The organism is Chryseosolibacter histidinae (genome assembly GCF_018598225.1).
GTDB lineage: Bacteria > Bacteroidota > Bacteroidia > Cytophagales > Cyclobacteriaceae > Chryseosolibacter > Chryseosolibacter histidini.
The window spans coordinates 403,701-461,371 of record NZ_JAHESF010000001.1; the positions used below are offsets into that span (position 1 = coordinate 403,701).

A 57,671-nucleotide genomic window follows, 5' to 3' on the forward strand; every position below is an offset into this window, starting at 1 on the left:
AACCGAAGTGTGTATCAATAACGTTACATCTCAAAATCCATAAGTGCTTCGATTTTAAGCTATATTGCTGATTGTCAGTATAATGTACAAAATGGTACAACGTTTGAATGATGCCGGGCTATGATTCGCAATTATCTTCTCCTTGCTTTCCGCAATTTTGCCCGGAACAAGAATTATACACTGCTCAACATCTTGGGCCTGTCAGTAGGGATCACATCGTGTATCATCCTCTTTTTACTGATCCTGCACGAATCGAGCTTCGATAAATTCCATCACCAGTATGACAGGATCTATCGTGTGGTTCGCGAAGACAAGAGCGCCTCGGGCATTGTGCACGAAGCAGTGACGCCGTATCCGTTTGGTGCTGCGTTCCGCCAGGACTTCACGGATATTCCGCTGGCCACTCAATTTCATTACCAGGACGAAGGTTATATCGCCATTCGCGACGAGAAGCACCGGGTAGAAGAAACCCTCTTCGCCGACTCACTCTTTTTCGACGTTTTTGATTTCGAGGTTCTATCCGGAAATCCCAGGAAAGATCTCGCAGAACCCAACAAGGCTTTTCTCACAACATCGCTGGCTACAAAATTGAACATTGGCGTCGGTGACAAATTCAAGCTCAACAACAAGATCGACCTGGAAGTAGTAGGTCTGCTGCAAGATCCGCCACCCAATTCACACATCCATTTCACCATGATGGTGTCGCTGCCATCGTTCACGAAAGAATTCTTCGGCTGGCCCGTTGACAGGTGGGGGCTTAACTCTGCCGGATTCAGCTACATTGTGTTGCCTGAAAAAATATCCGTCGACCAGGTAAATTCCCGCTTTAAGGATTTTGTAAAGAAGTACTACGACCCGGAGGAAGCGGAACGTAATACCTATCTTCTTCAACCACTTTCTGAGACACACTTCGATACGCGCTACAGGGTAACCCCGGGATCAGCGGCGAATGTAGAGATCACCGACCTTATCGTATTGGGTGTGCTGGCTTCGTTCATTCTGATCATTGCGTGCATCAACTTTATCAACCTGGCTACCGCCCTCGCGGTAAAAAAATCAAAGGAGATCGGGATCAGAAAAACGTTGGGCGCCAAACGCGGTCAGCTCACCATGTATTTTCTGAGCGAGACATTTTTGCTCATCATCGCTACGGTGATCATTTCCCTTTGTCTCGTGGAGTGGATCCTTCCGTGGCTGCGTGGATTCCTGGAGAAGGACATTCAGTTCAACCTTTTTTCGAACCCGTCGCTATTGCTGTTCCTGGTTGCGCTGATTATCGTTGCCACGCTTCTGTCAGGCTTCTATCCCGCGGTAATTTTGTCGGGTTTTGACCCGGTAGCCGTGTTGAAGAACAAGATCACCGTGAAGGGAAGCTCCGGGGCGTTTGTAAGACGAATGCTGGTGATCTTTCAGTTTGTCATTGCCCAAATGATGATCGTTGGAATGCTCATCGTAACGGATCAAATGAATTTTTTCCATTCGGCGCCGCTCGGATTCGCTACGGAAGCCATCGTCAACGTTCCACTGCCCGACAACGACCCGGAGTTACTCAACAATTTCCGCACACGGCTTGAATCGAACCCGGCGATCAAGCATGTTTCCTTTGCCGTGGGAGCACCAACTTCCGACGCCAACATCGGTACAGGATTCTTCCTGATGGAGAAAGGACCAGACGAGAACTATGGCGTATCTGTCAAGACCGTCGATGTTCATTACAAAGATACTTATGGGATCAAGCTACTCGCGGGCCGGTGGTTCAACGAAAGTGAAGAAAAAGCGGCGATGGACACAACTTTAAAAAATGATGTTCGCTACTCCGTTGTCATTAATGAAGCAGCAGCGAAAACGCTTGGTTTCTTTTCGGCAGAAGAAGCCCTTGATAAACGCGTTCATATTGGACTGAATGATATTGCAGCACCGATCGTTGGCGTTGCTGAAGATTTTCACATCACTTCTCTCCGCAGCAAGATCGACCCGGTTGTCATGATCATATATCCCGGATTGTACTACGACGCTGGTATCGCTATCGAGTCCACAAAGATGCCTGAGACCATCGACCACATTAAGAAGACATGGACAGAGCTCTTTCCGGGAGACTATTTTGACTATGAGTTCCTGGATAAGCACCTGGAGAATCTCTATCGGGCAGAAAAACGGCAGCTGATATTGTTCAGGGTTTTCTCCGGCATCTCCATCTTCATCGGATGCCTCGGGTTGCTCGGCCTGGTTTCATTTATGGCGAATCAAAAGCTCAAAGAGATCGGCGTGCGAAAAGTTTTTGGCGCATCCGTGCCCAGCATCCTGATGATCTTTTCTGTGGAGTTTGTGCGCCTGGTGTTCATTGCATTCGCGATCGCTGCGCCTTTATCTTATTTTCTGATGGATAAATGGCTGCAGAATTTTGAATACCACATCGCCATCCACTGGAGTGTCTTTCTCGCCGGCCTGATCGTTACCACCTTGATTGCACTAATAACGGTGGGATATCGCTCCATCAGGGCGGGCATGGCGAACCCGATAGAATCCCTGAGAGCGGAGTAGTTGTAGGAAAGCACTATTTCATTGATTTAATATCGTTAGCCACCATGGTAAGATCGTTATTGAATTGATGTCCGCCAACCGCCATGTCGCGGAACGATGCCCAGGGAAGGTGCTGCTGATAGATGCTGAAGTGTGAGAACGGTACTTCCTGGTCATCACGACAGTGATACAGGTACAACGGTATTTTCTGGTCGAGATGTTTTGCAAAGCCGGGCTGCAATTTGAAGGGCTCAACCCAGTCTTCATTTTTATTCCAGAACGGTGTGCCTAAAAGAAAAATGCCGGCAATCTTCCTTTTGATCTTCATTTCTGTGAGGCACACCAGCAACATGGAAGCTCCCAGCGAATGGCCTACTAAAATCACATTGTCTTCGGTCGCGGAAATTTCGTGGCTGATCTGTTTGCGTCTCCCCATGTCAGGTGTTCCATCGTTGGGCAGCAACGGGTAGTGAATGGAATACCCCGTGCCCAATTTTAGTTTAAGCGAGGCTACAAGTTTTGCGTCTGCATCATAGTCCTCTTCAGATCCGCCGCCGTGAAAGAATATCAAATGTTTTGTCATAACGTTGTGATTACGATTTTAAAATTAGTTTCCTGGTAAGTAGTGACTCATCCCATCTTTTTGACCGGTGTAATTTGCCTGGGATGCTTCAGCCTGTAGATACTCACGGCATGAATGACTACGGCAACAAAGCTTCCGGTTATAATGGGAGGGGAGCTGATCAGAAAACCATATACGATGTAAATGGAATTTGCCACCAGCGATAAGCTTCTCAGGGTGAGAAGATCTTTCATGGCCATGGAGGTCAGGTTCAGGGTAAGCGCTAAAAAACCTAAGGCATTTGTCATTGGATAATATTTAAGGGTTCATCAATTTCATTAACTGATCTTGTTGTTGCTGGCATAGGCTAACAACATGATATAGCAGGGGCTGAGATGCGTTTCGGTAAGCTGAAAGTCATCTTTGGCAACAATGCGAAAACCGAATTTTTCGTAGAAGGCAATTGCTGTTGTATTCCCGACCCACACCACCAGCCACATTCCGTTTTGCCCGTTGGCTTTCGAGTAGTCGATATTATGACTTAAGAGCTCGGCGCCGAGCTTAAGCCCGTGAAAAGAATCCAGTAAATAGATCTGATCCATTTTTGAGATACGATCAGGTTCAATGGCTGGATGTTTTATGGTAAGCTCCATTTTGGAAAACCCGGCAACCGTATCGTTATGCATGATGATGTGGTAGATGTTCACAGGATCCGCCAGTTCCTTTTCAATCGCCTCCAAACTATAAACTTTCTTCATGTAGGCAGCCAGCTGATTTGCCGGCGCGCTATGCTGGTGCGATGCATAAAAAGTTTCAGCACCCAGTTCGCTGAGCACGCTTGCATGTTGTATTGACGCTTTGATAATCATTTGCCGCCGGTATTATTTTAATTTTTCAACCGTTGTCTTTCGATACCTAAATCACGCTAAATTGTACGATAACAAAAAATACTTAATTTGCATTGATCAATAACAAAAACGCATCGATGGATGAGCACGGATCAGTTAAAGAATTTCCTTGCCGTAGCTGAAGTATTGAATTTTCATAAGGCAAGTGAGAGCATGTACATAGCACAGCCAGCTTTGAGCCGCCAGATAAAGAACCTGGAGGATGAAGTAGGCGCTGAGTTGTTCGACCGAACCAAAAAACAGATCAGGCTTACCGCCGCGGGTGTGTTCTTTAAAAATGAGGTCGCTCGGATTCTGAAGAATCTGGATCAGGCCCGGAAAAAGGCCGGCCAGATACACCGGGGGGAAGCGGGAGAGATCATGATCGGCCACGTGAGCTCGGCGATGTACTCCGTATTGCCTTATTTTTTAAAGACGATCAAAACATCGTACCCTCATCTGAAGATCGGACTTTTAGAGAACTCGTGCCACCTGACATTTACCAGGATCCTGGATGGCGAGCTTCACTTTGGAATTTTGCCAAATGAAGTCGGGCCCGATGGCATTGGGTCTGCAATGTTGTATAAAGAAAATTTTGTAGTTGTAATGCCCAGGAGCTTGAAAGTAAACCTGAAAAAGAATACCGACCTGAAGCTGCTGGCCAATGCGGATTGGATCTTGCCAGCCCGCGAAGATGGCCCGCAGTACAATGATCTGTTGAATGGACTTTTTCAAAAAAGTGGATTTACACCCAGGGTGGTTTTTGAATCGCCCAATGCATCTACAAACCTGAGAATGGTGAGCGAAGGCCTTGGCGTCACCATCATTGCAAAGTCAGCGGTGAAAGGTGTGAACCTGAACATAAAATATTTCGAGCTTATTGATAGCCCTGCAAAAGTTGAGATGCGATTTATCTGGTCGAAAGAGCGGGAAGAAGAATTGAAAGAATACATCGAGCTTTTTCTAAAGATCTTTAGAGAAACAAGAGCTACTTAAGTTGGAGAAGTTTAGAAATGCATTTCCCGCAGATTGCGCAGATGATCGCAGATTCATTCAAAATTTTCTGCGTAAATCCGCGAGATCTGCGGGACACAAGGGAACCCAACCACAGAGTAAATCTACCGGTTACCGGAACACGAATCGCTAAGCAAACTCATTATCAGATAATTACAACCAGACGGGCAACTGCCTGATTGACTGCAATAGATCAGCGCTGTTACTTTGTGGTATCGTCCCGAATATTTGTTCTGGCTCAAAACAAAATTACTATGAACATTCTATTCCTCGAGGCCACGCAAGACACGCCCAAGATCATGCTGAATAAGCGCGACGGAATTTTCGAGCTCGCCGGCCGGTCAATACTGGAAGATGCCAGCTCGTTTTACGATGATGTGGTGGAGTGGCTCAACAACTATGCCCAACAACCCAACCCATCTACGGTCTTCACCTTCAAGCTCAGCTACTTCAACTCGTCTTCCTCCAAGGTGATCTACAACATGCTGAATGTATTGAAAGATATCAAAGGCGCGCAGGTAGAGTGGTGCTATCACAGAGATGATCACGACATTCTCGAAGCAGGGCAGGAGTTTGAGGAAGAGCTCGAGATGGCCTTCAATTACAAGCAGCTCTAAAACACCACGCTGATTGTCCCAGATTTTGAAATGTACTAATCTGCGTTCATCTGCGGAAGAGCTTTACCGCGAAATTAAATTAGTGTTATTTTTTTGCCCCTGGATCAGTAAGGGGGAGACGGAAGATCTTTCAGAGGAACAGGTAGCAGCAGATGACCACTGAGATGATATAATCTTTCAAATGAAGCTTCAGCTCCTTTGTTGATTTGGTCAGGTGATATTGGATCGCTTTTTCCGAAAGGTTCAGGATGTTGGCGATCTCCTGAACAGAACGCCCTTCTATACGATTTAACATGAACACGGTCTTCGATTTTTCAGGAAGCAGCTCCAGCTTTTCCTCGATGGCCACCACCAGCTCATTGAATGAAACATCCTGCTCGGTGGTGCATGCCTGTTGGGGAATAAAGTTCTTATAATAGTCCCAATGCTTTTTCCGCACAAGCTGCGATTCGATCACGTCCAGCGCTCTGTTCCTTGCGGCCATGGTCAGATAAGAGAGCAGGTTGTTAACGGTAAGGGCCGCCCGCTTGTCCCACAGCGCAATAAATAAGCCCTGCACGATCTCCTGCGTTACTTCCCTGGACCGCACCAGTGAATAGGCCGTTCCATACACTTTCGACCAGTAGCGATTGAAAATTTCTTCAAAAGCCTTTTCGTTGTCGTTACGAATGGCTTCCAATAATTCCTGCTCACTATAAGAGACGTACTGTGACAATTGGGCTTGATTGCGTGGTAACTGTACTCTATTGGGTTCTTAATACAAGTTTAGGAGAAAGTGTTTAAAAAACAATAACGTTTGCGAGATCCGTAGAATAAAGTTCTTTTTGGTTTAGGCAAAGATCCCTGGCGCCCGTCTTACACTATATATGGAGCAAAAAGATTTTCTCGTTATTTTAAAAAAATACCGAAACGGCACCGCCACGCCTGATGAAAAAAAACTGGTTGATGAATGGTGCATGGCCATGGAAGCGGCCAACCCAGTTCATATTCCGGAGGATAGTGAATTGAAGCAAGAGGACTGGTCGAACGTAGCGCAGCACATTCGGAATACAAACAGGTTAAAAAAGAGTGGCCGGACCAGGCTTCTTTGGTATTCAACAGGAATCGCCGCCTCTTTGCTGATAGGCTGTGCCGCCTACTTTCTTGTTGTTGATCGTCAGCAGACTGAGATCATCGCATCCGCAGATGTTGAAAGCAGCGTACCATCCGATCTGAAACGGGTGGTGAACACGCAGAATACCGCGCACGTCGCAGTTCTGCCCGATGGCAGTGAAGTAACCCTTGCGCCGGCGAGTGAGCTGAGATTTTCAAAGTCTTTCGACGGATCACAGAGAGAAGTTTATCTTGAAGGTGAAGCGTTCTTTAAAGTGTCACACGATGCAACGCGTCCCTTCCTCGTCTACGCCAGCCAGGTAGTGACTAAAGTTCTGGGCACAAGTTTCACTGTAAAAGCTTTTAAGGAAGAAAAGAACATCACCGTTGCCGTGCGAACAGGCAAAGTGTCGGTTTATACGCATCGTGATCGCGAGGTAAAAAATGCCGACGGGCCAGCGGGAATTATATTAACACCCAATCAGCAGGTTGTATACAATAAAAAAGAGAATACGATCGCGCGTATGATCGTCGACTCTCCCCAGCGGATCATACCTGACGAAGAAGTTAAGCGGATGCGTCTCGAGGAGGCAACGGTCAGTGAAATACTGGCGGCGATCGAAAAGGTGTATGGAGTCGATATTGTGTATGACGATCAGGTATTTGCGTCATGCATTTTAACAACCTCCATTTATGATGGAGACTTATACAACAGGCTGGAGGCTATTTGTGGCGCTATTGATGCAACCTTCCAGGTGGAGGAGGATAGGATCGTGGTCACTGGCCCTGGGTGTAAAAATTGATGGCGGCTTTGTTTCACCAAACTAATGTGCCTATGATAAATTCTACATAACCACTTCAACAAAGAAGCCGATGATGGATCAGATCACCGGCCCTTTAATCTGCTGCCCCGACAGGTCGGGGCGACAAAATTTGTTCTTGCTTTCACACAAAAACATTATCAAAAATATGGATAAAGTACAATTTATTCAAGGTTTTTTCATTGCCCTTATGAGAGTAACAATAGCACAAGCACTGATAATGGCTGCCCTCACATCGTTGGTATCGGCAGCCGATTTGAAAGGGCAAGGTGTGCTGGATCGGAAGGTGTCTATCGATGCTAACGACAAAAAAATCAAAGCGGTGCTGATGGAGATCGAGGATCAGGCCTCCGTGATCTTTACATACCGATCGACCGCTATTCCGGCGTCGAAAAAAGTTACATTAAAAATGAACGAAGCCACGCTTCGTGAGGTCTTACAACAGCTCTTTGGTGCTGAGATCGTGCCGGTGGTGGTTGAAGAGGAGATCGTTTTAAAACCAGCAACGCCCGTCGAAGTGTATGAAGCGGATGCGGGCCCGGCGATCACAGTAACAGGTACGGTCACGACCTCTGAAGACGGATCACCTTTGCCAGGGGTGGCGATAGCGATCAAGGGCACAAGCCAGGGAACAACCACAGACTCGGATGGAAAGTATACGATCCAGGTTCGCGATGGAGATGCCGTGCTCGTCTTTTCATTTATCGGTTTTACCACGCAGGAGCTCACGGTTGGCACCGAGACAGTGCTCAACGTAACGCTGGCTCCGGATATTCAGCAACTGGGCGAAGTGGTGGTGGTAGCTTATGGCACACAGAAGAAGGCTACGCTCACGGGCGCTGTCTCCCAGGTAACCAATCAGGATATTGTGACCACCCGGAACGAGAACGTGCAGAACATGCTCACGGGCAAGATCCCCGGTCTTCGCATTCGTCAGAATTCCAGCGAACCGGGACAGTTCAACAACACGATGGATATCCGCGGTTTCGGCACTCCCCTGGTGATTGTTGACGGAATTCCCAGAGACAACATGGCGCGCCTGGATCCGCAGGATATAGAAAGCATCTCCGTGGTAAAAGATGCATCAGCGGCCATGTTCGGATCACGTGCTGCCAACGGCGTGATCATTATTACCACAAAAAAAGGATCTAAAACAGGCGAGCCAAGCATCACCTATTCCGGCAACATGGGCTGGCAGAGACCTTCCAATTATCCTGACCTGGTGAATGCTGCCGATTGGATGACCCTCTACAATGAGACACAAAGGCACAACGTGAACAACAGTAATCCAACGCTCAAATACACTCCGGAGGATATTGAAGCATATCGCAACGGCACCAAGGTATCTACCAACTGGAAAGACGCTGTTATGCGCAACAGTGCGCCGCAGACCCAACATACGTTGAGTGCCACGGGCGGTAACGACAAGATCACGTATTATTCCAGCTTTGGATATCAGTATCAGGGCAGCTTTCTGCAGAACGACGCCATCAACTATAAAAAATATACGCTCCGGAGTAACATCTCCGCAGAAGTCAGTAAAAATATCCAGTTCGATCTGAACCTGGCAGGCCTCACTGATACACGGGTGCAGGCACCTTATGGTGCGAGCGATATTCTCCGGGCGATGTGGCTGAGCCGCCCCATCGATCAGATCTGGTATAACGAAGCGGAGAAGCAATATGGCATGATGGATTGGAACTCAATTCCAAATCCCGTGGCCATGATGAATAAGGACATTGTCGGAGAAAACAGTTACCAGAGCAAATGGCTTCAAACCAGCGCAAGCCTTACCTATAATGTTCCCCAGGTAGAAGGCCTTTCACTCAAGGCGATGTACAGCTACGATTACACGATGAACGACAATAAGGAGTACACGCGAGCCTTCACACTGTATAAGCCGGATGGTACGCCGTCGCTGATCAATGCGCAAACCAAGGGCAACAGCCGGACTTCCCGCTTTTTCTACGCGAAGAATGCGAACCTGTGGCGGTTGCAGATCGCATATGAGCATGACTTCGGAAATCATTCTGTAAGCGTCATGAACCTGCTGGAGAATTCTCATTATGACGGCGACAATTTTTATGGACGTCGTTACGGTGTTCTGCCCCTGGATCAAATCTTTGCCGGCATCACCGATAACCAGGAGATACTGCAAAGCCTCGACAAGGCTGCACTCTATGAGTACGCTAACCGCGCATCGGTAGGACGTCTTTCTTATAACTTCAAGAGCAAGTACCTGGCTGAGTTCTCATACCGTTACGAAGGCTCATCGAAATTTCCGGAAAGCAATCGTTGGGGCTTTTTCCCGGCCGTGTCAGCGGGCTGGAGGATCTCAGGCGAGAATTTCTGGTCGAACAATGCATCGCTTAATTTCATCAGCGACCTGAAGCTTCGCGGATCTTACGGTATCACCGGTGATGATGGCGCTTTGGCCTATCAATTTGTGAGCGGCTACCAGTATCCAGTTTCAGGTAATGGCATCGGCAAGGGCGCGTTGCCGGCCGGTTATGTCTTTAATTCATTTACCTCGGCATCGGCCAGCACTGGCCTGGCCAATAAGTCGATCACCTGGACCGAGGCAAAAACAACGAACATCGGTTTAGACGCCGAGGCATGGAACGGATTATTGGGCGTAACGTTCGAGGTTTTCAAAAGAGACCGTACAGGCCTTTTGGCAACCCGTGTGCAAAGTCTGCCCGGCATTGTGGGAGCAGCGCTTCCGCAAGAGAACCTGAACGGCGACCAGAACCGTGGTTTTGAAATAGAGCTGCGCCACATGAATAAAATCGGCGATATCAACTACCAGGTAAAAGGCAACATGTCCTACACGATGACCAGGACAAAATATTATGAGATGGCCCGCACGGGCAACTCTTACCTGAACTGGCGCAACGGTGCGAACGACCGGAACAATAACATCTGGTGGGGTTATGAAGGTGCCGGACGTTTCACAAACTGGGATGATATCCAATATAATCCCTCTTATAATCCAAACATACTCACGCGCCAGCTGCTGCCCGGAGACTATCAGTATCTTGATTGGAACGGCGATGGTATTATCAACGACTACGACATTCACCCCCTTGCCACCAATGGGCAGGTTCCGCTCGTCAACTATGGTGTTACCCTTGTTGCTGAATGGAAAGGTGTGGATCTGACCATGCTCTGGCAGGGATCGGGTAAGAAATACGTTATCCCCAGGGAGTTCCTGTACCAACCGCTTTGGTCCGCCAGCAACGCTGTGAGCGATTTTATGGACCGCTGGCATCCGGCTGATCCCAGCGCAGATCCGTACGACCCTGCAACGCAATGGGTATCCGGCGAATATGGTTATACCGGAACCTTACCCATTTCAATCTCCGATTTCAACATTCAGAATGCCCGTTACCTCAGGTTGAAGAGCCTCGAGATCGGTTACACCGTGCCGAAGAACATCATGAGCAGGATCTCATTGCAGAGCATCAGGATCTATGCCAATGCATACAACCTGCTTACGTTCACAAAGCTGAGGTATATGGACCCTGAGTTCTACACAAACAATGATACCTCAAGAGCAGGCCTCGTAGATCTTGGTTATGCCTATCCTATCAACAAGTCCTATTCAATTGGTTTAACCGCCAAATTCTAAAAACGCACGACCTATGAAATTGAAAAAAATCATAACGACTATAAGTTTGACTCTTGCGCTTTCGGCCTGCACTGATCTGGATATTGCGCCCAAAAACGTGACGGGTGAAGACGATATATTTGGCAGCAACGACGGCGTGATGAGCAATGTTGCACGGATCTACAGCCGGCTTCCGATAGAGGATTTTAAATATTACTATCCGCAAGGCTTCAATGTCAATGGTGCCCTGTATAAACAAATGGCCTGCCTCACGGGTGAAGCCGTGGGCCGCGATACACAAGGTGCTGATAACGAAGGCCAGCTTACCAACTGGTACTACTGGGATGAGGGATACGCCGAGATCCGCGATATCAATACACTGCTCGAAAAAATTCCGCAGTATGCGTCTAAGCTGGGCGCAACAGAGACCAAAACGTACCTGGCTGAAGCCCGTTTTAACAGAGCCTTCACCTACTTTGCGCTGGCCAAGCGATATGGCGGGGTTCCTTTGGTCTCTACCACCATCGATTATCCGGCTTCTGTTAATATTGAAGGGACGCGCCTTTTCCGCGCTTCCGAAGAAGCTATTTGGGATTTTATTGCCGCTGACCTTGACTATGCGATAGAGAATCTGCCCGAAAATTCACCGTTGCGGGGACGTGTCAACAAGTATGTTGCTGCTGCCTTTAAATCACGGGCCATGCTATACGCCGGAAGTATCGCAAAATACAATACGATCGAGCAGACGCAGGACCAGAATGGCACCGTGGTACGTACCGTTGGTATTCCGGCAAATCGTGCAAACGACTATTTCAAAGCGGCCTACGATGCAGCTAAACTGGTGGTACAATCAAATAAGTATGCACTGTACAAAGGGCTTTGGAAAGCGGGTGACAAGGCAGCGCAGGCAACCAACTTCAGGCGCTTGTTCCTGACTGAAACGACGGAGAACATCTTTGTAAAGTATTACGATGCAACCAATGCGGCGCACAACTACGATGAGTCCGTACAGCCTTACCAGACTAAGTCAGGTGGTAACGATTCGGAAGTAAGCCCTACCATGGACTTTATTGAAATGTTCGACGGTATTGCCAAGGATCCGGACGGGCACTTCGACAATATTGATGACAACGGATTCTACAATGCTGTCAATTCTCCGCTGGATGCTTTTGCCAATGCAGAACCCCGCTTACGGGCTACGGTGATCTTCCCCATGGATGTGTACAGGGGGCAGGTTATCGAAATTCGCCGCGGTATCTGGACGGGGAACACTGTGGGAGGAAAAATTCCGAAGCTGGCCAGCGAAGGTGCTATTGGAAATGTTGGCAACATACCGCAGTCAAACCTTAGCCTTGCACCAAGCTTGAGCAACAACACGGCTATTCCCCTCGAACCTGGCGACCCTCGTGGCGCAACGATGAAACCGGCCGGTGCCAATGGCCCGGTAAACGCCTGGGATTTCGGAAACACCGGTGGTACCTATCTTGCCAAATACCTCGCAGAAAGCGGCACCACAACGGGTTCTAATTCCACCCAGAGCTGGATCGAGATCCGTTACGCCGAGGTGCTGCTGAACCAGGCTGAAGCTGCCTACGAATTATACCAGGCGGGTCAGTCCGGTGATAGTTACCTCACGGTGGCTTTTAACAACATCAATAGCATCCGCGAACGTGCCGGTGCCAACTTGCTTGCAGGGGAGGGCGATCTTAACAACATCAATATCGTTCGCATAGAACGGCGTAAGGAGCTTGCCTTTGAGAACAAAACCTATTGGGATCTCAAGCGTTGGAGAGTGCTTCACGAAGAACAGAATAACAGACGTTGGAGAATTCTCAATACATTCTATTCAACCAAGGCTCAGCAGTATTTTCTGTCTGTCAAGTTCCAGGAACCCCGTGATGTATTCCAGTATCTCTTTACGTTCGATACGAAGTACTACTATCAGCCGATTCCTCCGGGGGAGATCAACAAGAATCCGAACTGCAAACAAAATCCTGGTTTTTAATCCAATTCAAAATCCTTGCGTATGAAAAGCATAAGATATATTGTTTTGTTTTTCCTTCTCATGGCAGGCATCGCTTCCTGCAGCGAAGAAGACAACTATCCTGCACCGGCAGAAACATTTAAAGGTTCTATCGTTGATGCCGAAAACGGTGAGCCCTTCCAGACAGACGTGTACAGCACTACCGGCGCCTCCGGTGTCCGCATCAAGATGATGGAATACAGCTGGAGCGAAACGCCTACGCCGTACTATATGTATACCATGATGGATGGTAAGTTCAATAATACCAAGATCTTCAAAGGCGAATATGGTGTAACACCCGAAGGCGCGTTTGTTGCAGTGCCTGAGGAAAGAATCCAGATCTCCGGTACGGTTGAAAAGAACTATGCGGTTGAGCCGTTCCTGCGTGTGGAGTGGATAGGAGAGCCTGTGGTCAATGGCGACGGTACAGCTACTGTTCAGGCCAGGATCACCCGCGGCACCACGCATCCTGATTATCAGCAGCCACTCACAGAGGTATGGTTGTTTGTCAGCGAGGTTCAGTTCGTCGGATTTGTCAGCTACAGTACGGTCTATTCCACCAAGTTAACAGGTGCAACGTTGCCGGCATTGGGAGGAACTGTTTCCATTACTACGGGCTGGCCCAATGGTGTTAACAGTGGTACACAGCAGAAATTCCCTGGCTATTCAAGAAAATATTTTCTCAGGGTAGGCGCCAGAACCAGCAAGCAGGCGTTCAGTACCAATGTTTTCAACTACAGCACCATCAAGGAGATCACCACAAATTAAGCTTCACCCGCCTACGGAGAATTTCGGCGGGCGCAGCATGTGCATTTTCCGAAGGCATCTAACCGGTGCCTTCGGGAATACACCTTTGTTCAACTATTGCCGGAAAACGGCAAATGGCCACTGCAATTCTTGATGATGGCCAGAAACATTTAACTATTTTTAGCATAATGAACAGACTACTTCTTTTTTTGCTTCTGTCCTGTATCGGTATGGATCGCGCGGTGGCCAACGACATCTGGAGCATTGGTAAGAATGATAATTCTTCTGCCGACCTGGCACTGGGACCGGCAGACTACAAGAAATTTCTCAGCAAAGACTTCGGCTTTGAAGACCGCTTTTTTTTGATCGGGAGGTCGAATGCCGCAGCTGATTTTCCTTATGTATTACCCGGTCCGGACGACACTTGGGGAGGAACCTGGGGAACCTCCGGCTGGCGTACGCATGAGATTAACATCCTCTTCGCGTTAAAATCGCTTCCCGCAGGTGGGCAGTGGAAGCTGGTGATCGATCTTGTTGACACGCATCCCCGCAAGTCGTTGCTGAAGGTAGGGATCAATGAGCAGCAGTATGAGAAGTTTTTGCTCAAAGGTGTTTCCGATGCATCGCTGACGGATGGTGGCACTGCCGGCCGTGAAAAGATTCTGGAGATCCCCTTGCGCGACGGTGTTATTCACCGGGGAGGAAATGGCATCACCATCTCCGTGCTCGAAGGCGCCTGGGTGGTGTTTGATCACGTACGCCTCGAAGGTCCCGAGGGCGCCACGCTGGCATTGAACGATGAAGTATTTATCCGCAGCGTAAAACCAGCTGCCTATGAGCTGAACCAGGGAAAGAAAAATATTCAGCCATTACTGGTGGATGTAGAGCACCTGAGCGGAAAGCCACGCATCGAAGTACAGTTAGACGGAAAAACAATTTACCAGACAACATTAGACTCTGCCCGTTACCAGCTGGAGGCGCCTATGCCGGCCGTTGCTAAAACAGGCAGTGCACAGTACCGCATCCTGGTAAATGGCAAAGAAGCAGAAACAGGAACCATTCAGCGATCGCCCGGTAAAGTGCAAACACCGGCAGACTATGTGGATACACGCATCGGCACAGCACACTCGCGTTGGATGATCGCACCCGGTCCGTGGATGCCGTTCAGCATGGTGAAGCTCAGTCCCGATAACCAGAACATGGGCTGGCAGGCAGGATATCAGCCCACCTTCGAGACCATCGGTACCTTCAGCCACATTCACGAGTGGACAATGGCCGGCCTGGGCCTGATGCCTACCAATGGTGAATTGCAAACAAAAGTAGGAGACCAGTTCAACCCGGATTCCGGCTACCGGTCACGGATCGACAAGGCTACGGAAGAAGCACCGCTGGGCTACTATAAAATATACATGACCGACACCCGCATCTGGGCCGAAGTAACCGCCACAGAACGGGCCAGCTTTCAACGTTATACATTTCCGAAAGATCAGGACGGCCGCGTGATGGTAGACTTGCACGTGCAGGGAGAATACGACTACAAACTGTTGGATATTGAGATCAAAAAAGTAAGCGACTATCGCATCGAAGGCAGCAGCCATCAGATCTCACCGAGGCCTCATGTGTGGAGCGATGATGCCGACCAGGAATATACGGTGCACTTTGTGATCGAGTTCGACCAGCCCATCAAGAAGATCGGCGGCTGGCTGGACAACGAGGTGGTGGACATCAGCAAGCTTCAAGGCAAGAACCTGAAAGAGGCGGGAGCGTATGTAGAGTTCGACACGAAGAAGTCGGCAGTGGTGCAAGCCCGTTCGGGTATTTCGCTGGTGAGCGTAGCCAATGCAGGGGAGAATCTGGACAAAGAGATCTCGAAACCTTTCGGCTGGCGTTACGATGCCGTGGTGGCCAACCAGAAGAAAGTGTGGAACAACTACCTGTCGCGTATTGCCATCACTTCCGATAACCGCCTCGAGAAAGTACGCTTCTATACCAACTTCTTCCGTTCGCTTTGCCGCAATACGTGGAGCGATGTGAATGGCGAATGGATAGCGCCGGATGAGACCAAACATAAGTTCACCAACCCAGATCAGGAGGCCCTGGGGTGTGATGCCTTTTGGAATACGTTCTGGAACCTGAACCAGCTCTGGAACCTGGCCACACCGGAGTGGTCGTCGAAGTGGGTCAATTCTCAGCTGGCAATGTATGATGTCAACGGGTGGCTGGCAAAAGGCCCGGCTGGAATGGAGTATATCCCCGTGATGGTAGCGGAGCACGAAATACCGCTGATGGTATCGGCCTACCAGATGGGCATCCGCGACTTCGAAAAAGAGAAAGCTTTCCAGGCAATGAAGAAAATGCAAACGACCCCCGCCGGCCCCGTTGCGGGAGGTTTTGCGGGCAACCGCGATCTGGTGCCGTACATGAAGTATAAATATGTGCCTGCCGACCTGGGACGATTCTCGAACTCCCTGGAATATTCTTATGACGACTGGACCGTGTCACAGTTTGCAAAAGCGCTTGGCAAGGAAGCAGATTATAAAGTGTTTGCCGAGCGAGGCGAATGGTGGCGCAATGCCTTTAACCCGAAGAATGGTTATGCGCAACTGCGCGATAGCAAAGGAGCGTTCATAGAGCCCTTCGATCCGTTCCAGTCAGGCCGCAACGAAGAATACGTGGAAGGCAACTCGTGGCAGCTCAGCTACTTTGTTCCGCAGGATGTTCCCGCGATGGCTGAGATCATGGGACGCAAGGCTTTCGTCGATCGCCTGAACTGGGGCTTTGTGGCCAGCGAGCCATGGCGTTACAACGCGCCAAACGATCAGTACTGGGATTATCCCGTGGTGCAAGGCAACCAGCAATCCATGCATTTTGCTTTCCTGTTCAACTGGGTGGACCACCCCTGGTTGACGCAGAAGTGGAGTCGCTCGATCCTGGAAGAATACTACGGCGGCGGCCTGGCCAATGCGTATCTCGGCGACGAAGACCAGGGCCAGATGAGCGCCTGGTTTGTGATGGCGTCGATAGGGCTCTTCCAGACCGATGGTGGATGCCGAGTTGAGCCCGTGTACGAGATCGCCAGCCCGCTGTATGAGCAGATCGTGATCGACCTCGGTGGACGCTACGGCCGCGGTAAGCAGTTTGTGATCGAAGCGAAGAACGCTTCACGCAACAACAAGTATATACAGTCCGCTACACTCAATGGCAAAACATTAAGTTCCTTCAAGTTCCCGGCAAGCGAGCTGTTGAAAGGAGGCAAGCTCACGCTGGTGATGGGCGACAAGCCAAACAAGCAGTGGGGTATCGAAGCAGGAGCGAAAAAATAGCAGGAGCGAGATGATCAGAAAGATATTGACAGGCGGATGCCTTATGGTGTCCGCGCTGTTCTTCCCATACATTGCCGGCGCCCAGCAACTTGACGTATATACGCCGGTGCCTGTCGGGGAGATCAAAGTTGAATCCAGCAGTGAGCTTTCCGGATTTCCGGATGAGGAGACCGTTAATGGAAGCGGTATGAAAGGCCACGGCCATACTTCTCACAACCTGGGAAAGACCATGTGGATCTCTCAGGTTTCAGAAACATCCGTACAAGCCCGCCCGCAGACCCATGAAGGTGTGGTGTGGCTGCTGTATACGTTCAATACAGAACGGAAGCCCGCCTTTGTTGAGATCTGGAATCATAATCAGCACGACCATACACGTCGTGGCCTGCGGAAAGTTTATTTACAATATTCCCGCGATGGCCAGCACTGGCAGACCCTGAAAAACGGTGACCGCGACTATTTTATGATCCCCGAATCACTGGGTAAGAAAGAAGAACCGGCAGACTTTCACCTTGACCTGTCCGGCATCAGCTTCAAGTATTTCTGCATCACCGCTGACAAACAGGAAGGGAATTATTACCACGACGGCTCGCCGAATGTGCTGGAAGACGCACGGTGGAAGCACCAGAACGTTAATTACTATGGACTGAGCGAGATCCGCTTCTACGAAAAAAAGAAACGCGCATTAAGCAGTGTTGCAAAGATCGATGATATTTCCTTTATCCCGACACAGGGCTATCGCAAAACACCGGAAGGGCCGCGCCGCGAATACAAAGTTAAGTTCAACAACCCGCTGTTTGACGGTGGCACTGTAGAAGTTTCGTTCGCCGGCAAAAAGATCAGCGAGCAAATTCCGGCTTCGAAGATGGGGCTGTATGAATTGACAGCCTTGTTTCCACCAGGCCTGATGGAGGAAGCAGTACCAGTAGCCGTCACATTCAAGAGCCGCCAGGGCAACGTGCAAAAGAACATGGTCATGGAAGGCGCACGCAAATGGGAAGTGTACTTTCTGCCGCATTCTCACCTGGACATTGGCTACACTCATCGCCACGAAGATGTGATGAATTTACAGCTGCGGAACATCGATCAGGCTGTGACGCTGGCGGAGCGCACCAAAGATTACCCTGAAGGATCGCCGTTCAAGTGGAATATAGAGACCATGTGGCCGGTGAGCGAGTACCTGGAGCGTTATAAGAATACAGCAAAACTCGAGGCATTCAAGGCAGCGGTGAAAGATGGCCGCGTTGCCTTGAACGCTTCGATCGGCAATATCCTGACAGGCCTTTGCAAGCAGGAAGAGATCACACACTTGTTCGACGACGCGCATCGTGTCGGAAAGGACCTGGGTGTGGAGGTGCGTTCCGTCATGATGTCGGACGTGCCAGGGGAGTCATGGGGAATGGTTACGGCGATGGCGGAAAACGGCATGAAATATTTTTCCATGGCCCCCAACTATGTTCCGTACCTGGAAACCGGTGGCAGCCGCGTAGGCCTCGCGAACAAGGAGTGGGGCGACTACCCGTTCTACTGGGCGTCGGCATCGGGCGAGGAGAAAGTGTTGTGCTGGTCTACCGGCAAAGGTTACTCGTTCTTTCACGACTGGCTGACGGGAAAACTTTCGTCCAGCGGCCTGGATCCCATCTGGGAATACCTGAATACACTGGAAGTAAAAGAATTCCCCTATAACTTTTCATACCTGCGATACACGGTCAATGGCGACAATGGCCCTCCGGATACAGACATGCCCGACGTTATCCGGAAGTGGAACGAGCAGTATGAGTATCCGAAGTTTCACATCGGCACAACGGAAGCGCTGTTCACAAGGTTTGAGCAGGCCTACGGAGACAAGCTGCCCGTATTCAAAGGTGACTTCACGCCCTACTGGGAAGATGGCGCTGCATCGACGGCTGAAGAATTGTCGCTGAACCGGTACAATGCCGAACGACTCAACCAATTGGAGATCCTGTGGTCGATAACAAGCCATGGGACACCAGATCTTCATTCTGGTAACACGGGTTCGATTCCCGTACGGACTACACACTATCCGTCAGAGAGCTTCTACCACGCATGGCGTAATGTAGCCCTGTTCTCCGAACATACCTGGGGCGCATCTGCCAGCGGCCCGGAGCCCGATTCTGAGTTTACCCGCGCGCTCTGGAAACAGAAACAAGCTTTCGCCCTGAACGCCGATTCTATTACAAACCAGATCACCAACGCGTTTAATACCGCTGTCAATGCCAACGAACGCGGGCAGTATATCCAGGTATTTAACACGAACCTCTGGCCCCGCACGGATGTGGTAACCTTTTCAACACCACAGGATCTCCAGGGGAAGAAGCTCGTAGACGAAAACAACCAGGAGGTAAGTTTGCAGAAGACGGGCGAGAACACATGGATGTTCATGGCCACCGGGGTGCAGCCATTGTCTTCAAAGGTATATCGCATTGTAACTTCCAATACAGCCGCATCTAAGAGCGCGTTTTCCCTCGAAGGAAATACACTATCAAACGGTGTCATCTCGGTATCAGCTGATGCACAGACCGGAGCTATCACGGCGTTGACCGATAACACGGGCTTCAACTACGCCACCGGTAAAGGACTGAACGAATATATTTATACAGGACGAAATGCAGCGTCTCCACAGTATGTAACAAGGGTGAGAAGCATCGAACGTTTGAATGACGGCCCGGTATCGGCTACGCTACGGGTTACGGCGGATGCACCGGGCTGTTATTCGCTGGTGCGCGATATCACCGTGTACAAAGGTATTAAACGTGTCGACCTCCGGAATGTCGTTGACAAGATCGATAACCGGGAGCGCGAAAGTGTGCGGTTTGCATTCCCGTTCAACATCAGCAATGCTGAAACGGTCATCGACCTGGCCTTTGGTGAGATCCGCCCCGAGCGTGAGCAGCTGACCGGTGCAAATAAAAACTTCTACTCCGTCAACAATGGTGTGTCGATATCCGGTATGCGGAGGAATATACTTTTAACAACGGTAGGTACACCCATACTGGAAGTAGGAGGCATGCAGGGTGAAGCGTGGATGTCTGATACCAAAGAGTTCCTTGACTGGAGCCGTGCTGCTTCATCCTCGCCAACGGTCTATTCATGGGTGATGAATAATTCGTGGAGAACGAACTATAAGGCCTCACAATCGGGTAAAGTGGAGTTTCGGTATTCCATCATTCCACTGGAACCGTATGCGCACGAAGCTAAACAGCGTGGCGTTGAAATAGCACAACCACTGGTTGCTGTGATGTCTGACAATGCCAGGCCTTACAAGACATTGTTCCGCGTGGGCGGTAATAACAAGATCGCTGTATCAACAATACATCCCTCGAAAGATCAAAAGGGTTACCTGGTGCGGTTGGTGAACCTTTCGCCTCAGCCGGTACAATCGTCATTGGAATGGGATGCGTTGAAACCTGCCGAAGTCTCCCAGTGTGATAACGAAGAGCGGGGTGTTAAACCAGCAAGCAACTCATTTTGGATGAAGCCCTACGGAACCATAACATGGAAGGTAGAATGAAGATAGCACGTACCATATCCGTAGCGTTGCTGCTGCTCATGGGTGTGATGGATCTTGCCCGTGCACAGACGTCCCGAGCATCATCGTCACAGCATAAGCCGAACATCATCTTCATCATGTCCGATGATCACGGCTACCAGGCTGTGAGTGCCTATAGTAATAAGCTGATCCAGACACCCAACATCGACCGCATCGGCCGTGAGGGCGCCGTGATGCGGAACGCGTTTGTGACCAACTCAATCTGCAGTCCTGCCCGTGCGGTGATCATGACCGGTAAATACTCGCACATGAATGGCATGCGCGATAACGGCACGTACTTTGATGGCCATCAGCAGACCCTTCCGAAGATCCTGAAAGCCAATGGATATCGCACCGCGTTGGTAGGGAAGTGGCACCTGTTCAGTGAGCCAACGGGTTTCGATTACTGGAACATACTTCCCGACCAGGGGCACTATTACAACCCCAAGTTCATTAAGATGGGGAAGGACACGGTCTACACGGGTTACGTGACGGATGTCACCACAGACCTGGCCCTCGATTGGATCGGGCGGCACCGGGATCAGCCATTCTTTATCATGTTACATCACAAGGCGCCGCACCGTAACTGGATGCCACCGCAGCAATACCTGCGGGAGTTTAACGATCGCCGGTTTGCGCTGCCCCATGACTTCTATGATGACTATGCCGGCCGCGAGGCATTGCAACGACAACTGATCTCGATGAAAGAAGGACTGGACGTGCGTTACGACAGCAAAGTTCCGTGCGATACCTGTACCGTTGCGAATGTAAATCACTGGGCACCGGCCGAGTTCCAGCGCGAGATGGAGCGGCTGACACCTGCCGAACGCCAGGCATGGGACAAAGCATACCAGGATGAATACAAAACCTTTGCACAGATCAAGGACAAAGACCAGTTGCTGCGATGGCAATATCAACGCTTCATGGAAGATTACCTTCGTTGCGTGCATTCGGTAGACGACAACATTGGCCGTGTGCTGAAGTACCTCGATGACAACGGACTCGCCAGGAAGACCATCGTAGTGTATATGTCTGACCAGGGCGTATACCTCGGCGAGCATGGACTCTACGACAAACGTTTCATGTACGAGGAGTCATTCCGCACGCCAATGCTGATCCGTTTCCCGCAGGCTATTTCACCGCGTCAGCAGATCGACGCTTACGTGCTGAACCTGGACGTGGCGCCCACATTCCTTGACTTTGCCGGTATTGCCATCCCGGGAGACATGCAGGGCGAGTCCATGAAAACGCTTCTACAAAAGGGAAAGGTTAAGGATTGGCGCAAAGAGCTGTATTATCACTACTACGAAAAGTCGTTTGGTGCTACCGCGCATTATGGCATCCGCACAGAACGTTACAAGCTGATCCACTTCTACGACCCGGGCAATTCATGGGAGCTGTATGATCTGAAGAACGATCCTCATGAAATGCATAACCTTTACGGTGATCCAGCGTACAGGAACACCGTGGAGAAGCTTAAAGCGCAGCTGAAGTCCCTGCAGCGTAAATACAACGACCCGTACGACGAGAAGAACAATAAATTCTAAGACCAGAAAATCACTTCCAATGAAAGTTCAAGTTTTGAAAAACATACTGACTGCGTTCCTGTTGATCGCCATGGCAACCACCGTGCACGCCCAGGAGGATTATACACAATGGGTGGATCCCAACATCGGTACCGCGCATAGCCGCTGGTTCTTTTATACGCCCGCAGCCGTACCGTTTGGCATGGCGAAACCTGCGCCGGCAACCAACGCGCACTATGGCAACGTACATGGCTGGGACGCCGTTGGCTACGATCATCGCCACGAGTCCATCGAAGGATTCCCGAACCTGCACGAGTTCCAGGTAGGCGGTATCGTGTTCATGGCCTCGACCGGTACGCTGAAGACAATTCCCGGAAAGCTGGAGAAGCCGGAAGAAGGTTATCGCTCACGGTTCGATCACAAAGATGAAGTGGCGGCGCCTGGATACTACTCGGTTATATTGAAAGATCACCGCATCAAAGCGGAGCTAACCGCCACAGCGCGCGTGGCACTGCATCGTTACACATTCCCGGCCGGCAAGGAGTCGCATATTCTGTTCGACATCGGCAACAAGCAGGGCGAGAGTGGAAATGTAAAAGATGCCAAAGTATACATGACACCCGATGGTCGCATCGAAGGTTTTGTCACCACGCTTCCCGTATACGTTCAAAAGTATCAGCCCGGTGCGGAAGTCAGCATGTACTTCTCGGCGGTGGTTGATAAGAAGCCTGCTTCGTTCGGTGTCTTTAAAGGTGCAGCCGCGCGGGCAGGAGTGACTGAAGAAACAGGCCCGGGCGCAGGTGTTTACCTGACCTTCGACACACAGGACCAGGAAAGTATCACCGTCAAGGCTGGCTTCTCGTACACCTCCATCGAAAACGCTCGCCTTAATCTGCAGGCAGAAGCGAAAGACCTCACCTTCGATCAGGCAAAAGCGAAAGCGCACACCACCTGGAACGACTACCTGGGCCGTATCCGTGTAGAAGGAAAAGTACGCGAAGACAAACTGAAGTTCTATACAGGGTTGTTCCACGCTTTGCTGGGCCGCGGTCTTGCCAGTGATGTGAATGGCGCTTATCCGAGAAACAACGGTACCGTTGGGCAGATCCCGCTGGACGCGAAAGGCAAGCCTGTACATAATCATTATAATACCGATGCCGTGTGGGGCGCCTACTGGAACCTCACACAACTGTGGGCGCTGGCTTATCCTGAGTATTACTCCGACTTCGTGAAAAGCCAGCTGCTGGTGTACCAGGATGCGGGTTGGTTGGGCGATGGCATTGCCAACAGCCGTTACGTTTCAGGTGTGGGCACCAACTTCGTCAGCCTGGTGATGGCCGGTGCTTACATGGCAGGCATTCGCGACTTCGATGTAGCAAAGGCCTACGAGGCATCACTCAAAAACGAGATCGATGGAAAAGATCGTCCGCACGGATCGGGTAAGCTGGATGTAGACCAGTTTGTGAAACTTGGATACGTGCCTCACCTTGACAAGGGCGTTGGGGGAGGAGAGCGCTGGCAGTTTTCAGCATCCCACACACTCGAGTATTCGTTCAGCTCGTATGCGGTAGCACAATGGGCAAAGGCATTGGGTAAAAAAGAGGACTACGAAAAACTGATGCGCCTGTCCCGCGGGTGGGAGCACCTGTTCGATCCGAAGCTGAAGCTTGTGCGCCCGAGGCTGGCCAATGGTCAGTTCATTGATAACTTTAAGCCGGGTGAGCCATGGCGTGGTTTCCAGGAAGGAAATGCCTGGCAGTATACCTTCTATGTGCCGCATGACCCGGAGGCCCTTGTGAAAAAAATTGGCCGTGAGCGCTTTAACATGCGCCTCGACAGCATCTTCACAACCTCACAGAAAAATGCTTTTGGCGGCGGCACCACCCTCGATGCATTCTCCGGTCTGGCAGGCCTGTACAACCACGGCAATCAACCCAATCTTCATACCTCGTGGCTCTTCAACTTCTCCGGCAAGCCATCGCTTACCCAGAAATGGGTGCGGGCCATCTGCAATGAGTTCTATGGCACCACGGGTATTCATGGGTATGGCTATGGGCAGGATGAAGACCAGGGGCAACTGGGCGCCTGGTACGTTATTGCCAGCATGGGCCTGTTCGATGTAAAAGGCCTCACGGACCTGAAGCCATCGTTTGGCATCGGGAGCCCGGTGTTCGACAAGGTCACCATTCAGCTCCGTGCACCCTATGCAACGGGTAAGGAGTTCGTCATCGAGACACAGAACAACAACGGTCAGAACATCTATGTGCAGTCCATCAACCTGAATGGCAGAAAGGTTAAGAAGTCATTTGTTGACCTCGAAGATGTAAAGAGGGGCGGTAAGCTGGTGCTGCAAATGGGCGACCGGCCGAAAGACGATTATAGCAAGTAAAGAAGAACAGGGTGTAGGGTACTCGGTTCAATCAGCGCAGAGTCATTATCCATATGATTCTGTCGCTGATTTTGAAAAAAAGCGCTAAGTTTGGGGTTTTTCAATCCTACTTATGGCAGAACTCGAAGTAATCAAGCACACCAAAAAAGCATATCAGATCTTCGGTAGTGATAGTTCTCTCTTTCATAAAATAAAGGAGTTCTTACTGGAAATATTCATTATCGTGTTCGCCGTGGGTATCACTATCTGGTTCCATGACATGGCCGAACACCGGCACCAGCAGAAGGAAGTGAAGGAGTTTTTGATCGGATTGAAAAACGATTTAACCAACGACCTCTCCGAAATGCAGGCGGACCAGGCCGGATATCGATATCAGCAGGCAGCGTTTCTTTATTTTCGTTCTATGAAGGCGGATGCTGCCGGGGCAACGGATAGCCTGAGAAAATACACCAACGCGATCTTTAATAAGGTAGAATTGGTTCAGAACAATGGACGTTTTGAAGGGTTCAAGTCTTCTGGCAAGATCGGGAACATCGAAAATAAAAAAATGCAGAACGATATTCTTGATCTTTATCAGGAATTGATCCCATCCCTGCTGAATACAACGCAGCTGTATAACCTGCAGAAAGACCGGCTTATCGTTCTTGTTGAACAGCACGCGCGGATCGATGACGTTCAGCGAAGATTGGTGATCGAAGACGTGATGAAAATGGACCAGGCGAAAATCATGTCGGCTACACTGGGCGCTTTCCCAACTGAAATTATCAAACGTTACGATACCTGTATATCCAGAATTAACGACATCGTGAAAAGTATCGATGAACAGTATCCTGATTCGGAGTGAATCAGGCACCAGCCCTCAACTTTAAACTTCTAACTTTAAACTTTAAACTTCTAACGTCTCCCCGCTTCCACCAGATCCAGGTCCGGCTTCGATTCGTCGGTGAGCTTCACCTTACCCCGTTCCTGCCGGATCGTACGTGAAAACAGCGAGATGTTCTTATCGAACAGGAAGCGGAAAAAGAGGCGTGTCCACGATGGGTGCGACAGGAGGGAATCGTAAAATGCCGGCGCTTGTTTTTTGAGCCGTGGCAGCCGGTTCCAGGGTATCGACGGAAAGTCGTGGTGCTCGTTGTGAAAGCCCACGTTGAAGGCAACGGTATTCAAGGGACCATAATAACTGTAGGTCTCCTGGTTCTTGTCCAGCGTCAGATAGTGTTCCTGGATCCACCGTGCGCCGAGGGGATGCAGGCCGATCGAGAAAAAGAAGCTGAGCACCATGAACATCAGGGCGCCGGGGCCGAAGAAGTACCAGATGGCAAAATCAAAGGCGACCTGTACCACGAAGTTGGTCACGATCCAGCCGTCTACCGGCTTGATCTCCTTGAGCCGGAACGTTCTCGTTACCTGGAAGAAAGGGAACAGCAGCAGCCAGAGTGCTTTGCCGGCAGTGGAGTTACGGACCAGGCGCGCTTCCCAGAAGTCCGGAAGGTCGGCATCCAGCTCATGCACCCCCTGAAAGGAATGGTGCTTGATGTGGTAACGCTGGAACGAAATGGCCGATGGCACCACGTGTGGCAGGTTGGAGATGATAGCGAAGATGTTGTTGAGCGCCTTGCTGCGGAACAGCAGGTAATGCGAGCACTCGTGGATCATGACGAACAGTGAATGGTTCAGAAAAGCGCCAACCCCGTAGGCCAGCAGCAATATAATCCACCACGCACTGTCTTTCACCCAATAGGAGAGACCAACCATAGCACCCACCAGCCCGATCACCGCCAGGCTTGTGAACGGATTCTTTCCCATCAGCGCCTTCACTTCGGGATGTTGTTTGAGTATCTGGAGCGTGCGTATACGATGGGGTTCGGGTGCACCCGAAAAATGGAAATGGTCGTCAGACATCACAACGGGGGGTTTGAGAAAAAAAACGGCTTAAAGATTGGAAAAAAGTCCCCGAAACACAAACGAAAGTTAATATCTGTAAAAGTCGCAATGGTCTTCGTCACAGATCAGCTTTTGCAACACGGGGTCTTTTAAAACGTCGGTATAGTCCATCCACTTGCCATCCACCTTGATCCGGCGATAAACGAGGCGAATTCCGTGACTATAGTCCACGTACCAGTTTACGTGCCCGGTGTAGAGGGGTTGAATGGCTTTTGCGTCAGGCTTGTGCCATCCGTAAATGGCAACGCGGTTTGGCCTTGTATCCCGCGTGCCGTTGTTGGTGTTCTTCACCGACAATCCCGCCCTGCTGACCTTGCCGCTGATAACAACGTCTTTTTTTATGCCCGCAATCATTCCGCTGCGTTGCTTTCGAAGGCCTTCTATCATCAGGTGGTGCTGATACATGGTGGGCGTGCTGTCCCTGAAAGCGAACATAGCGACCGGCTCAAGTTTCACCCGGGCGTGTTGATAAATGTCGTCCACAATTTTTCGTGTGGGAAGAAAACAATGAAGGGTGTCGGCAATGGCTTGCGCTGCCATGGGCGTGAGGGGAATGCGGGCCCAGTCATCATCGCTGCCGATGCTCAGGTAATCCGGACTCACATAGTAGGTCGCTTTTATTATTTTGCCCTGGTCACTTTCAACCGCGGTCTGGATCGCCACAAACTTTCTCATGAAATCGGGAACGTTGCCATTCAGTATCTCTGTAACGGCGAGAGAGTCCCTTAACTTCCAGGCATGCGAAGAGGATCGTTTGTAGAATTCGCTGCCGGTGATCGCGCCGTGTTCCCGATCCTTGAAGTCTATTTCCCTGTACGAAGCGCATGATATCAACAAGCCACAAAAAATCACCAAGTACCTCATCTGAGCCCTGCAATTACTGGTAAAGGTCAGCAAACCCGATTAGCGCATTAGCTGCGGTTAACATTGACAACTGGTTATGATACAAACAGAAATGCTCAGGGTTTGTTGGCCGGGAGCTTGGCGGCAACAGACTTCGGGAGGTAATCGATTGGATTAACATGCTTGCCTTCTTTTAAAACTTCATAATGCAGATGCGGAACGGAGGATGTCTTGCCGGTAGACCCTACATATCCCACCAATTGTTTTTTAGTAATGACGTCGCCAATTTTGACAACGGCGCTTTTCAAATGAGAGTAAGCAGTTGTATAGACCTCATCGTGCTTTATATTCACATACGTGCCCCGATCCTTATCCGATCCAACGTCAACAACTTCGCCGGATGCCGTAGCCATAACTGATTCGCCCTCCGGCAGGATAAAATCAATTCCGCTATGCATTTTGTTCGTTTTGGTAGCAGGATGAATTCTGAACCCAAAGCCATCACCTATTTTTGCCTTTGCCAGATCGACCGGCGCTATGGATGGCTTTTCACCCGCCGTTATTTTAGTAAGAAACTCAGTTCCATAAGGGGCAGAAACAAACGAAGATGACAGTAAGGCTAAGCATGACAAAACCAGAAATGATATGCCCGATACTTTTGTTTTTTTGTTTTTCATCATCCTATTAATTTATATTCCTAAGATTATTGGATTTGTTAGCCAGTGGGTTGTGCCGGTTGAGCAACAAGTTAGTACAATATTTTCATAAACATTCGGAAGAATTCCCTGAAAATGCATATTTCACTGCCCGATTGCGGCAAATAACTTTGCCTGCAGAATTGATTTACAAAGGTGGTTTTATATTGCATCCGGATTTCTTGCACTTCTTGTCGCCTGACTTACCGTAGCGTTAGAGACATGGAAAGCTGTCAGGATCAGTCCAACCCACGCCTGAGAACTGAGTAAATATGAAAACACCCTTTATCACCCCGGAAGGTTTAGAAAAGTTAAAAGCTGAGTTGGATCATTTGTGGCGCGTTGAACGGCCCGACACCACGCAAAAGGTAGCCTGGGCCGCAAGCCTGGGCGATCGCTCTGAAAACGCAGATTATCACTACAACAAAAAACGCCTGCGTGAGATCGACCGGCGCCTGCTCTATTTGCGCAAATGTATTGACGATCTGAAAGTCATCGATTATTCGCCCTTCCAGGAAGGCAAAGTAATGTTTGGCGCATGGGTGGAAATTGAAAATGACAAAGGACAGAAAAAACGCTTTCGTATAGTCGGGTACGATGAGATCTTCAATACCAAAGATTATATCTCGATAGACTCGCCCATGGCACACGCGCTGATGAAAAAACAAGTGGGTGATGTAGCCATAGTGAAAACAGGAGCGGGGGAGTTCACCTGGCGCATTACTAAAATTGAGTACCAGAAATAAACATTGGATCCGGATTTGCTTGGCGGATCCAGCTATTCACTTTGCTTTTCTAACTTCCTCACTGTCACGCCTTCATTCATTGATGGCCTGTCTTCCCTCCGGTATAATGCCCATGTTCTCCGGTGCGTTTGCGGCCATGATCGGGCCGGCTTGCGACTATTTTGGCAAAACAAATACCCGATTCGACTAAACCCGGTGCAAGCCTTCTCAGGATCTTTGTTTCACGAATCAAAAAAACGAAAACGATCATGAACAGAGAACTTGGAATAAACGGTCCCATGGTTTCAGCCGTTGGCCTGGGCTGTATGGGAATGTCTGGCGCGTATGGAAAGGGTGATGAAAAAGAATCAATTGCCACCATCGAAAGAGCGCTTGAGCTCAATCACAATTTTTTGGATACAGCCGATTATTACCTGGCCGGCCATAATGAACAGCTCATCGCACAAGCCATAAGCGGTAAAAGAGACAAAACTTTCCTTTCGGTAAAAACCGGAATGATGCTTTCTCCCATGGGTTATGGCCCGGTCAATGGCCATCCTGATTTCCTGCACAACGCTGTGATGTACAGCCTTCAACGTCTCAAAACGGATTATATAGATCTTTATACCCTTGGGCGTGTGGACCCTAACGTTCCCATCGAGGAAAGTGTGGGTGCGCTATCAGCACTTGTAAAAAAAGGAGTCATTCGTTTTATTGGTCTCTCAGAAGCATCTGCCACCAGTATCCGCAAGGCGGCAAGCGTTCATACCATTACCGCCCTTCAAATCGAATATTCTCTCTGGACCCGCGACATTGAAGCTGAGATCCTTCCAACAATCCGTGAGCTGGGAATCGGGCTGGTCGCCTATGCGCCGCTTAGCAGGGGTTTTCTGAGTGGCGCATATAAAAGACCTGAAGATCTTAAAGACAACCGTGTGCACATGCCCCGGTTTCAGGCAGAGAACTTCTACAAGAACCTGGAGCTGGTAGAGAAGGTGAAGGCCCTGGCCGCAGAAAAAGGCTGTAGCCCTTCTCAGCTGGCGATTGCCTGGGTGCTTGCTCAGGGGAAAGATATTATTACGATCCCCGGTACCAAACATATCCGGTATCTCGAAGAGAACATAGCAGCTGAAAAGGTACAGCTCACTGAAGATGATTTGCAAACCATTGAGGCCATCATGCCCGCGGGTGTTGTATCGGGCACACGTTACCCTGAGCGGTTCATGAGCGCACTAAACCGGTAATTGATGGCATAGGCTTAAAATCCTGACTAAATTTGTTCAATGAAGAAGGAAGATAAAGCTCCCCATAGGTTTCAATCACTCACGGAGATGCACCGGTTGTTAGGGATGCCCAAGCCGCTGCATCCGTTGATAAGCCTGGTTGAAAACAAAGACAATAAAATAGACCTGCGTAGATTTCCCAGCTCTTTCACGCATGGTTTTTATAAAGTTTCCTATAAAAAAAGCCTGAGCGGAAAATTGAAATACGGCCAGGGATTTTATGACTTTGATGAAGGCGGTTTGTTATTCAAGGCGCCCAACCAGGTCAGCGCAAATGGCGAAACCAACAACGACCATACGGGCTTCACACTGCTTTTTCATCCGGAATTTTTAGCCGGATATCCCCTGGCAAAAAGAATAAAGCAATACGGTTTCTTTTCGTATTCGGTCAATGAAGCTTTGCATCTTTCTGAAAAGGAGCGAATAATCATCGTTTCTGTTTTCAAGAGCATCCAGGAAGAGCTGCAGGATAGGATCGATGATTTTAGTCACGACATCGTTATTTCACAAATTGAAACGTTGTTGAATTACAGCAACCGGTTCTACAAGCGACAATTCATCACCCGCAAGGCAATGAGCAATGATCTTTTGCAAAAGCTGGAAGAAATTCTGGAGGCTTATTTCAATGATGAAAAGTCGCTGATGCAAGGCATTCCAACCGTACAATTTCTTGCAGACCATCTAAATGTTTCACCCGGTTATTTAAGCGACATGTTGCGTAGCCTTACGGGGCAAAACGCCCAGCAGCATATCCACGGAAAGCTGATCGAAAAAGCGAAGGAAAAAATATCGACTACCAGCTTAACGATCAGTGAAATAGCCTATCAATTAGGTTTCGAGCATCTGTCGTCGTTTACGAAATTATTCAAGGCAAAAACGAATCTTTCACCGGTAGCATACCGGCAAACCTTCAACTAAACGCGTGGGATTTGCCCGCCTGGGCAGACCAGGGTATTCCCAAAACCGCCATCCCCAGTCATCGGACAAAGGCTGATTTTCGCCATCAAGCTCGTACTTTAAAAAAATCCTGTGAAAAATTTTGAGAAATCAATTGGTTGCGCATATATTTGCAACCAGTTAGTTGCATTGCAACCATGTGATTTCATCATAAAATAACAATCTTATGAGAAGAGATGTTTTTCAGGCTATTGCCGATCCTACCCGGCGAGCGATCATCACTTTAATCGCCGTGCAGGCGATGACACCCAATGCACTCGCCGAACATTTCGATACCTCACGTCAGGCGATCTCAAAACACCTGAGAGTTTTAACCGAGTGCGAAATGGTGAAGCAGGAATTCCAGGGACGTGAGATCTATTATCAACTCGAAATCGAAAAAATGAAAGAGATCGATGTTTGGCTCGACCAGTTCAGAAAGATCATGGAAGACCAGTTCCAGCGACTCGATAAAGTATTGTACAACCTAAAAACTAAAAAGAAATGAACACGCTGCTATTTGATTTTACAGTTGACAAAGCTGCAAAAAAAGTATTCATCACCAGGGAATTTGATGCCGAGCTTTCGCTGGTGTGGGATGCTTTTACGACTGCAGAGATCCTTGACCAATGGGTAGCACCGAAACCCTATGTATCGAGAACAAAATTTATGGACTTTAAAGTTGGCGGGCGAAGATTCTATGCCATGGTAAGTCCGGAGGGGCATGAGCGTTGGGCGGTTCAGCGATACACGTCCATCAGCCCCAAAACCAACTTCAAAATGTTCAATGCTTTTGCAGACAAAAATGAAAACCCTGAATTACCAGGTTCTGACTGGGATTACAATTTCAGCGAAGAGAACGGTAAGACCATAGTGCGTATTTCTATTTATAATGAATCGCTTGAGCGCATGCAGAAGATGATTGAAATGGGCTTCACTGAAGGATTTAAAATGTCAATGGCCAATTTGGAAAACGTGTTGGCATCCTTATCCAAGAAGTGATTACATTTTACCCGATCAGAGTCACGCACAGGGGACTCTGATCTTTTCTCAACCATCGCTTTATATGAGCTTACAGCAACAAAATGAAAAGGTGAGGTGATGAACTACGCTAACGAAATGATCTCTAATATTCTGATCTTCAGAACCGATGTTCAGGAAGACAGTGACCTGAAGCGGCTGGAGCTTATACTTTCGCGTGACCGGAGAATACAGGCATGGAATGTGGACCGTGACGACGTCGATCGTGTTTTAAGAATAAAGTCTCAGGGGCTTTGTGCCGAAGATGTTGTGAAGATCATTGGCCATGCAGGATTTTTCTGCGAAGAGTTGACGGATTAAGTACGTCCATAAACTTCGAAGGTTGATACAAGCTGTTGGCATCAATATCTTCGCCAGGATATTTGCTTCGACCTCATTTTTTCGAAGTTTTGCACGGCAAATGAATTCTTAAAAGCTGCCCTTCGCCCAGCAGATCCTCCGTTGTGCCATTCCTGCCGTAACCTTTTTTACCTTGAGCAGGGGCGTATGAAGGCAGGTCAAAAGGTTGGCGAAGACCTCCTCAAATGTCTCTCTCAGGATCAGAATGCCGAAAAAGCGTATTTTGTTTTCCGAATTCGATTGAAATCGGTATAATTGTTTAATTAACACTTATTTCTGATACGCTATTACGCTCTGGCGATAATTTTTAGAACGATGAGGAAACAAATACTTTTATTGCTCATGGTGACGCTCTCCATTGTGGTGAAGGCACAGGACGGCACGATCTATCCACTTCAGGCGCCCCCGGAGCCGAATGCTATTCTGCTTAATACAGGCAAAGTTGAAAACCAACCCGCACCCGAGAGCTGGTTCCGTCAATGGGGCGACCCGATGGCGCGAAACATTTCTACCGCAACGCTGACGCCGTTCTTACCGAAACCAGGCCAGGGAAATGGTGCCGCGGTCATTGTCGCACCTGGCGGAGGTTTCAGGTGGTTGTCCATGGGCAACGAAGGCTGGGAAGTGGCGCAAGCACTGGCGGACCGTGGAATCGCTGCCTTTGTATTAAAGTACCGGCTTCATCCCACACCTGAGTCGCTCGATGCATTTAAAGAGTCAATGAACAGAACGTTTGCTGCTGCAACGCCACCATCCGACCCGTCTAAAGAGGCGCCGCGCCCTCCGCGCCCGGATCTCTCCAATCAGCTTAAAGATGCCGAAGCTGCGTATACAATGATCGTGAGTCGTGCCAAAGAGTGGGGGGTGGATACTGCCCGGTTGGGTATGATCGGTTTTTCGGCAGGCGCCGGTCTCACCATGCATTGCACGCTCAATTCAAAAGTTATGGAGCTGGATTTCATTGGGCCGATCTACGGTGGCATGGGCCCCGTGGAGGTGCCGAAAAACGCTCCACCGATGTTTAACGTAATTGCCAGTGATGATTTTCTTTTCCGCGGTCAGTTCGGAGTTATCGATTCCTGGTTCAAGGCAGGACGTCCTGTCGAGTTTCATCTTTACCAGAACGGAGGCCATGGTTTTGGTCTTGGAAACCCCGATCGTACCAGCAATCGTTGGTTCGATTCGTTCATATACTGGCTGGAGGTCAACAACTTTCTGAATGTCAAACCCAGGAAGTAAAAGTAGCAAGGCTTTATTGTATCAGCATTCCTATTTCCATTTGCACGTACGTGCTTCTACTCATCACTTAATTTCTTACGAAGGGCAACGGATTCGTTAGCCTGCGCGTGTGGGTGGGCCTGGAAAGTATATCTTTTAGGCCAACCCGCCTCGTCTATTCCCTTCCTCGCACACCTGTCGAAAAACGAGCGCGCCCGATCCTGCGATCCAGGTAGTGAGCCACTGTTTCTTATAATTTTAATAATCAGATATTCAACTCGTTACCGGGATGTTACATGCTCAAAAAACCGTGTAACGTGGACGTAAACATCATCAGTGCTTCCCGGTTCATATTTGGTTAGAAATCGTTTGCGGCAATCGATTGCTAAAAAGCCAGCTAACCCGCCATGAAAGAGATGCTACACCGTTGTCCCGCCTTTTTACTGGCCCGTTGTCACCAACGGGCGGACCATCGGCTATTTCATAACCTTAAGGACCAATCAAACCCTAACCCAATACCAAATGGAGAAACGAAAACCAATAACCCACTAGCGACAAAATTTTACCGAAACTAAAAACCTTAATAAGCATTCAGCATGAAAAAAAATTTACCAGAAACATTCCCTTTCATTATAAAGTGTCTGGCCCTGGGCTTTTGCTTCCTATGTTGTTTTACTACAGGCAGTTATGCCGCAACTCCTGAATGTAACGCCAGCGAGATCGCAAGCAAAAATACGTTGCTTGTGGGATCAATTTTGCAAAACAGGCTGGTGACAGGCACCGTGGTTGACGGCGAAAGCAATGAAGGAATACCGGGTGTGAGCATTATCATCAAGGGCACCAATATCGGTACAGTTACAGATGCCGAAGGTGCATTTTCATTAGAGGTTCCGTCTTCAGAAAGCGTGCTGATATTCACTTCCATAGGCTATATGCCGCAGGAAGTGCAAGCCGGACAGTTGGCGATCCTCAATATCAGGATGCTCGCTGATATCAGCACATTGGAAGAGATCGTGGTAGTAGGGTATGGCGAACAGAAAAAGGAAAGTATAGTAGGGTCGATTACGCAAACCACCGGTGCTGTACTGCAGCGGGCGGGGGGCGTTTCGAATGTGGGCGCAGCGCTTACAGGAAACCTGCCTGGCGTTGTCACTATGTCAAGCAGCGGGATGCCCGGAGAAGAAGATCCCATGATCCTGATCCGTGCTGCGAGCTCATGGAACAATAGGCAACCGTTGATCCTGGTGGATGGCGTTGAGCGTCCCATGCAGGGGCTGGACGTCAATGCCGTGGAATCCATCTCCGTATTGAAGGATGCCTCCGCCACAGCAGTTTTCGGTGTAAAAGGCGCGAACGGTGTGATCCTGATCACGACCAAACGCGGAAAGGAAGGAGCCGCCCGGATCGAAGTGACCGGTAGCGCAACGATGAAGGTACCCTCAAAACTTCCGAACAAGTATGATTCGTACGACGCACTGATGGCACGCAACGTTGCGATCGAGCATGAGCTCGGGGTGTCGCCCAATTCATGGTCATACATCAGGCCCCAGTCTTTTATTGAGAAGTATCGTCATCCAGCCAACCTGGAGGAAGCAGAGCGTTATCCAAATGTCGACTGGCAAAAAGAGCTCTTCAGAGACTACGCCATGGCTTACAACGCCAACCTTAATGTATCAGGCGGTACCGCTTTTGTGAAATACTTTACTTCCGCAGACTTTCAGCACGAGGGCGACCTTTTCAGAATGTGGGACAACGGCCGTAATTATGATGCAGGGTATGGCTATAATCGTTTGAACGTTCGCACGAACCTTGATTTTCAATTAACGAAGACAAGTGTATTCAAGATAAACCTGGCGGGTTCGAACGGTGTTCGAAAAAGTCCCTGGAATCAATCTAACTCATCCGACTGGGCCGTGGCGCAGCAATGGGCAGGAGCTTATAATATCGCACCCGATGTATTCTTGCCAAAGTATTCCGATGGTTCATGGGGTTTTTATCCCGATATATCCAACGTAAGCAATTCTGCCGCGAACCTGGCGCTGGGCGGTGCGATGACCACCACCAATACGCGCATCAATACGGATTTTATCCTCCTGCAGGATCTGGATTTCATAACCAAGGGGCTGAAGCTCAGGGGATCGATCTCCTGGGACAACGCCTTTATAGAATGGAACCGCGGCGTCAATGACCTTTTCAATAATGCACAGCAGAAATGGATCAACCCGCTGACGGGTGCCGCCACCTATAAGTATGATTACGATCAGAATAACCATTTCGATTTTATGCAGGGTGTGCTGTGGACAACATCCGGGGGCGAAGTGCGCAACAACGATACACAACGCAACCTGAACTACCAGATCCAGCCGAGCTGGTCAAGAAGCTTTGACAAACATAACATCTACGGAATGGCGATGTTTATGCGTCAGCAAAGAGCAACGGGAAGTGAAATGCCGCGCTACAGGGAAGACTGGGTTTTTCGGGCGACGTATGATTTCAATGGCAAGTATTTCGCTGAATATAACGGTGCCTATAACGGTTCTGAACAGTTCAGCAAAGATTATCGATATGCCTTCTTCAATTCCGGGGCCATCGGATGGATGATCTCGGAAGAATCATTCATGGAAAACCTACGGTTCGTGGATCTTCTGAAGGTCAGATCATCGTTTGGTGCGATTGGAGATGATAACGTACGCGATCGGTGGTTATACATGACACAGTGGTCTTACGGCGGTAACGCGTCACTCGACCTGAACCAGGGAACGAGTCCCTATCCCTGGTATCGTGAAGCTGCCATTGGAAACCCCGATGTGAGATGGGAAACGGTGAAGAAGCTAAACGTAGGAGTGGACTATGCATTTCTTAATGGGCTTTTTTCCGGAAGTGTTGATCTCTTTCGGGACCAACGTACTGATATTCTTGTTAATGGCGCGGATCGGGCCGTTCCTTCTTACTTCGGCGGCACGCCACCCACAGCCAATCTGGGAAAAGTGGAGGCACAAGGTTATGAAATTGTCCTCAATATCAATAAGACGTTATCTCATGGATTGCGCTTATGGGCAAATCTGAACATGACTCACGCCAGGAACAAGATCATCGACAGAGACGATCCCGAATTGTATCCCGGTTACAGAAAACAGGCTGGATACGCCATCAACCAGCATAGATCCTGGGTAGATGCCGGATACTTGAACTCGTACGATCAGATCTACGGAAGTCCGCAGCACAACACCAACGATGCTCAAAAATTACCCGGGAACTACTACATCATTGACTTTAATGGCGATGGTGTTGTGGATGACCTGGACCGGATACCGTATGGTTACTCAGACGTTCCGCAGAACACATACAGTGCAACGGTAGGCCTGGATTGGAAAGGCTTCAGCATTTTCGCGCAGTTCTATGGAGTGAACAACGTCACACGTGAGGTTCCGCTGACAAGTTTTGGAAGTGGCCTTAATACGGTCTACGATAATGGTACATGGTGGTCGAAAGACGATCCCCATGCCGATGTTCCTGTGCCGCGCTGGTTATCGACCCCCAGCTATTACAACGGCACCCAGTTCTTGTACGACGGTTCTTATGTCCGGCTCAAGAACGCCGAAGTTGCCTATACCCTGAATGAAAAACAGATTCAGAAGATCGGTCTCACTTCTTTACGAATATTTCTCAATGGTAACAACCTGTGGGTATGGTCGCGCATGCCTGACGATCGCGAATCCAATTTCGCAGGCGCTGGCTCGCAAGGCGCGTATCCTACCGTAAAGCGCTACAACCTGGGTCTCAGACTTACACTTTAACTGACAGCAATGAAAAGGATTTATAAAATACTGTTAAGAAGCAGCTTGCTATTGGCGACGGCAGCTGTGATTTGTTCATGTCAAGACTTTTTAGATAAAGAGGCTGATGCTATTGTAGCCGAAGGCGAGGCGTTCAAAAACTTCAATAACTTCCAGGGCTATATAGAGGAAATATATAATTGCATTCCCGACAAGGAGAAACATTATTGGACAACCTCATGGAACTGGGGCGACGATGAGGTTTTCAACCTGGAAGGAAACTGGCACATGACCAACCAGGTCGATCTTGGCAATTTCTGGGCGTGGCAGGCGGGCCGGCTTAGCCAGCCCGGCGCATGGTTGGACAAGCCCTCGACCAATCCTACTTCGACCAATAAATTTGATCACGCGTTATGGCCCCATGCATGGTATAGCATCCGCAAGGTAAATATCGGTCTTGCTAATCTCGAGAAGCTTGTGTCAGCCACCCAGGAAGAGAAGAACCTCATCGCGGGACAGTTATATTTTTACAGAGCGTGGTGGCACTTTGAAATGATGGAGTACTTTGGAGGGCTTCCGTACATAGACCAGGTTTTGCCGGCAGACCAGAGCCCTATGCTGCCACGGCTCAGCTACCAGGAATGTGCCGATAAAGCCGGGGAGGATCTCGCAAAGGCGGCTGCATTATTGCCAATCGATTGGGATAAAACTTCCGTCGGCAGTAATACAGCAGGAAAAAATCAGCTGCGGATCAACAAAATAATGGCGCTCGGGTATCTGGGCAAAAACTATCTATGGGCAGCAAGTCCGCTCATGAAGAACGGTGCTTCTGTTGGTGGTGGGAATACATATAATTATGACGACGCCTATAGCAAAAAAGCCGCGGAAGCTTTCGGAGAATTGCTGACTCTCGTTGAAAGTGGTCAAACCCAGTATTCGCTCGCGCAATTCAACTACAAAAATATTTATAATCACGAAAAGGCAGACGGTGCGACATCGCGTTTCAGCGATATATTCTATACGACAGGTCAAAACTGGCTGATGCCTGGTTCTACGGAGGCAATTTTTCGTGGCTCCTCTACAGATTTCAATGGCAGTAACTGGAACACAACAAAGACGTTTGGCCCGAAAGTGCAAGGTATTGTTGAACATGACAATATCATTCATCAACCCACGGCAAACTATGTAAAGTTCTACGGCATGGCGAATGGTTTGCCATTGGACGACCCTGCTTCCGGATTTGATCCTGCTTATCCCTTTAAGGACCGCGACCCACGGTTTTATCACGACATCGTTTTTGACGGATTTAAATATGTCAATGCAGCAATGCCAGCCGATGTGGAGTATCTGCGGTATGCCGGCCTTCATACCAACGGCACCATGAGGGGAGCGACCAACGGTAGCCGTACAGGATATTTTATTCAAAAGCTCGTTCCGCACACAGCCAATAAATACGATGGCGCTTATAACTGGAGTGGCAATCTTCATGTTTACCTTCCATACATGCGTCTGGCTGACATTTATCTGATGTACGCTGAAGCGTGCGCGGCCTTCGGTGGTGCCGGGGGCAAATCAACAAATTTTACGAAGACTGCCGAAGATGCTATCAATACCATCCGCGACCGTGTTGGGGCCGGACATGTGCACGCATCTTATACAGGAAGCCGCACGAAGTTTATCGATGAGGTGCGAAGAGAACGTGCCGTGGAATTGTCGTTCGAAGGATTTCGCTTCAATGATCTGCAGCGTTGGTTGTTGCTGACGGAGCCTCCTTACAATGTTAAGACCGCCCAGGAATTTGACCGGCTCGAGAACGTTGATTTTTTCAAGACACACGACCCCAGGGAAGCACGGGTGGCCAATTTCCGGGAAGTGACAATTTTGACCCGGCAGTTCGGCACGCGTCACTACTGGTTCCCGCTGAAAGTTTCAGATGTATCGATGTATCCTGAGTTTGCACAGAATCCGGGATGGTAATCCGCTGACGACATTAAAATTTTGACTCAGAAAATGAATATGAGAATACCATACGTTGCACGCTAACATGAGTGGACACGGATGACTTTTCATATGCTTTGGACAAAAAAATATACCACATGAAATATTATATACGAATAAGTTTCATTTTATGCGCTGCGTTGTGTAGCCCTTCCATCATCGTTGCGCAGAACATCAATGGAGATAAGGCCGACTCGACGATGGTTGGCGATCAAACGGAAACGTTCACACAGAATACTTTTCGTAAAGTCGCTCAGAACGATCTCCCGGACGGTGTATCCGTAGTGAACATGACAAGCCTTCTGGAGAAGAACTATACGACCTATAGCCTTGACAACATGGAAGGTCTGATCGGTGGATGGACCGGCAATTCGATGTGGGGTATGGACGAATACCTTGTGTTGGTAGACGGCGTTCCCCGCGACGCAAACAATGTAATGCCCACTGAAATTGAACAGATCACTTTTTTGAAAAGTGCAGCTTCTGTATTGCTCTATGGCAGCCGCGCCGCGAAAGGTGTGGTTTACATCACGACAAAAAGAGGTAAAGCCGAGCCGTTAGGCGTTAATGTGCGTGCCAATACCGGTTTTCACGTATCGAAGCGCTATCCGAAATATCTTGGATCTGCCGAGTACATGACCCTCTACAACGAGGCGCGCATCAATGACGGTCAGGCTGTTCAATACAATGATGATGATATTTATCACTACGCTTCCGGATCAAATCCGTATCGTTATCCCGATGTTGATTTTTACGCCTCTGAATACCTGAAAAAAGCCTATAACCGTACCGATGTGACCGCCGAATTAACAGGTGGCAACGAGCGGTCCCGTTTCTATACCAACATCGGTTATCAGCGTCAGGGCGATGTTTTTAATTTTGGCGAGGTTAAAAACAATTACACAGATCGTTTCAACGTTCGGGGAAATATTGATCTGAATATAACGCAGAAGATCACCGCATTTGTAAATGCAAACGCCACATTCTACAACGCACGCAGTGGAAATACCGCGGACAGCGATCCGAATAACACGGATAACTATTGGACGTATGCAGCCACCATGCGTCCCAACCGTGTGGCACCGCTGATTCCATTGGAATACATTGATCCGAATGCCTTGAGTGCCCTGGAGATAGTAAAGGGTGGTAGTAATATTATCGACGGGAAATACTTCCTGGGCGGTTCCCAAACCGATCTTCAAAATGTTTTTGCCGACTATTATGCCGCAGGCAGCAGCAAGTGGACAAGCCGTCAATTTCAGTTTGACGCAGGATTGAATTTCGATCTGTCAAGCGTCACCAAAGGCCTTACGTTTCATACCCAATATGCGGTTGACTACGCAACATCATACACTTCTTCATATAACAATTCTTATGCAGTATATGAACCTGCGTGGTATAATTATAATGGCCCTGATGTTATTGCCGGTCTTACCAAATATAATAACGACAAGAAGTCGGGTGTTCAGAATATCACAGGGAGCAGCAACCGGCAAACCATTGCTTTCACAAGCTATTTCAATTATGTATCGCCTCTCCAGGGCGGGCATAACATGGCGGTCAGGCTTCTGGCAACGGGCTTTCAACAGACCCGCTCGCAGGTATACCATCGCATCGGCAATGCCAATCTGGGCCTGGAAGTCAACTACAATTACCACGAAAAGTATTATGTGAGCGCGGCAACGGCATTGGTTCGGTCTGCGAAACTTGCCGCCGGCCACCGTAACGGACTATCTTCTTCCGCAACGTTGGGATGGAATTTGAGCAAAGAAAGTTTCCTCGCCAATTCCTCAGCCGTTAATGGGTTGACCATAGACGTTTCCGGAAGCATACTCAAAACGGATCTGGATATCGATGAGTATAATCTTTCGGAAGAGAATTTCACGCAGGCAAACGGTGCATGGTGGGGATGGTATGACGGAGCGGCAGAGCGCTCGACCAACTCCCTGAGGGGAAGCAATGAGAATTTGGATTTTGTCAACCGGAAAGAGATCGCTGCTAACATCAGAACATCATTGTGGAATGACCTGATCACGGCCAATGCTTCGTTCTTTATCAACACCATGGAGGGCCTGATCATTCAACCTTCAACGCTGTATCCAAGCTATTTTGGAACAGGCTTTCCTAATTCTTCATTCATGCCTTTTGTCAATTACAATAATCACCAGCGCAAAGGTATCGACTTCGCTGTAAACGTTAACAAACAAATAGGAGAGGTCGGTTTTTCATGGGGATTGGTTGGCATGTACTACAAAAGTGAAGCAACCCGGATCGATGAGAATTTTGAAGACGCTTATCGAAACCGCACAGGCAAACCTCTAGATGGTATCTGGGGGTTACAGAGCGCGGGGTTATTCCAGGATCAGGCGGAAATAGACAACAGCCCTCAACAGAAATTCGGAGGCACCATACGCCCAGGAGACATCAAGTATGTAGACCAGAATAACGATAATAAAATAGATGAGCGGGATGAAATTTTTCTTGGACGTGCGGGCTGGAATGGTGCGCCGTTTACCGGCGGTGTGAACGTCACGGCCCAATGGAAAGGTTTTACACTGTTTGCGCTTGGCACCGGCAACTTTGGTGCATATGCCTTGAAAAATAATTCGTACTTCTGGGTTTATGGCAATAGAAAATATTCAGAAGTAGTTCGCGGCCGATGGACGGAAGACACAAAAGAAACGGCCACGTATCCGCGATTGACTTCGGAGAATGGTATAAACAATTTTCGCAGCTCTGATTTCTGGCTGTACAAAACCAACCGGTTCAATCTCGCCAGGATCCAGCTTACGTATGCTGTGCCGGGCAGGATCCTGAAGAATTCTTTTGCAAGAGACATTTCGGTTTACATCAGCGGTGCAAACCTGTTGACCCTTTCCAAAGAACGTGAGATCCTCGAGATGAATATCACAAGCGCTCCTCAAACACGATTCTACAATGTGGGTGTGCGGGCAGCATTTTAAATCCTTCACTAAATAGGAATGACACGATGAAAAATCTCATAAAACTTACGGCCCTCGTCCTTCTTGTTACAGCTTGTGACGATGTCTTGTCTCCGGCTACGGAAAATATACGCGGACTCGACGCCATGTATAAGGAACCAGGCTATGCCCAGGGTATCCTGGCGAATGCTTATATTCTTCTTCCTTACTCCGCATCGCCCACTACTGATGTGGCAACGGATGACGCTGTTTCAAACAACATCGATAACGCCTTTCTGCGAATGGCCTCCGGTTCATGGTCGGCCAACGACGACCCTACATCTCAATGGCAAGGGCGGAAGAACGCGATCCAGTACCTGAACCTGTTCCTGGCGAACGCAGACCAGGTAGCCTGGTCGAATGACAAAACAATCAGGATGTTGTTCAATGATCGGCTGAAGGGCGAAGCTTACGGATTGCGTGCGCTGCAGATGTATCACCTGCTGGTAGCCCACGGTGGCTGGACGCAGGACGGACAATTGCTCGGCGTGCCCATTGTCAACGAACCCGAAACTCCGACCTCAAATTTCAACAAACCCAGAAACACCTTCCAGGAGTGTATAGATCAGATCTTATCGGATGCTGAACAGGCGCTGGAGCTTCTGCCACTGGACTACAAGAAATTCAGTCAGTCCGACATTCCGGAAAGGTATAAAAGTATAGAAGGGATCACGGCTACACAGTACGAACGCGTCAACGGCGAGCATATGCGCGGTCGAATATCCGGAAGGATCGTGGAAGCCATCCGCGCGCAGGCAGCGCTGCTGGCGGCGAGTCCTGCGTACCGTGCGGGTACCAACATTACCTGGGCAGCTGCAGCGAACTATGCTGCTCAGGTTCTCAATCGTATTGGCGGGGTCAGCGGCCTTGCATCGAATGGTGGCACCTGGTATACCAAAGATTCAGGCATAGAGCAATTGGCGTCGGGCCAAACACCTTCGGAGATCCTCTGGCGGAGCGATGTTGCACAAAGCCTTGATTTAGAACGGGACAACTATCCCCCGTCATTATTCGGAAATGGCAGGGTCAACCCAAGTCAGAATCTGGTCGATGCATTTCCCATGGCCAATGGTTATCCGATCACGCATGCATCCAGTGGCTATAACCTTAATAGTCCATATAATAATCGCGATCCGCGTCTTGCAAAATACATTGTTGTCAACGAAAGCCAGCAAGGCCCGGGAACAGATGTGATCGTTACCGGTACTTATGGTACGAACAACGATGCCATCAACCGCGAGAAAGGGTTCTCGACCCGTACCGGCTATTATTTGAGAAAGCTGTTGCGGTCTGATGTTAACCCGAATCCGGCGTTTAACACTACGCAGAAGCACTACACCGCGCGCATCCGTTATACTGAGATCTTTCTTGCGTATGCGGAGGCAGCGAACGAGGCATGGGGGCCGACAGGTACCGGCCCGAATAGCTACGCTGCTTATGATGTGATCCGGGCCATCCGTCAAAGAGCCGGTATTACCGGTGGCGACGCCTATCTCGAATCGGTGAAGAACGATCAGGAACAAATGAGACAACTGATCCGGAATGAACGTCGTTTGGAGCTTTGTTTTGAGAACCACCGCTTCAGGGATATCCGCCGTTGGCAAGTGGGGATCAGCCAGTTGAATGAAACAGCCCGTGGCGTTGAGATCTCGAAATCAGGCAATACGCTCAACTATGCACCCGTCAATGTTGAAACGAGAAATTACCAGCCGCATATGTATCACGGGCCGATTCCGTATGGTGAGATCAATAAATGGAGCTTGTTACAACAAAACGCAGGCTGGTAAATAGTTGATTAGTAAAGATGACAAAATCACAAAATATGAAATGGTATAATTTACAATCGATATTGTGTGCCGGTGTTCTTTCCGTATTGACGATGTCGTGCGAAAATCAGGAGATCCAATTCCCGGACTATGACAAGAGCACAGTGTATTTCGCATATCAATACCCAGTAAGAACGATCGTGCTGGGAGAAGATATCTATAATACATCGCTTGACAACGAGCATAAGTGCGAGATCTATGCGACCATAGGGGGCGTGTACGAGAACAAGAAGAAGATCGACATCGAGATCGCTGTGGACAACTCACTGTCTGCTAACTTGTTTTTCGACGGCGCCCACACCGCTCCCGTTCGCCCCATGCCGGCAAGTTATTATACGCTGGCGGGCAACCAGATCTCGCTGGATCATCAATTGCAAGGTGCAGTAGGAGTACAGTTGACGGATGCATTTTTTGCCGACCCGGATGCCATGCGAAATACGTACGCCATTCCCCTGAAGATGGTGAATGTTACTAATGCCGATGCCATCCTCTCAGGAGTGGCCAAAGTAGCAGTCCCCGACAGGCTGAATGCCGCACACTGGGATATTCAACCCAAAGACTACGTTCTGTATTTCGTTAAATTCATTAACCCGTGGCACTCGAACTATCTGAGGCGCGGTAAAGATCAGATCACCGTTAATGGCACAAAGTCCACGGTAATCCGCCATCAGCCTACGGTTGAAGCGGATGAAGTCCGTGCGCTGAGCACACTCTCGCTGCAGGACCTTGCGTATCCGCAGAGTTACAAAACGTATTCCGGGTTGAATCTCAACTTGTCGCTGAAACTCAGTTTCAATGAAAATGAAAAGTGCACCGTTGCGCCCATGGTTACAACATACGCAGTGAATGACTCCGTACGTGTGAATAATATCGCCGCGACCGGAAACGGGGCTTTTGTAAAAAAAGGAGAGAAGAAGAGCTGGGGCAACAAGGACAGGGATGCATTATATCTCGAGTACAACGTGAGCTACCAGGTTGAAACAAAGTACCCTAAAGCGGGGCTTCCGGACAGACTTGACCAGGTAAGTTATGTCACGAGCGATACGTTGGTGGTTCGTGATCGCGGCGTGAAGGTGGAAGTGTTAACGCCTTTCTATAAAGAATAATATACTGATAAACAGAGATGGATATGATACGCTCTAAAAAACTTTGGATAAGTGCTGTTGCCCTTTCAATGTTAGCTTCCTGCGCAGATGATAGTAAATTGCTCTTTGAGGTAAACAAGCCCGCTAACCTGGCGCAATTGGAATACCTCCAGGAATACGATGCGCTGAAGTCATACGTTGACGGGAGTACCAACCCGGATTTTAAACTCGGTGCCGGAATATCCGTCAGCGACTTCACAAAAAAAGGAGTAGACTACAGTATGATTGTATCTAACTTCAATGAGGTGGTTGCCGGTTGGGAAATGAAACATGGTGCCGTTGTTCAGGATGACGGAAAACTCAATCTTGCCAATGTCGCCAACCTGATCTCCACAGCCAAAGCTGCTAACATGGCTGTTTACGGTCATACGCTGTGCTGGCACTCCAATCAGAATGCCGAGTATCTGAACAGCACCATTGCACCGACTGTCAATCCCGGAACCGGTGGACCCACCTGGGACGTTGTGACCAGCGCAAACTTTGAGACCAGCGATGAATCCAATTTTACATCCAACGCCGAGGCTGAGCGAAGCTTCTCCTCGCCGGGTGCAAATGGCACAGGTCGTGCGCTGAAAGTTACCAATGCCGCGGTTCGGGCAAATGATTGGAATAGTCAGTTCTTCATTACATTTTCTCAGCCTACGGTAGTAGGAGAGAAGTATATGCTGAGCATGGACGTTCGCGCGGATGCTGCCGCAACGTTTTCCACCCAGGCGCACGTTGTCCCTTATCAATACAAACACTGGGATTTCTTCGGTCAGGTTAATGCTACTACTGGCTGGACAACGTTCGTCAAGGAAATAACGATATCGGCGGAAACTTCTGGTGTAAAAGCCATCGCTTTTAATCTCGGAACTACCGCCACAAGTTATTATTTTGATAACGTCTCCCTGAAGAAGTTTAATGAAAGCGGTGGTGGCGGACCTACGTGGGATCTGATGTCCGGTAACAACTTTGAAACGGACAGTGAATCCAACTATACGTCAAACGCTGAGGCGGCGAGAAGTTTTTCTTCACCGGGCGCAGCGGGTGCAGGTCGTGCATTGAAAGTGACCAATGCGGCGGTGCGGGCCAACGATTGGAACAGTCAGTTCTTTTTTACGTTTCCTCAAGCTACGGTAGTAGGAGAAAAATACACCCTTCGCATGGACATTCGCGCGGATGCTGCTGCAACATTTTCTACCCAGGCGCATGTTGTACCTTATCAATACAAACACTGGGATTTCTTCGGTCAGATCAGCGCAACCACAACCTGGGCACCGTTCGTCAAGGAGATAACGATCACGGCAGAAACATCGGGTGTAACGGCCATTGCTTTTAACCTTGGCAACACGGCTACAAGCTATTACTTCGATAATATAACGCTGACGAAGTACAACCCGGACGGTGGTGGCGCACAAGTCATTGAAAAAACTCCGGAAGAGAAAAAGAAGATCATTCACGATGAGCTGGATCGATGGATTGCCGGTATGATGGAAGTCTCAAAGGAGTATGTAAAAGCGTGGGACGTTGTGAATGAACCGATGGATGACGGAAAACCGTATGAATTGAAAACCGGCGTGGGGAAAGAGCTCAAAGAAGACGAGTTTTACTGGCAGGACTATCTGGGCAAAGATTATGCTGTAGAGGCATTCAAACTGGCTGCTCAATATGGCAATAGCACGGATAAACTGTTTATCAATGACTATAATCTCGAGTATAGCCTGGATAAATGCAAAGGATTGATCCAGTACGCGAAGTACATCGAAAGTCAGGGCGGGCGAGTTGATGGCATCGGAACACAAATGCACATCAGTACAAATGCAGACAAAGAAAAGATCGTGGCAATGTTCCAACTGCTGGCTGAGACAGGCAAGCTGATCAAGATCTCTGAACTGGATATTGGCGTTGGCATTCAAACTGACAAGGCAACAGACGCACATTATCAGGCCCAGGCTGAGATGTATAAATTCGTGGTGGAGAAATACTTTGAGATCATTCCAGCGAAACAACAGTACGGAATTACCGTCTGGAGCCCGAGAGACAGTCCGGCCGGTTCATCCTGGAGAGCGGGCGAGCCCATTGGATTGTGGACAGAGGGATATGTTCGCAAACGCGCGTACGGTGCATTCAGTGATGCATTGAAATAATAATTATTTTTATTGGGTTAGGAGTAGGGCGTCACAAAAGTGAGGCCCTTACTTTTTTGTTGGAACGCCTCGGTCCGTAAGCTTTTTTTCTTTGGCCGCATTGAGGTGATTTTCCATGTACTGGGAGGGAGGCACACCATAGAAGTCCTTGAACGAATTCGAGAAATGCCCGATGTTGATAAAGCCAGTTGAAAAAGCCACCTCGGAGATGTTCATGTGTTTTTCTGAAAGCAATTTAGCCGCTTGCTGAAGACGAAGGTTCCGGATCAGGTCGCGGGTAGACTGGCTTGTTAATTCTTTGAGCTTACGGTGCAAATGTACCCGGCTAATGCCTACTTCGCGCGATAACATCTCTACATTCAATTCCGGGTTCGATATATTCTTATTGATTGCGTCCATGATCCGCGTCAGTAATTTCTCATTCGAAGAAGCCAGCACTACATCCTGAACCTTATCTTTCTGGTGTTGACTTCCTGTGAATTTGTTGCGAAGAATTTCGCGGGTGCGTATGACATTCTGAACAGTCTTACGAAGCACCTCCACATTGAAAGGTTTCAGGATGTATCCATCCGCTCCGATTCCCAGGCCCTCGATATTGTATTCTTCTTCCATTTTGGCGGTGAGGAGAATAACAGGAATATGATTGATGTTCACGTTTTGTTTGATCTTCTGACAGAGCGTAATGCCATCCATTTCAGGCATCTTGATGTCGGAGATGACGACATCCGGCGCATGTTGCAATACATAAGCCAACGCTTCTTTCCCGTCTTTACACGTCGCCATGTGGTAATCGCCGGCCATTTCTGTTTGTATATATTGACGGATATCTGCGTCATCGTCAACTACCAGAACCCGGTAAGGACTTTTCGACTTCACTTTTACCGCCGGCGTGTCAACTACTGAAATTGCCGGCGTCTCGAACGCATGCGTTGGTTTTCGTCCTGCCTCCTGAAGCTTGATCTCATCGGCATTCAAATGCGCATGGCCCAACGGCACACGTAAAACAAAACGACAGCCTTGCCCGTTTTGATTGTTCTCTGCCCAGATCCTGCCATGATGCAGCTCTACAATGGAACGCGTCAGGTGAAGGCCGATCCCGGCGCCTGAGCTAAAGCTGTGATGACTGTTACGCGCCTGGTAAAAACATTCGAATACCTTCTCCAATTCTCCTTCCCTGATCCCGCTGCCTGTGTCGGAGATGTCAACCTGGAAATATTCCTGATGCCCGGTAGCAGCATTTTCTTCTGCGCAAGTGCTCAGGGCGACGTGGATCTTCCCTCCAATGGGCGTAAACTTGAGCGCATTGGCCAAAATGTTCAGGATCACTTTGTCGAAGTTGAAAGGATCTACCCACGCGTAAAGACATGTTGTGTCGTGTGTATAGGTCAGCTCAATTTCCTTCATACGTGTCTGCTCGTCGAACGCATAACACAGATCTGAAATGAATTCAACCAGTTCTGTCTCCTGAAAGGTTAACACCATCTGACCACGATCAATACGCTGAACATCCATCAGCTGATTTACAAGATGCAGAATGCGGTCTGAATTTCTTTGCATCGCCGTGTACGAGCGTTGCCGGTCGCGGTCTTTGTCTTTGGTCATGAGCTTTTTCAGCGGACTCAGGATCAGTGTCATGGGCGTGCGAAGCTCATGGGCGATATTAATAAAAAACTGGAGCTTTGCTTCATTGAGCTGTTTGGCATGAATATGCTCCTGCATCTTACGCTTCGTCTCTTTGCGCTGCCTGATCTGCTGCGCAATAACATAGGCAATGGTCAGCGCGAGAATTCCATAGACCAATTTGGCCCAAAATGAAAAGTACCAGAAAGGATGGACGATGATTGAAATGACCTTCGCTTCCGAATATGTGCCGTAGTCTTTCGCCCGCACACGGAACTCATAGTTGCCGGGCGACATATCGCTGAAGGATACAGTGTTTTTTCCGGGTGGAAGCTCGATCCATTCATTGCCTCCCTGTAATGAATACATGTAGGTGATACGGTCCGGGTTGCTGAACTCCATTACTGAAAACTCGATGGTAAAAGAATTGTCTTTCTGCGAGAGCTCGAACACTTTGGCATCCATCACTGCAGAGTCTACAATGTCACGGGAGCCTGACTTCATTCCCTTTTTCACCGCCTGGTTGTGGATGTAGAAGCCGGTAACGCGCACTTCCAGTTTTTTTTCTTCGTCGGTTATTTGACTGGGATTGAAGATCGTGACCCCGTTGATGCCCCCAAACAGCAGTTCATGGGTGTCGGCATAGGCGGCGTCTGAAAATTCATTTCCCTGCAACCCGTCGTCCTGATAGTAATTGACGATGCTGTGTGTTTTTTTATGGATCCGTGAGAGGCCGTAATTGGTGCTGATCCAAAGGTGATCCGATGTATCGTTCAGTACAGCAGCCACTACGTTACTGGGTAAGCCGTCTTCCATCGTCAGCTTCATCAAGCTGCCATCCGTCTTGTCATAGGAGATCAAACCTTCCGAGGTGCCCATCCAAAGCATTCCCTCCGGGTCCTCATATAATGAATGTACAATGATGCCGGGAAGTATCCGGCTTGAACCATTGAAGGCAGACGTAAACTTGCCAGTTTTCAAGTCAAGACATCCAAGCCCGTCGGCAGTTCCGATGTATACTTTCTTATCTTTGCTGCTCACGAGGACCGAATTGATCCAGTCGTTGTGTAACACATCCAGATCCGGCCGGTAACCGGGGCCTATCGCTCTGTATTGTCTGACTTCTGATGTTTTTAGATCGAGCGAATAAAGCCCCAGCCCCATCGTTGCAATCCAAAGATGCTTTTCATCGTCTTCGGCGATCTCAAATACTTTTGGCAACTGCGCTCCTTGCGGTATGAGCAACTGGTTAATGTACCGGCACCGTCCTGTTACACGGTTTAGGATACAGATCCCATTGTCGTACGATCCCAGCCAAAGGTTCTGGTCAGAATCTTCGTAAATATCCAGGATCGTGGCAGGTACACTCCCGACATCACCGGAAGGTTTAAAGTGTACTTTCCGAATCCCGGCACTGTCCAGGCCATAAACACCATCACCATCCGTACCTATCCAAAGCATACCAAGCCGGTCTCTGTATAGCGCTGTTACGTTGGAAGAGCCGATAACATCATTCTGTACGGAGCGATGGCCATAATATTGAAAACGTTTTGTTCTGGCAGGTAATAAAACGACACCTTTTTGAAATATTCCAATCCACAGATTACCGGCATCGTCTTCGCATAACGCGTGAATTTTATTTCGCGAAAGGTCAATGGTGCTGATGGTGAAATCACCGTTCGAGAGCTCCTGTTTTTCAGGGTCAAACACTTTGAGGCCTCGCCCTTCCGTGCCGATCAGGACCCTGCCTGCACGTGTCAGCGATAACTTTGTGATGGGCAAGCGCGTTGCGGCTGGCAGCGTAGCGGAAAAAGTATTTGAGTTTTCGTTGTATGTATAGAGCCCGGTGGTGACACTTCCCGCATAAAGGGTTCCTTGCGCGTCTTCGCATAAAGTAAAAATATTTCCATTGTCTCCGGCAATGCCAGGTTGTGTGAGCTGGTTATGCCGGTCAACCCGGAAGAGGCCTTTGTCTTGGGTACAGATCCATAAATTTTGACGCGAATCCTCATAGAGTGTCTTGATCAGATAACTCGGCATCGGGCCAGCAAGCTGTTGCGCGATAAGTTTTCCTCCATGCGCCTTGAGTACAAAGATCCCATGACCTGTTGTCCCAATAAGAATGTTGCCATTTTTCCGCTCCAGAATTGATGTGATGTGCGCTGGAAACGGATTACCATCTAACAGCACCAACGGAATGTTCTGAAACCTGTCGAATGCATGGTCATAGAGTTGCAGACCATTTACCAGGCCCACAAACAGTCTGCCTTTTCGGTCTTCCGACACTAACCTGACGTAATTATGCAACAATGAAGTACTGTCATTCTTATCGTTTTTGTAAACGGTGAATTTTGATCCATCATAACGATTTAACCCATTGTCTGTCGCCATCCAGATGATCTGGTTATGATCCTGATAAATATCGTTAACCAGGCTGCTGGAAAGTTCGGAGTCAACAGTGAATAGCTTTCCTGGCTGTGGATAGCCATTGAAAAATGCAAAAAGAAGAAGGATTACAATAGGGCCCTTGCGTTTCACGATCGTTACGTTAAAATGGTACATTTGACTATAAGATAACCAATTCTCTCGGTACTTTCCAGACGATGTCGTTGAGCGCTAACTTTAAATGATTCATCCGGTTTTATCCCGCCGCCAACCGGATCAGCAGAATATGCAGCAATCAGAATGGTGACCAACACCATAAATGTGGTGCTGCCAATTGTATTTCGTTCGTAATTATTTGCCTTCTGAATATCAACCGTACCGTCTTTAGGAAGTTAATAATCTGAGTACCAATTTAATAACCTTATGTTACATGCGGAGAAATTCCTGTAACGCTGGTATAACTGTACGGGTCCTGTTTAAAATATATTTGGCCATAACAACCTGTTGCGATTTGCCGCAATGAAATCATGCCACGCATATTCCTTGCAATGTGGATGAATCGCCTCAGTGAAAATTTTGACGTAATTACCTGATATATGATAAGGACTCTTGTTTTTACATTTTTTGTAAGCGGGCTGCAGGCTTTTTATGCCCATGGCCAGTCGACAACGTTGAATAACCCGATCCTCGCAGGATTTTACCCGGACCCAAGTGCCATAAAAGTGGGGACCGATTACTATTTGACCAATTCTACCTTTTCATATTTTCCAGGGCTCCCGGTTTTTCACAGTAAAGATCTAAAGCATTGGAAGCAGATCGGGAACGTCATCAGCAGACCTTCCCAAATGAATTTTATGGGGCATCGGATGACGAGAGGTTTATTTGCGCCGTCGATCAGTTACAACAATGGAATATATTATGTTGTCTGTACACTGATTGACAAGGGCGGGAATTTTGTGGTGACAGCAAAAGATCCAGCGGGACCCTGGAGTGATCCAACGTTCCTTCCGGAGGTAAAGGGAATTGACCCTTCTCTCTATTTTGATGATGCGAAGGCGTACATTATGTACAACAGTGACGCTCCGGACTATAAGCCATTGTATCCGGGCCATAGAACGATCCGTATGTACGAATTCGATCCTGTCAGCCTTAAGGTTGTTGGCGAAGAGAAAATTCTGGTGAATGGCGGTGTTGACATCTCCAAGAAGCCGGTCTGGATCGAAGCGCCGCACATACTCAGGAGAAACGGTTGGTATTACTTATACGCCGCGGAAGGAGGGACGTCGGTTAATCATTCAGAGGTGGTCTTACGAAGCAGAAATGTCTGGGGACCCTATCAGCCGTATGAGGGAAATCCGATACTCACGCAACGCCATTTGCCAGCCGATCGGAGAGACCCTATTACATCGGCCGGCCACGCGCAGTTTGTGGAAGGCCCCGATGGAAAAACGTATGCCATCTTTCTGGCGGTGAGACCTTATCGCGATAATTTCTATAATACAGGACGGGAAACATTTATTGCGCCGGTAGAATGGAAAAATGACTGGCCGGTGGTTGATCCTGCCCACCAGGAGCTGCAGTACCGTTATCCCGTGGCGTATGGCGAGACGAAGGTAAATGCGCGCCCACAGAGTGGAAACTTTCAGTATACGATCACTTTCGAAGATCAATTGGACCCGGCGCTTTTGTTTTTGCGAACTGTGGATAGTACCTCCTTTAGCCTGACGAAAGCCAATGGTCTCACATTGGTGCTGAAACCGGAAACATGTATGGAGACAGGAAACCCCTCGTTCATAGGGAAACGCCAGCAACATTTGTATTGCAGTGCTGAAACTGCGCTGAGCTTTTCGGCAACATCAGATAACGAAAAGGCTGGGTTGGTGATCTTTCAGGATGAGCATCATTTCTACTATCTGTGTAAATCGGTTGCAGACGGAAAAAATGTCGTTCAGCTTTATAAAAGTCCTGCAGAAGGCAACGCGATGGAGTTGCTCGCACAGGCTTATGTTCCCACGGGCGCCGTTTTTTTTCGGATCGATGCCAAAGGCGAACAATACAGTTTTCATTATGCACTCAAACCCGGGAAGTGGAGTCTGCTGAAGGATAACGTCGATGGCACTTTTTTGAGCACACAGGTTGCCGGAGGTTTTATTGGTTGCCTGTTTGGTATGTATGCGACGTCGTCTGGAAGGGAAACAGCAAGCAAGGCATCTTTTCAATATTTAAAATACGCGGGTAAGGATCCGGTCTATGAGCAACGCTAATGCTATCCCCGTAGACCCGGGCGATCGACACGCAAAGGATTAGCCGTGAAGTTACCGGCTACGACTTAAGATGATGTTTTATCAATCCCTTTCGAACTTCTTTAAGCATATCATCCCCACCGCGAACCAGGTCAACGGCATGTTTATGTTTTTTTGTATCCACAGGTTTATGCTTGAGGCTCCACGCACCGATCTGAACGAGGATCGGCAGAAGATCGATCCCTCTCTGCGTTAACCTGTAGATGATCTTCTGCTTATGGTCCGGGTCTTCTGTTTTGCTGATGATTCCTTCCCGTTCAAGCATGTTGAGTCTGTCGGTGAGGATATTAGACGCAATTTTCTCTTCGGACTGCAACAGTTCCCTGAAATAACGCTTCCCGCCAAACATGATGTCTCTGATGATCATCAACGTCCACTTATCTCCGAAAACTTCTAACGAGAGATTTATTGGGCATAACGACCGGTGTTTTTCCATAAGAAAATAATTTACCTAAAACCGATTGCAAAATACAACCACTTTTATACATTTACAACCAGTTGCGTTTTAAAACCAGTTTAAACGAACGCGCGTGGTGATTTATGAAAAAATTGAAATTGCAGGTACAGATCAGTATTGATGGATACATTTCTCCTTACAATAGCCAGGATTGGTTAGTTTGGGCCTGGGGTAAGGAATGGACATGGGATGAGGCGCTACAGAATTATTTTATTCACTTAACGTCGTCGATCAGTTGTGTTCTGCTCAGTAGAAAAATGGCCGAAGAAGGATTTATTGATCACTGGGCAGCTATCGGCCAAGATGCAGCGAATCCTCAATCCACCTTTGCCAGGATCATAGCAGCGTCTGACAAGGTTGTCTTTTCCAGGACATTGAAGGCTTCGACCTGGCCGAATACAACTTTGGCCAGGAACGAGTTGGTCAATGAAGTAATGACCTTAAAGAAAACAAGTCATAAGGATCTCATTGTGTACGGTGGTTCATCATTTGTGAGCTCACTGATCAGCGCAGAATTAATTGACGAGTATTATTTATTTGTTAATCCGGTCGCCCTGGGAAATGGATTGAAGATATTTAACGAGCGAACAAATTTGAAATTAATGGAGGCGCAAGCCTTCTCATGCGGCGTAACAGTGCTTAAGTATGTTCCGGCATCTAAAATCTAATCATCGCTTGACAATCTTGCGAGGCATTTCTTGCGGAAAGTAGGCTGGACTAAGTGCAATGTGAAATATTGCTGTCCAGCCTTTTTTTAAACTTGCTTAGTTTGCTTTATTGTTCATTTATTTGAAAGCCGAATCCTTTTATTGAGGCATTTTTTTAATAACGGATAAGATTATGTTACTTCAAAAAATTATCCAGGTAATCTAATATTGTTTTCGTTTGCATCATCAGGCTCATATGCCCTTGTGAAGGAACAATGGCCAGTTGCGATTTTGGCATCGGCTGCAGGTCAGCAGCAACGCCACCTCCCAACAATTGGTACGTTTTCATCAACTCGATTTTATCCGTTCCATCGTTATCGCCCGATATGATCAGTACAGGCGAAGTAATTTTCGCGATATTGGAGTCGCCGACGTTGAATGGTACTTCGGCGAAAGCAAACATCTGCTCCAAGTACTTTCTCCATTTTGTTTTATCAGGTGCCACTGCATCGTATGCAGCTTTTATTGGTGTGTTATCGAAAAATTCAGGCTTAAAATCTTTTAATCCGTCATTTACTATGGGGAGCCAACCATTACTTTTATACGTAGAAGAAATGATCACTAATTTTCTTAATCGTTTTGGACTTTGTACAGCAAACTGGTAGGCCACAGAGCCCCCCATACTAAAGCCTGCAACATCTGCACTGTCTATTTTCAGGTAATCCATTAATTTCTCTACGTCACTTGCTAAAGTAGTAATCGATAATTCTCTATCTGAAAACGGCGAATGTCCATGTCCCTGCATTTCAATTGCAATTACTTTCCTGGTTTTTGACAGCTCAGGTATCAACGCTCCCCAATTCAGATCAATTGTAAAAAAAGCGCCATGCAGCAAAACCAAAGGCCTGCCCTCACCATAAACTTCGTAATAAACTTTAATGTTATTAACAGGGGCATAACCACTCCTGGAAGGTTTGATCTGTTGTCCGTGTGATGAAGACGCTATAAACATCATTGCAATCAGTAGTATTGCGCTAAGAGGACGATGTGTTTTGAATGAATTTTTCATAACGAGGGTTTAAATTTTAATCTATGATAATACAAGGCCATACCTTACTGGCCTCTTAGTTTTGAGCAAATTCCACAATCCATTCAATACCGTATTTGTCTCTAAAACAACCAAAATATGAACCCCAGCCACTGTCACCGATGGGCCCTTCTATTTGCCCTCCAGCCGAAAGCCCATTAAATAATTTATCTGCCTCCTGTTTACTTTCTGCACTTATTACAATTTTGCTTCTGTTCTCATTTTCGTTTGTCCTCCCCATAGCTGCGGGAACATCATTGGCCATCAACATACTGTTTTTACCGATGGGCAAAACAATGTGCATAATTTTATCTTCTTCATTTTTTGCAACGTTGAATTCAGGACCTGCAAGATCTTTGAAACGAATGACCTTAGTGAACTCTCCGCCAAATACTGATTTGTAAAAGGTAAATGCTTCTTCGGCATTTCCATTGAAGTTAATGTGAGGATTGATGAGTGCCATAATTTTATATTTTAAAGTTTTTTGAATTGTTACTTTCTTAATTTTTTGACTGCGTGTGGCGAATACCTTTTTCGCAGCTTTGTCAACGGTGAAAGCAAAATAGAAGAGCGCTTTTCATTTTTTCTGTTTTTTAAGTGTTTGTAATACTTTGTCTAATTGGTTGAACTGAGTTTCCAGGATACTCTTGAACTGTGCAATCCATTTATCGATCTCTTTCATTTTAGCGGCGTTAACGTGGTAATAAATTTCCCTTCCCCTTTGTTCCTGCTTCACCATTTCACACTCTGTGAGAATCCGGATGTGTTTTGAAACCGCCTGCCTGCTGGTATGGAATTCTTCAGCCATGGCATTGGGTGTCATGGCCTGTGCAGCCAGCAAAAGCAAAATCGCCCTGCGTGTAGGATCGGCAATAGCCTGAAAAACGTCACGTCTTGTTTCCATGATGTGTGTTTATTTGCAACTAAGTAGTTGCAATTATAATGCAATTACTTGGTTGCGCAAAATGAATCACGAAATTATTTTAGCCTAGAAGTTTAAATCCGTAGGGCGGGGTGCGGGCTATGTCAGGTGACTGCGATGCGTTCATAGTCGACCCGCATTTTTTTTGTTTTACGCCTCGTGGTAAAAACAATGCGTAACAGACTGTCAAGGAGAAAAAAAGAATAACCCTAAGAATTGCTGAGCAAGTCCGAGGGTTATTCAGTAGCGTACCGGGATTTTTCTTGAGGGGTGTTGAGGGATCTCATTTCCGCGATCGAGTAGTCCTTCCAAAGGCTCAACACCTTATCAGCGACATTGTCAAAGTATGCTTAGAACCGTCGTGAAGCGCGAGCGACAAACCGCCCGCATCGAGTGTCGGTCCTAAGAAGCGGCGCCGATCGGTAGGTGACGTAACGTTACCAATTAAACCGCAGAGGCCTGCAAACACAACAACGGGCAATGTCCGTTCGGTCCGCAATTCGACATTCGAAAATTTGAAATTGATCTTAGCACCCACCTACATTACGCGTCGCATAAATCACATTGCCGGAAACCGATAAGTTGAAAACATCCTTATCAATGGAAGGAAGCAGGAGCTTCCATGTCTTTCCATTGTCTGATGAACCAGAAATGCCGTTCTGGTGGCTGCAAAATAAATTTGCACCAACCTGC

General features: G+C 48.4%; 40 protein-coding genes (1 of these 40 only partly in view). 27 read left to right on the top strand and 13 right to left on the bottom strand.

Annotation, left to right across the window (positions count from 1 at the left end):
• Positions 1–120: 120 nt before the first annotated feature.
• Positions 121–2,541, top strand: coding sequence for an ABC transporter permease (locus KK083_RS01385; protein ID WP_254159888.1), 2,421 nt, complete (start codon positions 121–123; stop codon positions 2,539–2,541).
• A 13-nt stretch (positions 2,542–2,554) separates the two neighbouring features.
• Here KK083_RS01385 and KK083_RS01390 read toward each other — a convergent pair whose 3' ends face one another.
• The 3 genes from KK083_RS01390 to KK083_RS01400 are packed head-to-tail and all read right to left on the bottom strand — an operon-like array spanning position 2,555 to position 3,951.
• Entirely contained in the window at positions 2,555–3,103 is a 549-nt protein-coding gene (locus KK083_RS01390; RefSeq protein ID WP_254159891.1) for a DUF726 domain-containing protein, read from the bottom strand.
• A 47-nt stretch (positions 3,104–3,150) separates the two neighbouring features.
• Positions 3,151–3,390 (bottom strand): YgjV family protein, encoded by a 240-nt coding sequence (locus tag KK083_RS01395; protein WP_254159898.1) that lies wholly within the window; start codon positions 3,388–3,390, stop codon positions 3,151–3,153.
• A gap of 30 nt (positions 3,391–3,420) precedes the next feature.
• The gene (locus KK083_RS01400; RefSeq protein WP_254159905.1) at positions 3,421–3,951 is read right to left on the bottom strand and encodes a GNAT family N-acetyltransferase; all 531 of its coding nucleotides are present in this window, start codon (positions 3,949–3,951) and stop codon (positions 3,421–3,423) included.
• Positions 3,952–4,071: 120 nt separating this feature from the next.
• Between KK083_RS01400 and KK083_RS01405 the strand changes: the two genes are divergently transcribed.
• Both KK083_RS01405 and KK083_RS01410 read left to right on the top strand, forming a co-directional pair.
• Complete coding sequence (locus KK083_RS01405) at positions 4,072–4,965, top strand: LysR family transcriptional regulator (protein WP_254159909.1); 894 nt, start codon at positions 4,072–4,074, stop codon at positions 4,963–4,965.
• Positions 4,966–5,237: 272 nt separating this feature from the next.
• Complete coding sequence (locus tag KK083_RS01410) at positions 5,238–5,600, top strand: DUF1987 domain-containing protein (protein WP_254159911.1); 363 nt, start codon at positions 5,238–5,240, stop codon at positions 5,598–5,600.
• Between the two features lie 130 nt (positions 5,601–5,730).
• On the opposite strand, the gene KK083_RS01415 is transcribed toward KK083_RS01410, so the two are convergent.
• Positions 5,731–6,315, bottom strand: a complete 585-nt coding sequence (locus tag KK083_RS01415; RefSeq protein ID WP_254159913.1) for an RNA polymerase sigma factor — start codon at positions 6,313–6,315, stop codon at positions 5,731–5,733.
• 151 nt (positions 6,316–6,466) lie between these two features.
• Here KK083_RS01415 and KK083_RS01420 point away from each other — a divergent pair, with 151 nt between their 5' ends.
• The 9 genes from KK083_RS01420 to KK083_RS01460 all read left to right on the top strand — a co-directional run bounded on the left by KK083_RS01420 (position 6,467) and on the right by KK083_RS01460 (position 25,522).
• Positions 6,467–7,495 (top strand): FecR family protein, encoded by a 1,029-nt coding sequence (locus tag KK083_RS01420; RefSeq protein ID WP_254159916.1) that lies wholly within the window; start codon positions 6,467–6,469, stop codon positions 7,493–7,495.
• A 166-nt stretch (positions 7,496–7,661) separates the two neighbouring features.
• The gene (locus tag KK083_RS01425) at positions 7,662–11,144 is read left to right on the top strand and encodes a SusC/RagA family TonB-linked outer membrane protein (protein WP_254159918.1); all 3,483 of its coding nucleotides are present in this window, start codon (positions 7,662–7,664) and stop codon (positions 11,142–11,144) included.
• Positions 11,145–11,157: 13 nt separating this feature from the next.
• Positions 11,158–13,128: a RagB/SusD family nutrient uptake outer membrane protein gene (locus KK083_RS01430; protein WP_254159920.1), complete on the top strand. Its 1,971-nt coding sequence runs from the start codon at positions 11,158–11,160 to the stop codon at positions 13,126–13,128.
• 21 nt (positions 13,129–13,149) lie between these two features.
• A complete protein-coding gene (locus KK083_RS01435; protein WP_254159922.1) occupies positions 13,150–13,914 on the top strand; it encodes a DUF3823 domain-containing protein in 765 nt (254 codons plus the stop codon).
• A 167-nt stretch (positions 13,915–14,081) separates the two neighbouring features.
• Complete coding sequence (locus tag KK083_RS01440) at positions 14,082–17,216, top strand: GH92 family glycosyl hydrolase (RefSeq protein ID WP_254159924.1); 3,135 nt, start codon at positions 14,082–14,084, stop codon at positions 17,214–17,216.
• Positions 17,217–17,226: 10 nt separating this feature from the next.
• Entirely contained in the window at positions 17,227–20,745 is a 3,519-nt protein-coding gene (locus KK083_RS01445; RefSeq protein WP_254159926.1) for a glycoside hydrolase family 38 N-terminal domain-containing protein, read from the top strand.
• Positions 20,742–22,310 (top strand): sulfatase family protein, encoded by a 1,569-nt coding sequence (locus KK083_RS01450; RefSeq protein WP_254159928.1) that lies wholly within the window; start codon positions 20,742–20,744, stop codon positions 22,308–22,310. Before KK083_RS01445 ends, KK083_RS01450 begins: the two co-directional genes overlap by 4 nt.
• The gene (locus KK083_RS01455; RefSeq protein WP_317195204.1) at positions 22,300–24,678 is read left to right on the top strand and encodes a GH92 family glycosyl hydrolase; all 2,379 of its coding nucleotides are present in this window, start codon (positions 22,300–22,302) and stop codon (positions 24,676–24,678) included. The genes KK083_RS01450 and KK083_RS01455 overlap by 11 nt, the downstream gene beginning before the upstream one ends.
• A gap of 112 nt (positions 24,679–24,790) precedes the next feature.
• Complete coding sequence (locus tag KK083_RS01460) at positions 24,791–25,522, top strand: hypothetical protein (RefSeq protein ID WP_254159934.1); 732 nt, start codon at positions 24,791–24,793, stop codon at positions 25,520–25,522.
• Positions 25,523–25,572: 50 nt separating this feature from the next.
• Here the strand turns inward: KK083_RS01460 and KK083_RS01465 are convergent, their stop codons facing one another.
• From KK083_RS01465 to KK083_RS01475, 3 genes are all read right to left on the bottom strand, one after another.
• On the bottom strand, positions 25,573–26,580 hold the full coding sequence (locus KK083_RS01465; RefSeq protein ID WP_254159936.1) for a fatty acid desaturase: 1,008 nt from the start codon (positions 26,578–26,580) through the stop codon (positions 25,573–25,575).
• A 69-nt stretch (positions 26,581–26,649) separates the two neighbouring features.
• A complete protein-coding gene (locus KK083_RS01470) occupies positions 26,650–27,459 on the bottom strand; it encodes a hypothetical protein (RefSeq protein WP_254159938.1) in 810 nt (269 codons plus the stop codon).
• Between the two features lie 122 nt (positions 27,460–27,581).
• Positions 27,582–28,145 (bottom strand): M23 family metallopeptidase, encoded by a 564-nt coding sequence (locus KK083_RS01475; protein WP_254159940.1) that lies wholly within the window; start codon positions 28,143–28,145, stop codon positions 27,582–27,584.
• A gap of 287 nt (positions 28,146–28,432) precedes the next feature.
• Here KK083_RS01475 and greB point away from each other — a divergent pair, with 287 nt between their 5' ends.
• The 13 genes from greB to KK083_RS01540 all read left to right on the top strand — a co-directional run bounded on the left by greB (position 28,433) and on the right by KK083_RS01540 (position 47,557).
• On the top strand, positions 28,433–28,906 hold the full coding sequence (gene greB, locus KK083_RS01480; protein WP_254159943.1) for a transcription elongation factor GreB: 474 nt from the start codon (positions 28,433–28,435) through the stop codon (positions 28,904–28,906).
• A gap of 248 nt (positions 28,907–29,154) precedes the next feature.
• Entirely contained in the window at positions 29,155–30,129 is a 975-nt protein-coding gene (locus tag KK083_RS01485; RefSeq protein WP_254159946.1) for an aldo/keto reductase, read from the top strand.
• Between the two features lie 39 nt (positions 30,130–30,168).
• The gene (locus tag KK083_RS01490; protein WP_254159948.1) at positions 30,169–31,086 is read left to right on the top strand and encodes a helix-turn-helix domain-containing protein; all 918 of its coding nucleotides are present in this window, start codon (positions 30,169–30,171) and stop codon (positions 31,084–31,086) included.
• Positions 31,087–31,291: 205 nt separating this feature from the next.
• A complete protein-coding gene (locus KK083_RS01495) occupies positions 31,292–31,612 on the top strand; it encodes an ArsR/SmtB family transcription factor (RefSeq protein ID WP_254159950.1) in 321 nt (106 codons plus the stop codon).
• Positions 31,609–32,106: an SRPBCC family protein gene (locus KK083_RS01500; RefSeq protein WP_254159952.1), complete on the top strand. Its 498-nt coding sequence runs from the start codon at positions 31,609–31,611 to the stop codon at positions 32,104–32,106. Before KK083_RS01495 ends, KK083_RS01500 begins: the two co-directional genes overlap by 4 nt.
• A 99-nt stretch (positions 32,107–32,205) precedes the next feature.
• Complete coding sequence (locus KK083_RS01505) at positions 32,206–32,445, top strand: hypothetical protein (RefSeq protein WP_254159954.1); 240 nt, start codon at positions 32,206–32,208, stop codon at positions 32,443–32,445.
• Between the two features lie 354 nt (positions 32,446–32,799).
• Positions 32,800–33,723: an alpha/beta hydrolase gene (locus KK083_RS01510; RefSeq protein ID WP_254159956.1), complete on the top strand. Its 924-nt coding sequence runs from the start codon at positions 32,800–32,802 to the stop codon at positions 33,721–33,723.
• A gap of 722 nt (positions 33,724–34,445) precedes the next feature.
• On the top strand, positions 34,446–37,499 hold the full coding sequence (locus tag KK083_RS01515; protein WP_254159959.1) for a SusC/RagA family TonB-linked outer membrane protein: 3,054 nt from the start codon (positions 34,446–34,448) through the stop codon (positions 37,497–37,499).
• A gap of 9 nt (positions 37,500–37,508) precedes the next feature.
• Complete coding sequence (locus tag KK083_RS01520) at positions 37,509–39,455, top strand: RagB/SusD family nutrient uptake outer membrane protein (protein ID WP_254159963.1); 1,947 nt, start codon at positions 37,509–37,511, stop codon at positions 39,453–39,455.
• Between the two features lie 119 nt (positions 39,456–39,574).
• Complete coding sequence (locus KK083_RS01525; protein ID WP_254159965.1) at positions 39,575–42,439, top strand: SusC/RagA family TonB-linked outer membrane protein; 2,865 nt, start codon at positions 39,575–39,577, stop codon at positions 42,437–42,439.
• A gap of 26 nt (positions 42,440–42,465) precedes the next feature.
• Complete coding sequence (locus KK083_RS01530) at positions 42,466–44,244, top strand: RagB/SusD family nutrient uptake outer membrane protein (protein WP_254159967.1); 1,779 nt, start codon at positions 42,466–42,468, stop codon at positions 44,242–44,244.
• 35 nt (positions 44,245–44,279) lie between these two features.
• A complete protein-coding gene (locus KK083_RS01535; protein WP_254159969.1) occupies positions 44,280–45,389 on the top strand; it encodes a DUF5627 domain-containing protein in 1,110 nt (369 codons plus the stop codon).
• Between the two features lie 23 nt (positions 45,390–45,412).
• On the top strand, positions 45,413–47,557 hold the full coding sequence (locus tag KK083_RS01540) for an endo-1,4-beta-xylanase (RefSeq protein WP_254159970.1): 2,145 nt from the start codon (positions 45,413–45,415) through the stop codon (positions 47,555–47,557).
• Positions 47,558–47,605: 48 nt separating this feature from the next.
• Here the strand turns inward: KK083_RS01540 and KK083_RS01545 are convergent, their stop codons facing one another.
• Complete coding sequence (locus KK083_RS01545) at positions 47,606–51,739, bottom strand: two-component regulator propeller domain-containing protein (RefSeq protein WP_254159971.1); 4,134 nt, start codon at positions 51,737–51,739, stop codon at positions 47,606–47,608.
• A 419-nt stretch (positions 51,740–52,158) separates the two neighbouring features.
• Here KK083_RS01545 and KK083_RS01550 point away from each other — a divergent pair, with 419 nt between their 5' ends.
• On the top strand, positions 52,159–53,826 hold the full coding sequence (locus KK083_RS01550; RefSeq protein ID WP_254159972.1) for a glycoside hydrolase family 43 protein: 1,668 nt from the start codon (positions 52,159–52,161) through the stop codon (positions 53,824–53,826).
• Between the two features lie 58 nt (positions 53,827–53,884).
• Here the strand turns inward: KK083_RS01550 and KK083_RS01555 are convergent, their stop codons facing one another.
• Positions 53,885–54,301 (bottom strand): winged helix-turn-helix transcriptional regulator, encoded by a 417-nt coding sequence (locus KK083_RS01555; protein ID WP_262899437.1) that lies wholly within the window; start codon positions 54,299–54,301, stop codon positions 53,885–53,887.
• 104 nt (positions 54,302–54,405) lie between these two features.
• On the opposite strand from KK083_RS01555, the gene KK083_RS01560 reads away from it, so the two are divergent.
• Positions 54,406–54,990 (top strand): dihydrofolate reductase family protein, encoded by a 585-nt coding sequence (locus KK083_RS01560; RefSeq protein ID WP_254159974.1) that lies wholly within the window; start codon positions 54,406–54,408, stop codon positions 54,988–54,990.
• 175 nt (positions 54,991–55,165) lie between these two features.
• Here the strand turns inward: KK083_RS01560 and KK083_RS01565 are convergent, their stop codons facing one another.
• The 4 genes from KK083_RS01565 to KK083_RS01580 form a co-directional block, all read right to left on the bottom strand.
• Entirely contained in the window at positions 55,166–56,038 is an 873-nt protein-coding gene (locus tag KK083_RS01565; RefSeq protein WP_254159975.1) for an alpha/beta fold hydrolase, read from the bottom strand.
• Positions 56,039–56,093: 55 nt separating this feature from the next.
• Complete coding sequence (locus KK083_RS01570) at positions 56,094–56,519, bottom strand: VOC family protein (protein ID WP_254159977.1); 426 nt, start codon at positions 56,517–56,519, stop codon at positions 56,094–56,096.
• 114 nt (positions 56,520–56,633) lie between these two features.
• A complete protein-coding gene (locus KK083_RS01575) occupies positions 56,634–56,960 on the bottom strand; it encodes an ArsR/SmtB family transcription factor (protein WP_254159979.1) in 327 nt (108 codons plus the stop codon).
• A 545-nt stretch (positions 56,961–57,505) separates the two neighbouring features.
• On the bottom strand, positions 57,506–57,671 hold the 3' portion of the coding sequence (locus tag KK083_RS01580) for a WD40/YVTN/BNR-like repeat-containing protein (protein ID WP_254159981.1). It continues 839 nt past the right edge of the window; the window shows 166 of its 1,005 coding nt (coding positions 840–1,005); the start codon falls outside the window, past its right edge — the gene reads right to left on this strand; the stop codon is at positions 57,506–57,508.

Coding starts and splice junctions, on each gene's coding strand:
- KK083_RS01535 (WP_254159969.1), top strand. CDS start 44,280: ATGAAATGGTATAATTTACAATCGATATTGTGTGCCGGTGTTCTTTCC.
- KK083_RS01540 (WP_254159970.1), top strand. CDS start 45,413: ATGATACGCTCTAAAAAACTTTGGATAAGTGCTGTTGCCCTTTCAATG.
- KK083_RS01410 (WP_254159911.1), top strand. CDS start 5,238: ATGAACATTCTATTCCTCGAGGCCACGCAAGACACGCCCAAGATCATG.
- KK083_RS01525 (WP_254159965.1), top strand. CDS start 39,575: ATGAAATATTATATACGAATAAGTTTCATTTTATGCGCTGCGTTGTGT.
- KK083_RS01490 (WP_254159948.1), top strand. CDS start 30,169: ATGAAGAAGGAAGATAAAGCTCCCCATAGGTTTCAATCACTCACGGAG.
- KK083_RS01390 (WP_254159891.1), bottom strand. CDS start 3,103: ATGACAAAACATTTGATATTCTTTCACGGCGGCGGATCTGAAGAGGAC.
- KK083_RS01575 (WP_254159979.1), bottom strand. CDS start 56,960: ATGGAAACAAGACGTGACGTTTTTCAGGCTATTGCCGATCCTACACGC.
- KK083_RS01400 (WP_254159905.1), bottom strand. CDS start 3,951: ATGATTATCAAAGCGTCAATACAACATGCAAGCGTGCTCAGCGAACTG.
- KK083_RS01395 (WP_254159898.1), bottom strand. CDS start 3,390: ATGACAAATGCCTTAGGTTTTTTAGCGCTTACCCTGAACCTGACCTCC.
- KK083_RS01385 (WP_254159888.1), top strand. CDS start 121: ATGATTCGCAATTATCTTCTCCTTGCTTTCCGCAATTTTGCCCGGAAC.
- KK083_RS01445 (WP_254159926.1), top strand. CDS start 17,227: ATGATCAGAAAGATATTGACAGGCGGATGCCTTATGGTGTCCGCGCTG.
- KK083_RS01560 (WP_254159974.1), top strand. CDS start 54,406: ATGAAAAAATTGAAATTGCAGGTACAGATCAGTATTGATGGATACATT.
- KK083_RS01435 (WP_254159922.1), top strand. CDS start 13,150: ATGAAAAGCATAAGATATATTGTTTTGTTTTTCCTTCTCATGGCAGGC.
- KK083_RS01500 (WP_254159952.1), top strand. CDS start 31,609: ATGAACACGCTGCTATTTGATTTTACAGTTGACAAAGCTGCAAAAAAA.
- KK083_RS01425 (WP_254159918.1), top strand. CDS start 7,662: ATGGATAAAGTACAATTTATTCAAGGTTTTTTCATTGCCCTTATGAGA.
- KK083_RS01545 (WP_254159971.1), bottom strand. CDS start 51,739: ATGTACCATTTTAACGTAACGATCGTGAAACGCAAGGGCCCTATTGTA.
- KK083_RS01440 (WP_254159924.1), top strand. CDS start 14,082: ATGAACAGACTACTTCTTTTTTTGCTTCTGTCCTGTATCGGTATGGAT.
- KK083_RS01420 (WP_254159916.1), top strand. CDS start 6,467: ATGGAGCAAAAAGATTTTCTCGTTATTTTAAAAAAATACCGAAACGGC.
- KK083_RS01550 (WP_254159972.1), top strand. CDS start 52,159: ATGATAAGGACTCTTGTTTTTACATTTTTTGTAAGCGGGCTGCAGGCT.
- KK083_RS01520 (WP_254159963.1), top strand. CDS start 37,509: ATGAAAAGGATTTATAAAATACTGTTAAGAAGCAGCTTGCTATTGGCG.
- greB (WP_254159943.1), top strand. CDS start 28,433: ATGAAAACACCCTTTATCACCCCGGAAGGTTTAGAAAAGTTAAAAGCT.
- KK083_RS01495 (WP_254159950.1), top strand. CDS start 31,292: ATGAGAAGAGATGTTTTTCAGGCTATTGCCGATCCTACCCGGCGAGCG.
- KK083_RS01570 (WP_254159977.1), bottom strand. CDS start 56,519: ATGGCACTCATCAATCCTCACATTAACTTCAATGGAAATGCCGAAGAA.
- KK083_RS01565 (WP_254159975.1), bottom strand. CDS start 56,038: ATGAAAAATTCATTCAAAACACATCGTCCTCTTAGCGCAATACTACTG.
- KK083_RS01485 (WP_254159946.1), top strand. CDS start 29,155: ATGAACAGAGAACTTGGAATAAACGGTCCCATGGTTTCAGCCGTTGGC.
- KK083_RS01505 (WP_254159954.1), top strand. CDS start 32,206: ATGAACTACGCTAACGAAATGATCTCTAATATTCTGATCTTCAGAACC.
- KK083_RS01460 (WP_254159934.1), top strand. CDS start 24,791: ATGGCAGAACTCGAAGTAATCAAGCACACCAAAAAAGCATATCAGATC.
- KK083_RS01555 (WP_262899437.1), bottom strand. CDS start 54,301: ATGGAAAAACACCGGTCGTTATGCCCAATAAATCTCTCGTTAGAAGTT.
- KK083_RS01430 (WP_254159920.1), top strand. CDS start 11,158: ATGAAATTGAAAAAAATCATAACGACTATAAGTTTGACTCTTGCGCTT.
- KK083_RS01450 (WP_254159928.1), top strand. CDS start 20,742: ATGAAGATAGCACGTACCATATCCGTAGCGTTGCTGCTGCTCATGGGT.
- KK083_RS01510 (WP_254159956.1), top strand. CDS start 32,800: ATGAGGAAACAAATACTTTTATTGCTCATGGTGACGCTCTCCATTGTG.
- KK083_RS01475 (WP_254159940.1), bottom strand. CDS start 28,145: ATGATGAAAAACAAAAAAACAAAAGTATCGGGCATATCATTTCTGGTT.
- KK083_RS01465 (WP_254159936.1), bottom strand. CDS start 26,580: ATGTCTGACGACCATTTCCATTTTTCGGGTGCACCCGAACCCCATCGT.
- KK083_RS01405 (WP_254159909.1), top strand. CDS start 4,072: ATGAGCACGGATCAGTTAAAGAATTTCCTTGCCGTAGCTGAAGTATTG.
- KK083_RS01530 (WP_254159967.1), top strand. CDS start 42,466: ATGAAAAATCTCATAAAACTTACGGCCCTCGTCCTTCTTGTTACAGCT.